52 protein-coding genes (2 of these 52 only partly in view) are annotated in these 57357 nt (G+C 53.7%); 34 read left to right on the top strand and 18 right to left on the bottom strand.

Annotated elements, in window-relative coordinates; translation table 11 throughout:
* Positions 1-538, bottom strand: partial view of a hypothetical protein gene (locus tag THINI_RS17300; RefSeq protein WP_002709838.1) — the 5' portion only. It extends 98 nt beyond the left edge of the window; only the first 538 of its 636 coding nucleotides appear in the window; its start codon is at positions 536-538; its stop codon lies beyond the left edge, outside the window.
* 232 nt (positions 539-770) lie between these two features.
* Between THINI_RS17300 and THINI_RS17305 the strand changes: the two genes are divergently transcribed.
* The 9 genes from THINI_RS17305 to THINI_RS17340 all read left to right on the top strand — a co-directional run bounded on the left by THINI_RS17305 (position 771) and on the right by THINI_RS17340 (position 9554).
* Positions 771-1205: a hypothetical protein gene (locus THINI_RS17305; protein WP_002709839.1), complete on the top strand. Its 435-nt coding sequence runs from the start codon at positions 771-773 to the stop codon at positions 1203-1205.
* 1 nt (position 1206) lies between these two features.
* Entirely contained in the window at positions 1207-2649 is a 1443-nt protein-coding gene (locus THINI_RS17310; RefSeq protein WP_040839538.1) for a toll/interleukin-1 receptor domain-containing protein, read from the top strand.
* 3 nt (positions 2650-2652) lie between these two features.
* On the top strand, positions 2653-3648 hold the full coding sequence (locus tag THINI_RS17315) for an AAA family ATPase (protein WP_002709841.1): 996 nt from the start codon (positions 2653-2655) through the stop codon (positions 3646-3648).
* A 905-nt stretch (positions 3649-4553) separates the two neighbouring features.
* The gene (locus tag THINI_RS26065; protein ID WP_211206989.1) at positions 4554-6485 is read left to right on the top strand and encodes a formylglycine-generating enzyme family protein; all 1932 of its coding nucleotides are present in this window, start codon (positions 4554-4556) and stop codon (positions 6483-6485) included.
* The gene (locus THINI_RS25355; protein WP_002709843.1) at positions 6482-6646 is read left to right on the top strand and encodes a hypothetical protein; all 165 of its coding nucleotides are present in this window, start codon (positions 6482-6484) and stop codon (positions 6644-6646) included. The genes THINI_RS26065 and THINI_RS25355 overlap by 4 nt, the downstream gene beginning before the upstream one ends.
* A gap of 79 nt (positions 6647-6725) precedes the next feature.
* Positions 6726-6980: a UPF0175 family protein gene (locus THINI_RS17325; protein ID WP_002709844.1), complete on the top strand. Its 255-nt coding sequence runs from the start codon at positions 6726-6728 to the stop codon at positions 6978-6980.
* Entirely contained in the window at positions 6980-7453 is a 474-nt protein-coding gene (locus THINI_RS17330) for a PIN domain-containing protein (RefSeq protein ID WP_002709845.1), read from the top strand. The genes THINI_RS17325 and THINI_RS17330 overlap by 1 nt, the downstream gene beginning before the upstream one ends.
* Before the next feature lie 264 nt (positions 7454-7717).
* Entirely contained in the window at positions 7718-8644 is a 927-nt protein-coding gene (locus tag THINI_RS17335) for a formylglycine-generating enzyme family protein (protein WP_002709846.1), read from the top strand.
* Between the two features lie 91 nt (positions 8645-8735).
* The gene (locus THINI_RS17340) at positions 8736-9554 is read left to right on the top strand and encodes a DUF3025 domain-containing protein (protein WP_002709847.1); all 819 of its coding nucleotides are present in this window, start codon (positions 8736-8738) and stop codon (positions 9552-9554) included.
* 4 nt (positions 9555-9558) lie between these two features.
* On the opposite strand, the gene THINI_RS17345 is transcribed toward THINI_RS17340, so the two are convergent.
* Positions 9559-11250, bottom strand: coding sequence for an SWIM zinc finger family protein (locus THINI_RS17345; protein ID WP_002709848.1), 1692 nt, complete (start codon positions 11248-11250; stop codon positions 9559-9561).
* Between the two features lie 75 nt (positions 11251-11325).
* The gene (locus tag THINI_RS23680; RefSeq protein ID WP_002709849.1) at positions 11326-12492 is read right to left on the bottom strand and encodes a VWA domain-containing protein; all 1167 of its coding nucleotides are present in this window, start codon (positions 12490-12492) and stop codon (positions 11326-11328) included.
* Between the two features lie 231 nt (positions 12493-12723).
* On the opposite strand from THINI_RS23680, the gene gspE reads away from it, so the two are divergent.
* Genes gspE through THINI_RS17385 form a run of 7 tightly spaced genes read left to right on the top strand, consistent with a single transcriptional unit; the run spans position 12724 to position 18531 of the window.
* Positions 12724-14448, top strand: a complete 1725-nt coding sequence (gene gspE, locus THINI_RS17355) for a type II secretion system ATPase GspE (RefSeq protein WP_002709850.1) — start codon at positions 12724-12726, stop codon at positions 14446-14448.
* Positions 14435-15667, top strand: a complete 1233-nt coding sequence (locus tag THINI_RS17360; RefSeq protein WP_002709851.1) for a type II secretion system F family protein — start codon at positions 14435-14437, stop codon at positions 15665-15667. Before gspE ends, THINI_RS17360 begins: the two co-directional genes overlap by 14 nt.
* 60 nt (positions 15668-15727) lie before the next feature.
* Positions 15728-16177, top strand: coding sequence for a type II secretion system major pseudopilin GspG (gene gspG, locus THINI_RS17365; RefSeq protein WP_002709852.1), 450 nt, complete (start codon positions 15728-15730; stop codon positions 16175-16177).
* Positions 16149-16655 (top strand): GspH/FimT family pseudopilin, encoded by a 507-nt coding sequence (locus THINI_RS17370; protein WP_154724445.1) that lies wholly within the window; start codon positions 16149-16151, stop codon positions 16653-16655. The genes gspG and THINI_RS17370 overlap by 29 nt, the downstream gene beginning before the upstream one ends.
* A complete protein-coding gene (gene gspI, locus THINI_RS17375) occupies positions 16639-17034 on the top strand; it encodes a type II secretion system minor pseudopilin GspI (protein ID WP_002709854.1) in 396 nt (131 codons plus the stop codon). Before THINI_RS17370 ends, gspI begins: the two co-directional genes overlap by 17 nt.
* A complete protein-coding gene (locus THINI_RS17380) occupies positions 17031-17648 on the top strand; it encodes a prepilin-type N-terminal cleavage/methylation domain-containing protein (RefSeq protein ID WP_002709855.1) in 618 nt (205 codons plus the stop codon). Before gspI ends, THINI_RS17380 begins: the two co-directional genes overlap by 4 nt.
* Positions 17638-18531: a type II secretion system minor pseudopilin gene (locus tag THINI_RS17385; RefSeq protein WP_002709856.1), complete on the top strand. Its 894-nt coding sequence runs from the start codon at positions 17638-17640 to the stop codon at positions 18529-18531. Before THINI_RS17380 ends, THINI_RS17385 begins: the two co-directional genes overlap by 11 nt.
* Here THINI_RS17385 and wecA read toward each other — a convergent pair.
* Entirely contained in the window at positions 18485-19594 is a 1110-nt protein-coding gene (gene wecA / locus THINI_RS17390; RefSeq protein WP_002709857.1) for a UDP-N-acetylglucosamine--undecaprenyl-phosphate N-acetylglucosaminephosphotransferase, read from the bottom strand. The genes THINI_RS17385 and wecA overlap by 47 nt on opposite strands.
* 154 nt (positions 19595-19748) lie before the next feature.
* On the bottom strand, positions 19749-20660 hold the full coding sequence (locus tag THINI_RS17395) for a hydrogen peroxide-inducible genes activator (protein WP_002709858.1): 912 nt from the start codon (positions 20658-20660) through the stop codon (positions 19749-19751).
* Between the two features lie 219 nt (positions 20661-20879).
* Here THINI_RS17395 and THINI_RS17400 point away from each other — a divergent pair, with 219 nt between their 5' ends.
* A complete protein-coding gene (locus THINI_RS17400; protein WP_040841037.1) occupies positions 20880-21692 on the top strand; it encodes a tyrosine-protein phosphatase in 813 nt (270 codons plus the stop codon).
* Positions 21693-21749: 57 nt separating this feature from the next.
* Here the strand turns inward: THINI_RS17400 and ettA are convergent, their stop codons facing one another.
* From ettA to THINI_RS23685, 3 genes are read right to left on the bottom strand one after another with little or no spacing between them, the layout of a single operon-like run.
* Positions 21750-23414, bottom strand: a complete 1665-nt coding sequence (ettA, locus tag THINI_RS17405; protein ID WP_002709860.1) for an energy-dependent translational throttle protein EttA — start codon at positions 23412-23414, stop codon at positions 21750-21752.
* Between the two features lie 32 nt (positions 23415-23446).
* Positions 23447-24811, bottom strand: coding sequence for a phosphomannomutase CpsG (gene cpsG, locus THINI_RS17410; protein WP_002709861.1), 1365 nt, complete (start codon positions 24809-24811; stop codon positions 23447-23449).
* A 27-nt stretch (positions 24812-24838) separates the two neighbouring features.
* Positions 24839-26197 carry an exopolysaccharide biosynthesis polyprenyl glycosylphosphotransferase gene (locus THINI_RS23685; protein WP_002709862.1) on the bottom strand — a complete coding sequence of 453 codons (1359 nt, stop codon included), beginning with the start codon at positions 26195-26197 and terminating at the stop codon, positions 24839-24841.
* Between THINI_RS23685 and THINI_RS17420 the strand changes: the two genes are divergently transcribed.
* Genes THINI_RS17420 through THINI_RS23690 form a run of 4 tightly spaced genes read left to right on the top strand, consistent with a single transcriptional unit; the run spans position 26129 to position 32737 of the window.
* Positions 26129-27169 carry a glycosyltransferase family 2 protein gene (locus tag THINI_RS17420; RefSeq protein WP_154724446.1) on the top strand — a complete coding sequence of 347 codons (1041 nt, stop codon included), beginning with the start codon at positions 26129-26131 and terminating at the stop codon, positions 27167-27169. The two genes, THINI_RS23685 and THINI_RS17420, sit on opposite strands and share 69 nt — an antisense overlap.
* 6 nt (positions 27170-27175) lie before the next feature.
* The gene (locus THINI_RS17425; RefSeq protein WP_002709864.1) at positions 27176-28006 is read left to right on the top strand and encodes an ABC transporter permease; all 831 of its coding nucleotides are present in this window, start codon (positions 27176-27178) and stop codon (positions 28004-28006) included.
* Complete coding sequence (locus THINI_RS17430; RefSeq protein ID WP_002709865.1) at positions 27996-29357, top strand: ABC transporter ATP-binding protein; 1362 nt, start codon at positions 27996-27998, stop codon at positions 29355-29357. Before THINI_RS17425 ends, THINI_RS17430 begins: the two co-directional genes overlap by 11 nt.
* Positions 29354-32737, top strand: coding sequence for an FkbM family methyltransferase (locus THINI_RS23690; protein WP_002709866.1), 3384 nt, complete (start codon positions 29354-29356; stop codon positions 32735-32737). The genes THINI_RS17430 and THINI_RS23690 overlap by 4 nt, the downstream gene beginning before the upstream one ends.
* 16 nt (positions 32738-32753) lie before the next feature.
* On the opposite strand, the gene THINI_RS17440 is transcribed toward THINI_RS23690, so the two are convergent.
* Both THINI_RS17440 and THINI_RS17445 read right to left on the bottom strand, forming a co-directional pair.
* The gene (locus tag THINI_RS17440) at positions 32754-33866 is read right to left on the bottom strand and encodes a glycosyltransferase (protein ID WP_002709867.1); all 1113 of its coding nucleotides are present in this window, start codon (positions 33864-33866) and stop codon (positions 32754-32756) included.
* A gap of 51 nt (positions 33867-33917) precedes the next feature.
* Positions 33918-35030 carry a glycosyltransferase family 4 protein gene (locus THINI_RS17445; RefSeq protein WP_002709868.1) on the bottom strand — a complete coding sequence of 371 codons (1113 nt, stop codon included), beginning with the start codon at positions 35028-35030 and terminating at the stop codon, positions 33918-33920.
* A 186-nt stretch (positions 35031-35216) separates the two neighbouring features.
* Between THINI_RS17445 and THINI_RS17450 the strand changes: the two genes are divergently transcribed.
* From THINI_RS17450 to THINI_RS17480, 7 genes are all read left to right on the top strand, one after another.
* Positions 35217-36461: an O-antigen ligase family protein gene (locus tag THINI_RS17450; RefSeq protein WP_002709869.1), complete on the top strand. Its 1245-nt coding sequence runs from the start codon at positions 35217-35219 to the stop codon at positions 36459-36461.
* Positions 36454-37557, top strand: coding sequence for a glycosyltransferase family 9 protein (locus THINI_RS17455; protein ID WP_002709870.1), 1104 nt, complete (start codon positions 36454-36456; stop codon positions 37555-37557). Before THINI_RS17450 ends, THINI_RS17455 begins: the two co-directional genes overlap by 8 nt.
* The gene (locus THINI_RS17460) at positions 37544-38308 is read left to right on the top strand and encodes a glycosyltransferase family 2 protein (protein ID WP_002709871.1); all 765 of its coding nucleotides are present in this window, start codon (positions 37544-37546) and stop codon (positions 38306-38308) included. The genes THINI_RS17455 and THINI_RS17460 overlap by 14 nt, the downstream gene beginning before the upstream one ends.
* The gene (locus THINI_RS17465) at positions 38305-39165 is read left to right on the top strand and encodes a glycosyltransferase family protein (protein ID WP_002709872.1); all 861 of its coding nucleotides are present in this window, start codon (positions 38305-38307) and stop codon (positions 39163-39165) included. Before THINI_RS17460 ends, THINI_RS17465 begins: the two co-directional genes overlap by 4 nt.
* A 2-nt stretch (positions 39166-39167) precedes the next feature.
* Entirely contained in the window at positions 39168-42299 is a 3132-nt protein-coding gene (gene recC, locus THINI_RS17470; protein ID WP_002709873.1) for an exodeoxyribonuclease V subunit gamma, read from the top strand.
* A gap of 228 nt (positions 42300-42527) precedes the next feature.
* Entirely contained in the window at positions 42528-43535 is a 1008-nt protein-coding gene (locus tag THINI_RS17475) for an SGNH/GDSL hydrolase family protein (protein WP_002709874.1), read from the top strand.
* A gap of 28 nt (positions 43536-43563) precedes the next feature.
* A complete protein-coding gene (locus tag THINI_RS17480; RefSeq protein ID WP_169314642.1) occupies positions 43564-44583 on the top strand; it encodes a class I SAM-dependent methyltransferase in 1020 nt (339 codons plus the stop codon).
* 77 nt (positions 44584-44660) lie between these two features.
* Here THINI_RS17480 and THINI_RS26720 read toward each other — a convergent pair whose 3' ends face one another.
* The 4 genes from THINI_RS26720 to THINI_RS17495 all read right to left on the bottom strand — a co-directional run bounded on the left by THINI_RS26720 (position 44661) and on the right by THINI_RS17495 (position 47846).
* Entirely contained in the window at positions 44661-44813 is a 153-nt protein-coding gene (locus THINI_RS26720; RefSeq protein ID WP_002709876.1) for a DUF5989 family protein, read from the bottom strand.
* Positions 44814-45227 (bottom strand): SxtJ family membrane protein, encoded by a 414-nt coding sequence (locus THINI_RS27380; protein WP_002709877.1) that lies wholly within the window; start codon positions 45225-45227, stop codon positions 44814-44816.
* Positions 45228-45245: 18 nt separating this feature from the next.
* Positions 45246-47048, bottom strand: coding sequence for a carbamoyltransferase family protein (locus tag THINI_RS17490; RefSeq protein ID WP_002709878.1), 1803 nt, complete (start codon positions 47046-47048; stop codon positions 45246-45248).
* A 132-nt stretch (positions 47049-47180) separates the two neighbouring features.
* On the bottom strand, positions 47181-47846 hold the full coding sequence (locus tag THINI_RS17495; protein WP_002709879.1) for a histidinol-phosphatase: 666 nt from the start codon (positions 47844-47846) through the stop codon (positions 47181-47183).
* 118 nt (positions 47847-47964) lie between these two features.
* On the opposite strand from THINI_RS17495, the gene THINI_RS17500 reads away from it, so the two are divergent.
* The gene (locus THINI_RS17500) at positions 47965-48435 is read left to right on the top strand and encodes an RNA pyrophosphohydrolase (RefSeq protein ID WP_002709880.1); all 471 of its coding nucleotides are present in this window, start codon (positions 47965-47967) and stop codon (positions 48433-48435) included.
* A gap of 58 nt (positions 48436-48493) precedes the next feature.
* Here the strand turns inward: THINI_RS17500 and THINI_RS17505 are convergent, their stop codons facing one another.
* Both THINI_RS17505 and THINI_RS17510 read right to left on the bottom strand, forming a co-directional pair.
* A complete protein-coding gene (locus THINI_RS17505) occupies positions 48494-48919 on the bottom strand; it encodes a CopD family protein (RefSeq protein ID WP_002709881.1) in 426 nt (141 codons plus the stop codon).
* A gap of 3 nt (positions 48920-48922) precedes the next feature.
* Positions 48923-49423, bottom strand: a complete 501-nt coding sequence (locus tag THINI_RS17510; RefSeq protein ID WP_002709882.1) for a TlpA family protein disulfide reductase — start codon at positions 49421-49423, stop codon at positions 48923-48925.
* Between the two features lie 74 nt (positions 49424-49497).
* Between THINI_RS17510 and argC the strand changes: the two genes are divergently transcribed.
* The 4 genes from argC (at position 49498) to erpA (ending at position 52295) form a co-directional block, all read left to right on the top strand.
* The gene (gene argC, locus THINI_RS17515) at positions 49498-50529 is read left to right on the top strand and encodes an N-acetyl-gamma-glutamyl-phosphate reductase (RefSeq protein ID WP_002709883.1); all 1032 of its coding nucleotides are present in this window, start codon (positions 49498-49500) and stop codon (positions 50527-50529) included.
* Between the two features lie 29 nt (positions 50530-50558).
* Positions 50559-51413, top strand: coding sequence for a DUF6776 family protein (locus THINI_RS17520; RefSeq protein ID WP_002709884.1), 855 nt, complete (start codon positions 50559-50561; stop codon positions 51411-51413).
* Positions 51414-51419: 6 nt separating this feature from the next.
* Positions 51420-51875, top strand: a complete 456-nt coding sequence (locus tag THINI_RS17525; RefSeq protein ID WP_002709885.1) for a bactofilin family protein — start codon at positions 51420-51422, stop codon at positions 51873-51875.
* A 69-nt stretch (positions 51876-51944) separates the two neighbouring features.
* Entirely contained in the window at positions 51945-52295 is a 351-nt protein-coding gene (gene erpA / locus THINI_RS17530; protein ID WP_002709886.1) for an iron-sulfur cluster insertion protein ErpA, read from the top strand.
* A 67-nt stretch (positions 52296-52362) separates the two neighbouring features.
* Here the strand turns inward: erpA and ppc are convergent, their stop codons facing one another.
* The gene (gene ppc, locus THINI_RS17535; protein ID WP_002709887.1) at positions 52363-55173 is read right to left on the bottom strand and encodes a phosphoenolpyruvate carboxylase; all 2811 of its coding nucleotides are present in this window, start codon (positions 55171-55173) and stop codon (positions 52363-52365) included.
* A 241-nt stretch (positions 55174-55414) separates the two neighbouring features.
* Here ppc and THINI_RS17540 point away from each other — a divergent pair, with 241 nt between their 5' ends.
* Positions 55415-55918, top strand: coding sequence for a phasin family protein (locus tag THINI_RS17540; protein WP_002709888.1), 504 nt, complete (start codon positions 55415-55417; stop codon positions 55916-55918).
* A gap of 200 nt (positions 55919-56118) precedes the next feature.
* Here THINI_RS17540 and nifN read toward each other — a convergent pair whose 3' ends face one another.
* Positions 56119-57357 carry the 3' portion of a nitrogenase iron-molybdenum cofactor biosynthesis protein NifN gene (nifN, locus tag THINI_RS17545; RefSeq protein ID WP_002709889.1) on the bottom strand. Its footprint extends 171 nt past the window's final position, so only the last 1239 of its 1410 coding nucleotides appear in the window; the start codon falls outside the window, past its right edge; its stop codon occupies positions 56119-56121.

Below are 57357 nucleotides of genomic sequence, written 5' to 3' on the forward strand. Positions count from 1 at the left end.
CGTGCACCATGCTGCCGCTCAGGTTGGATTGGGAGGGCAGGTTGTCAAACTTCAGCCAGACGCGGAAATGACCTGCACGGTGGGTGGCCTCCGCTGTTTTGATGACGGCAATCAGCGCCAGTTTGGCGAGGTCTTTGGTTTTTTGCCGCCCCTCCACCGTATTGCCATTGAGGGCGTTGAACGGCCCCATATCCATCGTGAAGGAATAGTCGTAGACGCCGCTGTTGGTGTAGCGGTCGAAATTGTAGGTGTGCGGGATGGTGGTGCTGCCATTCACCAGCAGGTTGATATTGATGTAGGGGCTGGTTCCGCCCAGGTTCTGTTGGAGGGTGCGGGTTTCCGAGAATACGCCTTCCAGCATACTGGCCAGCGGGATGCCGTATTCGGCCTGCATGATCTGCCGGTCAAGGCAGGTGGCTTCGTTCTGGAGGCGCTGGTAGGGGATGTAGAATTCGCCGTATTCGGATACGGTGGCGTGGGTGTTGAGGCTGGCGCTGGCGAGGAGGGCTGCCAGCAGGTATTTGGGGGTGCGGGTCATGGTGTGCCTCCTTATCCAAGGATTTTGCCCTTTTTTAAAGGGTAGCAGATTTTGTCTTTTTTCTTCCATGACTCAAGTCGTTGATCTGGCGGGCAGGCCAAATTTGCTGAAGGTTATGATTATAAGACGGCGCGGGAACTGCGGCGGGGTGCTGGTTGATTGTTGTATATTATCCAGCTTGTGCGGGAACAATTTCGTGTTTACAAGTTATCATGAAGCGGGAGTTCACAAGATGTTGCTGGAACATAATGACAGTGCGGTCATCAAGCACATGGAAATGTATCAGGGAATCATTACACGCATGGCTGGCAACAGCGCTGCCTGCAAGCAGTGGGGGCTGCCTCTGGTTACGGCGTTTTTGGCCTATGTGGTCAAGGAGCAGACTGCCCCGTTGGTCTGGTTGGCGGTATTTGCGGTTTTCATTTTTTATGCCCTGGATGCTTACTACCTGATGCTGGAAAACCGTTTCAGGGAGGCATTCAATGCGAGTGCGAAGAAGATTGCGGATGGCGAGTTTGCCCGTAGTGACCTGTTTGTTTTGAAACCACAAGGCTCAGTAGCAAGATTTTTATTGAAGGCGTTCACTTCACCTGCGACATGGCCGGTCTATATGGGGATGTTGTTGTTGCTGGTGGTGGCTTACAAATTGGCGGGTGGGGAAATTTGAGGTGTCTGCTGCGGTGTTCGGGGCGACGGCGTATATTTCCTACGCACGGGCAGATGAACGACGGGTGCAGGTTGTTAGCCAGCTACATCAGGCATTTGCTAATGAATGGGTTCATCTGAAGGTTGATGCAAACGAAGTGCAGCCGCGTGAGTCTTTTGAGGATTTCATCAATGAAATTGGCAAGGCTGACTGTGTTGTTGTCGTATTCAGCGAGAGCTACCTGCGCTCATTCTATTGCATGTTGGAATTGACCCGAATCCTGCGGCACGGCAACGCAGTCCAGCGGGTTTATCCGGTATTTGCAGAAGACGGTTTCCGCCTGGATGGAGTGCGTCAACACTGGAAAAACTACTGGCAGGACAAGTTTGATCATTGGCATAACCAGTCCAATGATGAGCCTGATGAAGTAGTTGATGCTTTCGGTTCTGTTGATGAGTGCAATGAAATTCTGGCTAACCTCGATAGTGTTTTTGAGCATTTTGCCAGATGTTTGGCAGGACAGGTTCCTGCGTGTAATGCCGAGGTTATTGGCTGGGTTAAGCAGATATATTTCAGGCGTATAGAAGAAAACCCGGTTTTCCAGAGAAGCATCCGGTTTTTACGGAGTTGTCACGATAAAGTCCGCATGACCCTGAACGTTGTGCTTGATGAGCATCTGGATGAAACACAGGGGCAGAGTGGCGAATTGTCCGGGAAACCTGAAAAAATTGTTCCGTTTTTGGTGCAACTGCCTATTCCTGAATTATTGAATATCTTCAACCAGGCACAGGAATTCATTGCAGGGCAGGATGCTGGTTCTTCAGCAAAGCGGTATCTTCAAGAACTCTCTCAGCTATTGCAATATCTGGTGCCACTGTTATTCCAGCCAGAAGCAGTGAAAAATCTGCAACACCGTCGTACAAAGGGTGGAAGTGGCATTGTTGTGATCCCTTGTGCCTCCGAGGTGTCGGCAGAGATTCTCATGGCTGGTGTTGACAGACGTGCGACAGACTTTGGTTGTAACCAGCTTGACTCAGGGCAGATGATGCTTTGTCCTGGGAAATATTGCCTGCCACTCCCGCCGGAGTCGGGTATCGCAGGCGTGTCGGAAACGCTGAAGGATGTCGATACGGATTTGGCTCAACGAATGGGGCTGGATGCCGTCGATGAAGATTTGTTTGAACGGTTCGTCAAACAGGATGGTGTGGAACCAAAGGAACGCTACTTGCTGGTTAAGGACGAGCTTGAGTTTCTACGAGATGATGGTCAACCCGGTTATTACTGGATACTGAATTCTGATGGCGGCGGCGGTTCTCAACGTTGGTCTGCATTAGCTGATGAACTCTCCAAACGTTACCCTGAAATATTGTTACTGAGTCTGGATAGCAAGCAATTACGGGAGGAAAGGAGATTTTTCCGTATGCTGCATAAAGTTGTTCCGCGCCACTTAAGCATTGAAGGCTAGGTTATGAGTAAACAAAGATTTATTTTACAGGACTGCTCGGCCATTGAAATCACCAATGATGTTGGTGATTGTTCGCAGCACTTATTGGGTGCGGAAGAGCGTGACGCCATCAATGCTGCGTTGGCAATCAATCGCCCATTACTGATTTGGGGGGAGCCAGGGATTGGGAAAAGTCAGTTAGCCAGAGCAGCGGCCAAAGAACTGAAGCGGGTGTTTATTCCATTTGTAGCCGATACCCATACTGAATCACGAGATTTGCTGTGGTCACTGGATGCAGTGGCGCGATTGGCTGAGGCGCAGATTCAAAATCCGCAAAATCCTGACAGGGATGCGGTAGCTCTGGAGAAGTTTATTGTTCCGGGCGTATTGTGGTGGGCACTGAACTGGAAAAGCGCGGAAGCATTCATTGCTCGGGAAAACGAAGGGGAATACCGGCATCAACCGCCAAGTTATAACGAAGGGCTTTGTAGCCCGGATAACGGTGTTGTTGTGCTCATTGACGAAATCGACAAGGCAGATAGCAGCGTGCCGAATGGTTTGCTCGAAGCATTGGGCGCAAACCGGTTTCATCCGCAAGGTCTGGATCAGCCAGTGGAAAGTGCCGGGGTGCGCCCTTTGGTAATCATTACGACAAATCGGGAACGTAGTCTGCCGGATGCTTTTGTCAGGCGCTGTCTTTCTTTGCATTTGGCCTTTCCTGAGGGAGAGTCAGCACAGTTTGATTTCCTGCTTGACCGGGCAAAACTTAACTTCCCTGATCTGGATATTGAAACCATTCTTGAGCCTGCCGCAGAAATGCTGGTGGATGATCGGGCTTATGCTGAGGCAAATAATTTGCGGCCTTTACCGGGTCAGGCAGAATATTTTGATTTGCTGCGGGGTGTGCGTGAGTTGAAGCAGCATAACCCTGATGTCGTTATTGCTGATTTGTTAGCAAAATTACAGCGATTCACTTATCAGAAGCACCCTAACTACCCGAGAGAGCCTTATAGCGAATGAGCAAGGGGCAGGCACATATCGGACAAGTAAGCCGCGCTGATCTCTTAAAAGCGCTGGCGACAGGCGAAGCAGGGTCAGTGCAGCGTATTGCCGACCAGCTTGGCCTGAATTATGTGCCGGAGGATGTTACTGCTAAAGATGTTGAAAATGCCGATCCTGCTCCATCGACGGATTCGCCTCAGGTTTTTGTTAGTTATGCGTCTGAGGGTATGCGGCCTACTGCCGGATTCTGGTTGCTGGAAAGCAGGGAGTCTCATGCTCCAGCTGAAGAAAACCCGACTCCGCAGCCAGTATCTGCCCCTATAGAGTGGGAGGGTCGGCCTACACAAGCCCCCCGTTATCATTTGTTGGTGGAGCCTCGCGCGTTTATTCCCCGCTTGCTGCCTTATCTGCAAAATCAGGTTACCGGGTTAAAACCGGATATTGCCAAACTGGTTGCTTGTGTAAGTCAGGCGAAAGCCCTGAATCATGTGCCTCGCTTACCGCTACGGACATTGAATACGGTAGTGCAGGTGATTGATGACCGGCATTCGCATTTGATCCCCTATTGGAAAGATCATTCGGTGCTCCGACGTTTGGTGGGGGCGCTACATAACGCTGAGATTCAACAAGCAGTGTTAATGGACGGGCAGTCTGAACCGCGCGTGTTGGGAAATAACGGCTGGCAGAAATGGCAGCCGCCAGAAAACGGTGGTGTTGTTATCATCTTCAGTGATTTGGGGGCGTTGTCTCAGAGTCCTGAATCCCAGGTGCCAATTTGGCTGACATTGGGGCAGAGACTAAATCGCTCAGGATGTAAAGCGGTTGTTTTCACGCCTTGTAACCCTGCATTGTGTGATGTTCGCCTTAAAACATTATTCTCGCTAGAAGCATTGACCGGTTCAGCTGTTAGCCCGGTTAGAACGGTGAATGCGGCATTACATTCGCAGGCTGGATTGTTGCTGGATGCATTATCCCCTGTTATTCGTCTCGAACCGGGATTGTTACGGCAAATGCGTTTGGCAATGGCGCAACATGGCAAACGTTGGCAGATAGGAGAGGACGTGGAGTCACTGGTTTGGCAACATGGGGATATTCAGGATGCCCATAGTGTTGCTGCAACCTGGAACCGCGATGCCCGCAAGCTACGTCTCCAACGGTTTATGCTACTTTCCCGGCAAGAACGCCTGACAGCATTGGATGTCATTCGGCAGTGGCGGCAACCTCTGCCCAAGCAAATCTGGTTTGAGGAAATTACCAGCCTCGACCTGGAATCACGCGATTTACTGGAAGCTGATGTGCAGGCAGCGGACGCCTATTTCCAGCAGTTGAGTGAGCAGGTGCAAAGCGAAGTGTTCCTGATGCAGGAGGCAGAAACACGGGACTGGCTGCAACGTGTGTCGTGGCGGATGCCGGAAACAGCCTTGGAGAATGCGACGGTAGGTAAGGCATTGCAACGCATCAAGTTCATGGTTGCGCCAGAAGCGTCAGGGATTGACCCACGCAATCTTTCAGCCAGTGATGCCCCTGAAAAAAGGGTGATGCTCTATCAGCAGGGTGAGAGCATCAGTCTGGACTGGCCAGTGCCCTCTTTCCAGAATGTGGCTGTTGGCAGCCCATTAGGAATGATACGGTTACGTCATGAACTGGTGCGGATTGAGGTTGATGGTAAAGCTGTAGGTGAGTTACCGCTTTGGTCAATGAGTTTGGGGTTGCCGGGAGATGCCAGCGGGTTCAAGGCAATCAGTGATCTGGAAACCCTGTATTTCAAACAGGCGCAAAAGCCCGGTTGGGCCGACAGCATAGGCCGTGATACTGAAGGCTTGTATATCGAGCACTCCTGCCTCGGAAAATCCTACCGCTCTTACTGGCAAAATCCTGAAGCAGATGGCGCGAGTGGCTACTGGCAAGGTGTCCCACCCGGCGACATCGGCATGGACGATTACGGCCTCTACGCTGACCTCCCCATCTCCAACATCCCCCAACGTTTCCGCTGGATCGAACCCGGCACGTTCCTGATGGGTTCCCCCGAATCTGAACCGGAACGCTGGGCTGAACGTGAAACTCAACATCAAGTGACCCTAACCCAAGGTTTCTGGCTGGCTGACACCACCGTTACCCAAGCCCAATGGCAAGCGGTGATGGGTAACAATCCCAGTAACTTTAAAGACGCCCCCAACAACCCGGTCGAGCAGATAAGCTGGAACGACGCCCAAGCCTTCATTAAAAAACTGAACCAGCAAACCCCCGGCCTACAGGCAAAACTCCCCACCGAAGCCGAATGGGAATACGCTTGCCGCGCCGGAACCATCACCCCGTTTTCCTTCGGCGACAATATCACCCCTGAACAGGTTAATTACGCAGGCAATTACCCCCACGCAGGCGGTAAAAAAGGTCTATATAGAAAGCAAACCGTCCTGGTCAAATCACTCCCATCCAACCCGTGGGGTCTATACGAAATGCACGGTAACGTGTGGGAATGGTGTCAGGATGTCTGGCAGGAAAAATTACCGGCGGAGCCGGTAACAGACCCGAAGGGTGTCGCCGGAGGCGACAAGGAGGCAGGCGTCGGGCGCGTGCTGCGCGGCGGCTCGTGGGACTCCGTAGGCTGGTACTGCCGATCTGCCTCCCGCAGCTGGTCCTCGCCCGGCTTCCGTCACAACGCCCTTGGCTGTCGGCTTGCCCTAGGTCATTCCGAGTTCAGGCCGGGCGGCGGAGCCGCAGGGAGCGGAGCGACCGTCAACAAGCAGGGAAGAGCGGACGGGGCAGGCACGGGCAGCCGCGTCGCGGAGCAGCGGCAGACCGTGACAGCACCGGGAGCGGGCAAATCAAGGAAGAAACCTAAAAAACGGAAATGAAGCACAAGTTTTTCAAAATCCCGGTAGTCAACCCGGAAAATGCCGAATCCGACCTCAACGCCTTCTGCAACCAGCACAGCGTTTCTAACCTAGACAAACATTTCGTCACCGAAGGCGCGAACAGTTTTTGGGCGGTGTGCGTCACATGGTTTGATTTGTAGGTTGGTAGGAAAACTTGCGTCACCATCCACCCTTGTCGCTATAATCAATCCGATGGCTTTAACAACAGGAGTCCCGCTCATGCAAATCACGCTGGATGTACCCGAACAATTCTGCATGGATGTTTCCCCCGAAGAGCTGGGGCGTCAAATCAAGCTTTACGCAGCCCTGACCATGTACCAGTCCGGTAGCTTGTCAGCGGGAGCCGCTTGTGAATTTGCGGGAGTTGACCGCTTTACGTTCATTGCCGAGTGCAGAAAGCACAACATACCCATGATCAATTACGAGCCGGGGGAACTGGCGGCTGAGGTCGCGGCTTTCAGAAAGGCGTCCTGATGCTGGTTATCGCGGACTCTTCGGCGTTGGTTGCACTGGCCGTGTGTGATGGTCTGCATTGGCTGGATGCTCGTTTTGACGAAATCCGGGTTCCGGTGGCAGTTTTCACCGAATGTACAGTTGTCGGGAAACCAAAGGCTGAAGTGTTACGCCGCTACTTGCAGGATAAAATAGTGCCTGTCGACTTTTGTGAAACCCTCATCACACCTTCCGGGCTGGGTGATGGCGAGCTGGAAGCGATGTCGCTTTACCAACATTTACACGCTGACTACCTGTTGATTGACGACCGCCGCGCCCGTAAGGTTGCCATTTTCAACAAACTCAACACCATTGATAGTATCGGCATGTTGATCTGGGCAAAAGATGAGGGGCATATCCCTGCAATCCACCCCGGTCTCGAAGCCATCCGGCAAGCCGGAATTTTCCTCTCGGATGCGGTATGGCAGGAAGCCTTGTTGCTGGTTGGAGAGTAGTCCGACAGCAATTCCCGGTCAAGAATCATATAATCCATTGATTTTAAAAGAAGATTGCATTCATTTTGCACAATTGCAAACAACTGAATTTCTTTGAAAATCATGATATTAAGCCATGACCGGTAATTGCTGGTAGTCCGAAATGGTCTATTCCTTGAAGGAGTGTACATGATCCAATGGTGGGAAGAGGGCGTATGCAATACGCCTCTACGGAGATTGTCCCTTGTAGGGGCGTATTGCATACGCCCTCTCTACGTGTAATCCATGTTCATGACCTACCGTAACTACCTCTCCCCACCTGTTTTCCCCTACCCTTGGGCGTCCGACTGGGGCGAAGACCGTCACGGCCTGTGGCAAGCCTTCACCTACCGGGACGTGCGCCACGCCTTCCGCTGGATACCACCCGGCGAATTTGACATGGGTTCCCCCGAAATCGAAGAAGGCCGCTATGACTATGAAGATTTGCACCATGTCACTATCCCCAACGGCTTCTGGCTTGCCGAAACCACTGTAACCCAAGCCCTGTGGCAAACCGTCATGGATGACAATCCCAGCAATTTCAAAGATAAAAACCGCCCGGTTGAACGGGTAAGCTGGGATGACGCCCAAACATTCATCGCCAAACTCAACCAGATTCACCCCGACCTCACGGTACGCCTGCCGTGGGAAGCCGAATGGGAATACGCCTGCCGTGCCGGAACCAAAACCCCATTTAACTTCGGTGGCAAGGATGATTTGAATCTGGAAAAAGTGAATTATTCGGGAGTTTTTGACGAACCTGGCTGGGCTGAAACTGCTAAAAAAGAAACCACCGATGTAAAAACTTACCCCTGTAATGGATGGGGTCTGTACGAAATGCACGGCAACGTCTGGGAATGGTGCGAAGACGAATGGAGAAGTCATCTCGGAACGGAAGACATGCTCTTTAGCCCCTCTCCCTCAGGGAGAGGGGTTGGGGTGAGGGAAACCGCCGCAGGCGGTCAAGAGCAAGGGGCGGGCGTCCTGCGTGTCGTGCGCGGTGGCTCGTGGAACTACTACGGCAGGAGCGTCCGTTCTGCCATCCGCAACGGGAACGTGCCTGACTTCCGCAACCTCAACATTGGCTTCCGTCTTGCCCTAGGTCATCCCGAGCTACCAGCAGGCCAGCCGGGCGGCGGAGCCGCAGGGCGCGGAGCGCCCATCAGGAAGTAGCGGACGGCGAGGACACGGGCAGCCGCGTCGCGGAGCAGCGGCAGACCGTGGCAGCGCCGGGAGCAGCCCCAACCAACGGATACCTATCACCATGACCGACACCTGGAACCCAAACTTCGACCACCTGCACCCCTGCTTCCAGCAACTGCGCAACATCCGCTGCTGGTCGGGGCAGGGCGATTGGCCTCCCTGCGAAACCCTGGCCAGCGTGTTGCCACCAGATTTGCGCGCCCAATCCGGCCATCCCATCCGTTTCCTGCCGCAAGACCACACCCTGCCGTTCGCGGAACTCTACTACGAAGAGCGGATTTTCCAGTACGGTATTGTTTCCACCCGCCCCAACTGGCATGACTTTTTCAACGCGCTGATGTGGGCGCTGTACCCGCAAACCAAGGCGATGATTAACGCGCTGCACACTGCCGACATCCAGCGTCACGGCCAGCCACGCACCCCGCAGCGTGATGCACTGACGGTGCTGGATGAAAGTGGCGTCATCATCGCCGCTAGCCGCCGTAACCTGTTGCAGCAGGTGCTGGACTTTGTCTGGCCAGATCTGTTCTGGCAGGAACGCAGCGCTTGGGGGCAGGAAATCGGCTGTTTCATGATCGGCCATGCCACGCTGGAAAAAATGCTGACGCCCTATGTCGGCATGACCGCCCATGCCCTGCTGGTGGAGGTGGATGCAGCGTTTTTCAGCCTGCCATTGGCGCAGCAACAGGTACATCTGGACGGGCTGCTGGCCACCAGCCTGCGGCAGGATGGATTGCCGTCGCCCGCATCCCTGAACCCGTTCCCGCTGTTGGGCGTACCCGGCTGGTGGGATAATGGTTCGGCGGCGTTTTACCAGGACACCGGCTATTTCCGCCCGAAAAACCGCGAACGCGCCGTGCGGATTATTACCCAGGTTTGATTTTCTAGCCGTTGCCAAACGCCTTGGCAAACATCTCCAGCATGGCCTTGCGAGTCTTGTAGCGGTGACGGAAATCCGCGACCAGGTTGGCTGTCATGTTCTTGCCATTGGGTATGGCGGCAAGGGTTTTCAGCTCACGGATGACCTGCTCGTAGGCATGTCGCCCGGTGTTGCCCTCCAGGTAGTCGCAAATCTGGCTGGCATAGGCAACCGTAATTTCCTGTGGAAAAGCGGTCGACAGCAAGGGGGCGTATTTCTTGAACAGGGCATGGCTTTGCACAGGTATATCGGGGGTTTTGGTGATCAGTTCATACAAGGCTGGCAGGTCATTGTCTTCCTCCAGCAGGCAAGCGCGGGTGGAATCGTACCCGCGTGGTTCGGGGATCATGGCGTAGAGGCGTTGCCGGATATCCAGCCATTCGTCTGCGGGGTAAGTTGCTTTGAGTTGACGGTAGTGCTCAAGCTGGAAATGCTTGTTCTGGAATAGCCACTCCAGTTCGTGACGGATGGCGGGTTTGTCATCAAGCTGATAGGCCATTTCCAGTAAACGGGCGTGCCAGCGCTGGACAATCCCGGGCTGCTTTTGCTGCTCGGCCAGACGGATGCCTTCCTGCACCAATTGTCTGGCCTTGGCGAAATCTTTGGCGTCAATGGCTCGCTGGACAAAGGTTTCCCGGAAATCGGGAATGTCCATATGGGCGGCGGCGATTGTTTCCAGCTCAGCCTCCTTGCCCCAGGTTTTGAGCAATGCCAGTTTCTGGCGTAACAGGCCATCCCGCCGCCAGTCAGCGCTTGTCCGGATGCGTTGGTCAAGGGCTTGCAGGTAGGTTTCCTGGTAGCCGCTGTTGTCTGTGGCCCAGGTTTCCAGCAAATCAGCAAAGACATCTTCCAGGCCGTAGTCGGCATAGCGTTCATCAAAGTGGGCTGCCAGCACTTGCAGGAATAGCCGGGATTGCCCCGTTGACGGGAGTTGTGGGTATGCTTTGGCGAGAACATCCTTGACGCCATACATCAGGTCACCGAGTTCGCCATTGGAATCATCAATGTTATTGGCGATGCCTGCGATGCCGTCGGCGATGGCAAAGCAAGCGTCTGCGGTATCGGCAGGCGACGATGCCGAGACTGACAGGGTGTCCAGCAATTCCTGCACTTCGTCAGCAAAGCCGCTGGCGTCATCGTAGTCAATGAAGCCGTGCCGCGAATACTGGCGGGCAAGGTTATTGAACTGTTGCTGGTATTGTTTGGCAAGGTTTTCCCCATTGGGGACAGTTCGCTGGAAGCGCAGCAGGAATTTGTCCAGCAAGTTGCGGTTGTCGTGCAATAACTGGCGGATATAGTCTTCCAGCTCTTCGCGTTTGAGGGTTGTCAGTAACTGTTCCAGTTGTTCCCGTTTGCCAGGGGTTTTGGCTACGGGTGCAGGGCTGACTGCGTGCTGTTGCTGTTGGTTACGGATGTTGAGCAGGACGGCAACGACATGTTTGCAGACCGGCCCATGGTCATAAGGGCAGGTGCATGACCAGTCGGTTACCTTGTCACCATCCAGTTGGACTTCCACATCGTAAGTGTCGGAACCTTCCACATAGGCTTGCCAGAATTCGGGTTCAGTTTCTTCAAGGCTGTCGACAAATTGGGTGTAGTTTTGGCCACGTTGCAGGATGGTGCGGTCAATGGAAGTTTCCAGTTTGCTCAGGTTCATGGGTGTATTGGGGGCTGATTTGCGTCTGGGTAAGTGTAGCGGATTATCGGGTCAGGCGTATTCCAAAGGGTGAAATTATTGCGTGATGCCGAACTGGAAAACATGCGTGGTTTCCGCATCAGCCGTGACATCCAGCCGCGCTTCCTGTGATTCATCACCAATGCTGGCCTTGATGCGGTAAGTGCCGCTGGGCAGGATGTCACTGGTGCGGGATTTGAACAGGTGTTCGGTCAGGTATTCACCCGCTGGGGAATACAGGGTGAAATTGGCGTCCACCGCCTGCTGGCGTGCGTTTTGTGCTTCCAGTCGCAGTTTGCCCAAGAAGCCGAGGTTGAAGCGCTGATCCAGGGTTAAGCCCGGTTTTACTTGTATGTTTTGCACTTGCTTGTCGGCTTGCCACAGCATGTTGACCTGATAATCGCCGGGGGGAAGGGGCTGGCTGACTTCGGTGCGGGCGGTAAAACTGGCGACATGATCGCCATCGGCGGTGTAGATCAGGAAACTGGCAGGCAGGCTTTCCGTGCTGCCAGCCGCGCCAGCGCTCAGCCGTAAATTGCCGGGTGTGCTGTCGACAGGTGCGTCGGCTTTCCCTGATTTAGGTGCTTCTCCATTGGCGGTGGCGGATGCCTGCATGAGTAGTTGCCCGGCAAGCTGTCCTGCATCCTGCATCAGGGCGAACTGCCCGCCGCTGTTTTCCGCCAGGCAATGCAGGCTGTTGTTGCTACTGTCCCGAAACGACAGCACATGGATGCGCAAGCCGGGATTGTCAGCCTTCAGGTGTTTGGCGGTGGCGCAAGGGTCACCGTCGCAGCTTTCCGGGCCATCGCTGACCAACAGGATATTGCCTGTGCCCGCCAACAGCCCTGCGGCCTGTTCCAGCGCTGCGCTGATGGGTGAACGCCCGTAAGGCGCGATGCCGTTGATGGCTTGCAACAGGCTGGGCATGTCGCGTTCGCCAGGGCGGGCGATGACGTTGATGTCGGCGCAGTCGGATTTGCGGCGGTTGCCGTAAGCCAGCAGGCCGATGGGGGCTTGTGCAGGTTGTTGTGCGAGCAGGGTTTCCAGCCCGTTGCGTGCCAGCGTGACCTTGGGCGTGGAATGTATCTGCCCCCACATGCTGTTGGAGGCATCCAGTACGATCACCAGTTTTTCGGCGGCGGTGGCAGGCGTCAAGGGCATCAGCGCCAGTATGACGACTGTGTAGCGGGCTATTGCCAGCATTTGGGTAAATAGGGGCTTCATGCCTTAACAGGTTAGTACGTATCCGTGCCGATGGGGCATTAAAAAGTTGGATCGGCTGTTTTGCACGACCAATGGCGGTGGGAACGACCGTTCAGACGGAAACTGCTTGCGTGTTTCCCCTTCATCCAACAAACTTGTTGCCGATAAAGGGTCTTGTAGGCTAACAAACACCAAGGCTAACCCAAGCGCCATAGAGCGTGTAACCTATCCAATAATAAAAGAAAATAAGTTATGCAGGTTGCGACATCCGATGCTCCAGCCGCAATGTTTGGCGAACGGCTGGTCAAACTAGGCAAACTGAAACCCGCTGATCTTGAGCGCGCCTTGCGTGCGCAAACCGAGATCCGCCAGCCACTGGGCAGCGTGCTGGTGCGCCTGGGTATGCTCACTGAACAGGAAGTGGCTTTCGTGTTATCACGCCACCTGAATGTACGGCTGGCCGTCACCAAGGATTACCCCTCCATTCCGGTCGAAAACCCCGGCATTGCCATCAATTACATGCGCACTGCCGAAATTGTCCCGGTACAGGCAGAGGACGAGCGTCTGGTGGTGGCCATGTCGAACCCGCAAGATGAATTCGCCCGTCAGGCCATTCACATGGCCAGCGGCAAGCTGGTTGAACCGGTGCTGGGTTTGCCCAGTGAAATCCGTGCCAATATCGAACGCCTGTACGGTAACGAAGCGGGCAAAAAGGATATGGGCGACGACGAATTCGAGATCACCAGCCATGACGACCACGCCGATGATATCGAGCACCTGAAGGATATGGCCAGCGAAGCACCGGTCATCCGTTTGGTCAACCAGATCATGACCAACGCCATGAGCCAGCGGGCGTCCGACATCCACATCGAGCCATTCGAGAGCCATTTGAAGGTGCGTTACCGCATCGACGGCGTGATCCATGAGGTGGATTCCCCGCCTCCGCAACTGACTGCCGCGATCATTTCCCGCCTCAAGCTGATGGCGCGCCTGAACATTGCCGAACGCCGCCTGCCGCAGGATGGCCGTATCCAGTTGCGTGCGCAGGGCAAGGAAATCGACATGCGTGTGTCCACTGTGCCCACCATGCACGGTGAGAGCGTGGTCATGCGTCTGCTCGACAAGCACAGCGTGAAACTTGACCTGAACACGTTGGGTTTTTCCGATGACAACTTGCGCAAGATTCAGGAGCAACTGGATGCGCCGCACGGCGTTATCCTGGTCACGGGGCCAACCGGTTCCGGTAAAACCACGACGTTGTATTCCGCGCTGACCCAGCTGAACACGCCAGAAAACAAGGTTCTCACCGTCGAAGACCCAGTGGAATACGAGCTGGAAGGTATCAACCAGATTCAGGCCAACCCGAAAATTGGCCTGACTTTCGCTGATGCGCTGCGTTCCATTGTGCGGCAAGACCCTGACGTGATCATGATCGGTGAGATGCGCGACGTAGAAACCGCCCGCATTGCCATCCAGTCCGCCCTGACCGGTCACTTGGTGCTATCGACCTTGCATACCAACGATGCCGCCAGCGGTATTACCCGTTTGCTGGATATGGGGATCGAAGATTACCTGCTGACCTCCACCGTCAACGGCATCCTCGCCCAACGTCTGGTACGCCGCTTGTGTCCGCAATGCCGTGAACCGCACCCGGTGCTGCCGGAAATCGAGGAAGAACTCGGTTTGCGCCGCTACCAGCCAGAAGGCGACATGCGCCTGTGGCACGCCAAAGGTTGCAATGCCTGTGGCAATAGCGGCTATAAAGGGCGTAGCGCCATCCACGAAATTCTGGTGATGGATGACCCCATCCGCCGCCTGATCCTCAAGCATGAGGATGCAGGTGTGTTGCAGGAGCAAGCCCGCAAGGGCGGGATGCGCACCATGTACGAAGACGGCCTGCTCAAGGCGCTGAAAGGCGTGACCACGCTGGAAGAAGTGCTGCGCGTGGCGGAGGAAACCCCGAATGCCAGCGTATAGCTACAAGGCTGTCACCCCCCAGGGCGTTACCAAGGAAGGCATCCTCGAAGCGCCCAGCGAAACGCTGGCGGCAGAAAGCCTGCACGCCCAGGGGCTGATCCCCGTCAAAATCCAGGCAGGAAAGGCTACAGCTGGTGGCGGAAAAGCCAACGCCAGCAAAAAATCTGCCGGGCTGTTTGGTGGCAAGAAAGTGGGGCAGGAAGACATCATGGCGCTGACCCAGCAAATGTCTTCCATGCTCAAGGCCGGGTTGCCGCTCGACCGCGCCCTCGGCATCCTGCTGGAAATCAGCGACAAACCGGCGGTGCAGGAGCTGGTTCAAGGTATCCAGAACCAGATCCGTAGCGGTAAGCGTTTCGCCGATGCGTTGGATGAAAGCGGCAAGTTTTCGCGTTTCTACATCAACATGGTGCGCGCGGGCGAAGCGGGTGGCTCCATCGACGATGCGTTAGGGCGGCTGGTTGACTACATGGCGCGGGCGAAGGAACTGCGCGGCACAGTCATTTCCGCCCTCATTTACCCCGCCATCCTCGCCTTTGTGGCGGTGGTGTCGATTATTGCGCTGCTCACCTTCGTGGTGCCGCAGTTTGCGCAGATGTTCCAGGACATGGGGGGTGAATTGCCCACCATCACCAAGGTGGTCATGACGGCGGCAGATACGCTGCAACATTACTGGTGGGCAGTGCTGGGCGGCTTCCTGCTGGCGTTGATGTTGCTGCAATACGTATTGACCAACGAAAAGGCACGCACTGGCCTCGACCGCAGCATGTTGCGCTGGCCAGTGGTCGGCGGGCTGGTTGGCAAGATTGAAACCGCGCGCTTTTCCCGTAGCCTTGGCACCTTGCTGCACAACGGTGTGCCGCTGCTGGGCGCGTTGAAGATTGCTAAAAATACGGTCAGTAACCGGGTAATGGCGGCAGCGGTGGAGGAATCCGCCGACAGCCTTAAGCAAGGCGAAAGCCTGACCCGTACATTATTGGGCAAAGGCGTATTTCCCCCCTACGCCTTGCACATGCTGCGCGTCGGTGAAGAAACCGGGCGCATGGAAGAATTGCTGCGGGAAGTGGCTGACATTTACGACGATGAAGTCAAAACGGCTGTGAAACAGATGCTGGCACTACTGGAACCGGTGCTGATTCTGGTCATGGCACTCGCCATTTTGGTGATTATTGGTTCGGTGCTGTTGCCGATGATCAATATGGCCGATCTGGTGAAATAAGAATCCCCATACATAACAATAACAAGAAACTGAAAATAGCTAATAACAAGGAGTTATCCAATGCAACGCAAACCCCAAAATACAGTAGTGTCACACACACAACGTGGCTTCAGCCTGATCGAACTGATGATCGTGCTGGTGATCCTCGGCCTGATTGCCGGGATTGTCGGCCCGCAAGCCATGAAATACCTCGGCAAGGGCAAAACCCAATCCGCCAAGGTGCAGATTGAAAATATCAGCGCAGCGCTGGACATGTACCGCCTGGAAGTCGGCAGTTACCCGACCTCGGCGGATGGCCTCAAGGCGCTGGTTTCCCAGCCATCCAGCGCGCGTGGCTGGAATGGCCCTTATCTGAAAAAAGGCGAAGTGCCCAAAGACCCGTGGAACAACGACTACCAGTACAAGCGTCCTGGTGGCAATGGTCAGCCGTATGACCTGAGTTCCTTCGGTGCTGATGGTGCTGCCGGTGGCGAAGGTGAAGATGCAGATATTACTTTGTGGAAACAGTGAGTTACAGAACCCCTCACCCCACCCCCTCTCCTTCAAGGGGAGAGGGGGTAAAAACACAGGCTTTACCCTGCTTGAAGTCCTGATCGTGCTGGTCATCGGTGGCTTGCTGATGGGCGTGGTCGCCACATCCCTTTCCGAAGGGCCGGTATTGCGCAAGAGCAGCCGTGAGGTTGCCGCCAGTCTGCGCCATGCCCGCGCCATGGCTGTCATGCGTCAGCAGCCAGCCCTGTGGAAAATGAATATCAAGGACAAGCACTTCTGGATTGAGGGTGGGGAACCCAATTCCGAGCGTACTTTCAGTGCCGGTATCACGGCCAAAATCAACACAACTTCTTCAGAAGTGAATTCCGCCGACCAGGGCGGCATCCGCTTCTTTCCTGATGGCAGTTCTACTGGCGGTTCGGTGGAGCTGACCTACAACCAGCAGACCTACAAGGTCAATGTCGAATGGGTGACGGGGCGTGTCAGTGTCCAGTAAAGGTTTTTCTCTCCTGGAGGTGCTGGTTGCGTTTGTGGTCATGGGGCTGGTCGTGGGCGTTATCCTGCAACTGTTTGGCTCTTCCATGCGTGGCGTGGCGCTGTCGGATGAATACAGTTTTGCCGTGCAGGTGGCCGAATCGCGGTTGGCGGCTGTTGGTAATGAAGTGCCGGTGGAAGAGGGCAGCGTCAGCGGTGAGGAACAAGGTTCCGGCTACCGCTGGGAAGTCACCATGCAGCCGGTCGAACTGCTGGAGAAGCAGGAAGAGATCCCCATTCCCTCGCAGCTTTACCGCGTGGAGGTGGTGGTGAGCTGGAAAACGGGCGAAAAGCCGCGTGAATTCCACTTGTCTTCGCTGCGTTTTGGGGAAAAAAAATGAACCAGCGCGGTTTTACCCTGCTTGAAATGCTGATTTCGTTCACGCTGGTTTCGCTGCTGTTCCTGGCGCTGTTTGCGGCCTTCAGTACCATTGGGCGTGGCTGGGATGCTGCCGATACCCGCATCAACAAGACCGAAGACATGCGCCTGATTACCGATTTCCTGCGCCGCCAGTTGAGTCAGGCGATGGTGGTAAAAATCACCGGGGAGGATGGTGCTAAGGTGTATGCGTTTGAGGGTACGGATACTTCGCTGCGTTATGCAGCCCCGTTGCAACCCTTGCAGCATCAGGGTGGCGTCTTCCTGATTGAGCTGGATATTGTCAGTGGCAAACATGGCAAGGCGCTGGAAATGCTGTATGCGCCCTACCGCCCCGAGTTGAGTTGGGATGAGGCTTTCGAGGATGCTGAGCCAGTGCTGGTGTTCGATGGCCTGAAAGATGCCTCCTTTGAATATTTTGGGGCGGAAGAAGCAGGCAAAGACCCGGAGTGGGAATCCGCCTGGGAAGAGATGCCGCTTTACCCACAAATGTTGAAACTGTCGCTGGCAGATACAGGGCGGGTTTGGCCGGAAATGCTGATTGATTTGCCGCAGGTGAGTGATTATGGAAGGTAAAAAACAGCAAGGCGTAGCCATGATCGTGGTGCTGTGGATGATCATGGTGATGATGACCCTGGCCGCCAGCCTGGTTTACGCCACCCGCACAGAAACCAGTATGGTGGACTATGCCCGCCGTACCGCGATCGCCCGCGCCATTGCCGATGCCGCCGCCCATTACGCGGTGATGCAACTTTTCATCCCCAACCCCAAGGATCGTGACCTCCAGCTTGGGGGCGCGCCGCTAATGTGGAATTACGAGGGGGCAAGGGTAGAAATCCGCGTGGTGGGTGAAAATGGCCTGATCGACATCAATTACGCCAGCCGCCCCTTGTTGCAGGAAATTCTCAAGCAGGCTGGTTTGAGTGATGAAGACAACGAGCAGATGCTGGACAGGCTGGAAGATTTCCGTGATGTGGATGACCTGAGCCGCCTGCATGGGGCGGAGGACAAGGATTATGAAAGTGAAGGCTTGCCTTTCGGTGCCAAGGATGCCCCGTTTGAACGCATTGAAGAGTTACAGCAGGTGATGGGCATGGCGCCGCAGCTTTACCAGTCGTTGACCCGTCTCTTGACGGTCAACTCCGGCGCTGCCGGTATCAACCCGATGTTGGCGCCACGCCAAACCCTGTTACTACTGGCGGAGGGGGATGCGGCTAAGGTTGACGCCTATATCCAGAAGCGGGAAGAGTCGGAAGGGGCGTATGTGCAACCGGATTTCGGCGGTGCTTTTCTGGATGCCAGCCAGCAGCCTTTGTACCGGATGCAGCTCAGGGTTTACACGGACGAAACCGCCCCCCCGTATTTTGAGGAGCGGTCAATGCGTTTGCGGCCTGGGCAAACGCCGCCATTTGTTAATTACTTCCGTATCTTGCAAGAATCTTCCGCGCAGTTTGGGTGAATGATTTTTCTTCCAGCCAACGGATAAGGCAGTCTTTTTCAGCTTTGGCGAGGGGAGCCAACACTAACAGGTAGGCCAGGAACGTGAGCAGGAAGCCGTAGAACATCTCGCTTTCACTGATTTGCATCCGTTCGCTTATAACCCCAACCGCTGCCAGCGCAAAAGCCAGGAGGCTCATGGCGATGAGGGTTGCCCCTTTGCCCAAGCCACTGTTGAGCAGCAGATGGTGCAAATGGTCGCGGCCAGCGGCAAAGGGAGATTTACCTTCACGCAAGCGTTGCAGGATGACGCGCACCATGTCCATGATCGGCAGGGCGATCAGCCACAAGGCTGTGACAGGGCGGAACGCTGGCGTGCTCGGGTCTTGTGTGCCTTCGATCAGTAACCAGCTGATGCTCAGGCCAATCAGCATGGAGCCTGCATCACCCATGAAGATTTTCTGCTTGAATGGCGGAAGCACCAGATTGTTGAGTAGGTAAGGGATTAGGGCGGCAATAAAGACTGAGCAAATGGTCAACTCGGCAGCATGGGCAGGAAGGTTGAAGAGCATGACCAGGCTAAGCAATGTGCCCATGGTGACTGAGCCGAGCAGGCCATCAATGCCGTCAATCATGTTGAAGGCATTGATGATGCCCAGCACGATGATGATGGTGAACGGGTAGCTCGCTATTCCCAGGTCAATGTTACCCGGCCCCAGCAGGTTGCCGAGATGATCCAGCGACAAGCCAGTGCCGATGCAAAGCGCCAGGGTCAGGAGGATTTGCATGGCAATGCGCAATTTGACGGAAAGGTCTTCCGCGTCATCCCCTACACCCAGCAGGACAATACCCAATGCGCAGAGCAACCAGGTCGTGACGGATGTATCCGTCGGGTAATTGACCATGATTGCACTGGCAATACCCAGGAAGATGGATATGCCGCCGATTAAAGGGACAGCTCCAGTATGCTGTTTCCTGCCAGATGGCAAGTCCAGCAGACAGGCGCGGGCAGCGACAGGCTTGAGTACACGGAGCGCAATCCAGGTTACGAACAGGCTCGTCATCAAGGATAGTGTAAGCATCATATTGTTCTCGGGGTTTGGTGGTTGTACCGTATTATTGAGAACAATGTAGTAAAAAATGGCGGGGTTGGCTCGGAATCTCAGCTCGGTAGAAGCATAAACCCGATTAGTGGAGATTGCTTATCAGGAAAGGCCGACAAGCGGAATGCTGTGTTGTTTAGACGGTAGCGAGCAAGGTTTGCCAGGTCGTTCTGATAAATTCCCCCAATTGCGTGAACTCCGTTTCACGGGCGCTGCCACGCCGCCAAGCGAGGCCGATTTCGCGGTAGCTTTCTTCCGGTAGGGGCCAAATCTTGACTTTAGTGCCTGCTAACAAGGTTGAACCCTTCACCATTTCCGGCAGATAGGTGATGCCCAAATCCGAATCCACCATTTGCACCAGGGTCAGCAGGCTGCTGGCGGTAAAACGGCTGATTTTGTCCATATCCTGTAAATGGCAGGCCGACAAGGTGTGGTCGCGCAGGCAGTGGCCATCCTCCAGCAGCAGGATGCTTTCCGGTGCCAGGCTGTCAAACATGTAGCGGCGTGGGCGGGTGTGTTGGGTGTCTTCCCGGCAAGCCAGCAAAAACTTGTCAGGGAATAGCGGCATGACTTCGACGCTGCGCAGGGCGTAAGGCAAGGCAAGAATGATCAGATCCAGTTCGCCATCCATGAGTTTTTCATAGATGCGTTGGGTGATGTCTTCATTCAGATACAGGCGCAACTGCGGAAATTGTATCCGCAAGGGTGGAAGTATGTTAGGCAATAGGAAAGGGGCAATGGTTGGGATGACCCCGATGCGCAACTCGCCCGTTAGTGGGGCGTGGTTGCTGCGCGCCAGTTCCACCAGGTTTTCGATGTCGCGCAAACAGCGCCTGGCTTCCGCCGCGATCTGGCGGCCAATGTGGGTGACGGTGACGTTTTTGTTGGTGCGGTCGACCAGTTGTACTTCCAGGGTGGCTTCAAGTTCCCGGATGGCCGTACTGAAGGCAGACTGTGAGACAAAACAGGCTTCAGCTGCCTTGCCAAAATGTTCATGGCTTTCCAGTGCGACGAAATAGCGGAGTTGTTTTACAGTGGGCAGGTTCATTGCAACCTCTGACCAAATCGTTTTTCAAGCTTACTGTTAAGATAATATTCTATTTTCTGTATTATAGTGAGAAATATTTTTGTTTCTGTGGTTTTTGGCCAGCCTCGGCAGGAAGTGATTTTCAGCATGGTAGCCATTGATCCGAAATTTGCGCTGCGCCCTTATGCCTCTGAATATAATGGCTCAGTGTCAGGCGCAGGAAATTTCGGGTGGATGCTCATGATAGATTTACACAGCCATATATTGCCCCAGCTTTGCGATGGTTCCCAGGATTTAGAGACTTCCCTGGCAATGGCGCGGATAGCCGTTGCGGATGGTGTTACCCATTTGGCATGTACGCCGCACATCTACCCGGGGGTATACCCCAATTCCTCTTCTACTATTTTTCCGGCCATGCAGGCGCTACAGGCGGAGCTGGACGCGCGAAAAATACCCTTACAGCTGGTTGCGGGAGCGGATGTGCACATGGTGCACGATGTGGTGGAGGGTTTGCAGTCTGGCAGGATTCCAACCTTGAACGGTTCACGTTATTTTTTGCTGGAACCCGCCCACCGGATTCCTGTGCCACGCTTTCTGGAGCAGATTGAAGCTATTCTGGAGGCGAGTTACGTGCCTGTGATTACCCACCCCGAGCGGTTGCTGTGGCTGGAAGACAACTACCGTGACTTTATCGAGGCAGTCCGCATGGGTGCATGGTTGCAGGTAACGGCGGGGGCTGTAGCTGGCATGTTTGGCCGCATCGCCTGCCGTTGTGCGCAGCGCTTGCTGGAGGATGGGGTCGTGCATATCCTGGCTTCCGATGCGCACGGTGTGGAGTGTCGCCCCCCTGTCTTGTCGGAAGGGGTTGAAGCTGCTATCCGCATCCTCGGTGATGAGAATGAAGTCATGCGCATGGTGCTGGAGCGTCCCAGGGTGATCCTTGACAATGCCGGCCCCAAACGGGTGCCATTACCGATTGAAGCGTCGGGGCAAATGCCCGCTTACATGGGCTACCAGTTGAAAAAGGGCTGGTTCGGCCACGTAGTGCATTGATTTCCTGATTATCATAACTGCGGCTGACAGGGTTAATAGCCATGCCAGCCGCAGTGTTCACGCTTTCAAACGTTTGTATTTGATCCGTTGCGGATGTAACTCATTGCCGTGGCGACGTTTGTAATCCTCCTCGTAATCACTGTAGTTACCCTCAAACCACGTCACCTGTGAATCCCCCTCGAATGCAAGGATGTGGGTGGCGATACGGTCGAGGAACCAGCGGTCATGTGAGATCACCACCGCGCAGCCGGGGAAGTTGAGCAGCGCTTCCTCCAACGCCCGCAGGGTTTCCACATCGAGGTCGTTGGTGGGTTCGTCCAGCAGCAGCAGGTTGCCACCGGACTTGAGCAGCTTGGCCAGATGCACCCGGTTGCGTTCCCCCCCGGATAAATCCCCGATGCGTTTCTGCTGGGAATCACCCTTGAAGTTGAAACGCCCGCAATAGGCGCGTGACTGGATGGTGTAACCGTTCACGTTCATCAGGTCGTGGCCGTCGGCGATTTCCTGGAATACGGTCTTGTTCGGGTCAAGGGCATCACGTGATTGGTCGACGTAGGCAATGTTGACGGTATCACCGACGCGGAATTCACCTGTATCCGGCTGTTCCTGCCCGGTAATCATGCGGAACAGGGTGGTTTTGCCCGCGCCATTGGGGCCGATAATGCCGACGATGCCGCCCTTCGGTAGGTTGAAACTGACATTTTCGTACAGCAGGCGGTCGCCAAAGGATTTGCTGATGCCATTGGCTTCGATCACCAGATCGCCGAGGCGCGGGCCGGGGGCGATGTAGATTTCGTTGGTTTCAGCGCGCTTTTGGTAGTCGCTGGATGAGAGTTCCTCAAAGCGCTGCATACGCGCCTTGCTCTTGGCCTGGCGGCCTTTGGGGTTGGAACGTACCCATTCCAGCTCTTCCTTCATCGCTTTCAGGCGGCCTTGCTCGGATTTCTTTTCCTGCTCCAGACGGCGTTCTTTCTGATCCAGCCAGGAGGAGTAGTTGCCTTCCCACGGGATACCTTGCCCTCGGTCGAGTTCCAGAATCCAGCCCGCTACATTGTCGAGAAAGTAGCGGTCATGGGTAACAGCAACGACAGTACCGGGGAAATTTTGCAGGAAACGTTCCAGCCAGGCGACCGATTCTGCATCCAGATGGTTGGTCGGTTCGTCGAGGATCAGCATGTCGGGGGAAGACAGCAGCAGACGGCACAGGGCGACGCGGCGGCGCTCACCACCGGACAGCGTGCTGACATCGGCATCCCAAGGTGGTAGGCGCAGGGCGTCGGCGGCGACTTCGAGCGTGTGTTCGAGGTTGTGGGCATCAGCGACTTGCAGGATGTTTTCCAGCTTGGCCTGTTCGGCGGCCAGCGCATCGAAATCGGCGTCGGGGTCGGCGTAGGCGGCGTAGACTTCATCCAGCCGGGCTTGCGCATCTTTGATCACGCTTAAGCCTTCTTCCACATTGCCGCGCACGTCCTTGTCGGGGTTGAGTTGCGGTTCCTGCGGCAGGTAGCCGATGTTGATGCCGGGTTGCGGGCGGGCTTCGCCGACGATGTCGGTGTCGATCCCCGCCATGATGCGCAGCAGGGTGGATTTGCCCGCGCCGTTATAGCCGAGCACCCCGATTTTTGCGCCGGGGAAAAAGTTGAGGTAAATGTCCTTGAGGATGAAGCGGTTCGGCGGTACGACCTTGCCGACACCGTTCATGGTGTAAATGTATTGTGCCATCCAATGCTCCGGGAAAGGGTAAACGTCCTAATTTAAAAGAATCGGCTGATGTTGGCGACCTGTTCCTGTACCAGCGCCATGTTCTGGCGGGATTCGACGTTCAGGCGCAGCACCGGCTCGGTGTTGGAGCCGCGCAGGTTGAAGCGCCAATCGGTGAATTCCATGCTCAGGCCGTCGGTGGTGTCGATCACCAACGGTTGTTGTGCCGCGAAATGTTCGCGCACGGCGGCAATACAGCCTTTTACGTCGGCTACGTGGAAGTTGATTTCGCCGCTGCACGGGAACAGGGCAATACGCTCATCCACCAGTGAGGACAGCGTTTGCCCTTTCACGCTCATCAGTTGCGCTACCAGCAGCCACGGGATCATGCCACTGTCGCAGTAGGCGAAGTCGCGGAAGTAATGGTGGGCGCTCATTTCACCGCCATAAATGGCGTCTTCCAGACGCATCCGTTCCTTGATGAATGCGTGGCCAGTCTTGGACTGGATCGGTTCGCCGCCCGCTGCTATCACCACGTCGACGGTATTCCAGGTCAGGCGCGGGTCGTGGATGATTTTCGCGCCTTGGTGCTGTTGCAGGAACGCTTCCGCCAGCAAGCCGACGATGTAATAGCCTTCGATGAATTCGCCTTTTTCGTCAAACAGGAAACAGCGGTCGAAGTCGCCATCCCAGGCGATGCCCATATCGGCCTGGTGTGCCAGCACGGCGTCGCGGGTGTCGGCGCGGTTTTCCGGCAGCAGCGGGTTGGGGATGCCGTGCGGGAAGCTTCCATCTGGTTCGTTATGTACCTTGATGAAGGTGATCGGAACCTGCAAGCGCTGGAATTCGGCTTCGATAGCGTCGACGACGTGGCCTGCCGCGCCATTACCGGCATTTACCACCAGTTTTAACGGTTTAATGGCTTGCAGGTCGATGTAACCAAGCAGGTGTTGCACGTAAGCGTCCAGGGTGGATTGCTGGGTGAGGGTTCCGCGAGCAGTGACAGGCGGGAAGTTGTTTTCCTCCGCCATACGCTGGATGTCTTTCAAGCCAGTGTCACCGCTGATCGGTTTGGAGCCTTCACGCACCAGCTTCATGCCGTTGTAATCCATTGGGTTGTGGCTGGCGGTAACTTCGATGCCGCCGTCCACGCCCAGATGGAAGGTGGCGAAATAGATTTCCTCGGTGCCGGTCATGCCAATGTCAATGACGTTGACGCCAGCATCCTGGAGGCCATTGGCCAGTGCCAATTTCAGGGTTTCAGAAGTCAGGCGCACGTCGCCACCGACTACGACCTGCTTGCCGCCACCGACAAACGCGCCATAGGCGCGCCCGATACGGTAGGCAACGTCTTCATTCAGTTCTTCACCCAGTTTTCCCCGGATGTCATAAGCCTTGAAACAGGTTAGTGTTTGCATAGTGTGTGTCTCTTGATGGTTTGCCCGTTAATAACTGCCTTTTCTGAGCAACACGGCTACGATGGTTTTGGTCAGGATGATCAAGTCCACTTCCACCGACCAGTTGCGTACATACCAGACATCCAGTTGTACGCGCTCGGCATAGCTCAGCTCATTGCGCCCGCTGACTTGCCATAAGCCGGTGATGCCCGGCCTGACCTGGGTATAATAGTCAATGTATTCGCCATAGTCGGCAATTTCCTGTTTGATAATGGGGCGGGGGCCAACCAGCGACATTTGCCCGCGCAGCACGTTGACCAACTGCGGCAATTCATCCAGCGAGGTGCGGCGCAGGAAGCTGCCTATGTGGGTGATACGCGGGTCGTTCCTGAGTTTGCGGTCGCGTTCCCATTCTTCACGTGCGTCGGGGTCGGAGGCGAGGATTTTTTCCAGCTCCTCGTCAGCGTCAACCCGCATGGTGCGGAATTTGTAAATTTTGAAAATACTCCCATCCTGACCGATGCGTTCCTGTTTGAAGATGGGTTTGCCATCCGTTGCCCACCACACCCAGACATACAGGCCGAACAGGAAGGGCGCGAGGGTAATGGTCAGCACCAGCGCGAGGACAAAATCGGAAATGTGCTTGAAGGCGCGGTCACTATCGCTCAGCAAATTGTTGCGGACAAAGAAAATCAAGCCTTTCTGGTTAATGGAGTTGAACACTTCGGCATTGAACATGGGTAATGAGGTCATCCTGGGAACCAGCAGTATCCGTTTCACCCTGTGCTGGATTTGATCCATCAGGTGGAACATGTGTTCCATGCCGGTGTTTTCCAGCATGATGATAGTGGCGAAGAAATGCTCCTTTTCCAGCGCACTGGCCACTGCCGCCAGCAAGCCTTCCGGTGAATGGTGGTGGATGTTGATGGTCTGCCCAACATCAAAACCGAACGGGTTGTCGGCGGATAACCAGTTGCCGGAATCGGCGCAGGCTTCCTCGTCACAAATCAGCAGTACCCGCTCGCGCAGTCGGTGATATTGCAGGAAACGCCGTTTCAGGTAGTAAACCCACACCGGCAGTAGCAGGTTCAGGGCAAAAAAGGTCAGGATAATCAGGCGTGAATACTGGTCTGCCTGTTTGAGCATCGACAGCAGGGCAAAGCTGATCACCACGGCGATAAGGCTGCCCTTGATGATCAGCCAGGTTTCCGAGGTGGTCACCATGCGCCGTGTGAACAGGCGCAGATAGAAAAAGATCAGCAAGTACACCATGATTTGCCACAGGTATTTGCTGGTGGGGTGGGCATAAACATCAGGCAGCAGGATTTCCGCCACGCCATGTGCCAGCAGCAGGTTCAGCAACAACAACAATGTGTACAGGGTCAGCTTGAACAGGGTATATTTCATGGGTTTAGTTATAGAAAAGTTATTACCTTGAACCGAAGCGCCAGTCCAGAGGTGGCTATTCTGCTTTGTACCTACAATGGTCAGCAATACCTGAACACTCAGATGGATTCCATTGCGGCCCAGAAGTTTCCCCATTGGCGCGTCTGGGCGTCAGATGATGGCTCGCAAGATGATACCCTCACAATTCTGGCTGAGTATAGGGCAAAATGGCCTGAGAAGCGCCTATCTATTGTCCATGGGCCACAGAAAGGCTTTGTGGCGAATTTTCTGTCCCTTGCTTGCAATGTGAATATTCAGGCCAGCTACTATGCTTTTTGTGACCAAGACGATATATGGGATGCGGACAAGCTTGCTAGGGCGCTGGCTTGGTTACAAACCGTGCCTGATAACACCCCAGCCTTGTATTGCGCCCGCACCCGGCTGGTGGATGCGCAAAACCGGGAAACCGGCCTGTCGCCGCTGAATACCCGCCAACCCTGTTTTGCCAACGCCCTGACGCAAAACCCAGCCAGTGGCAACACGATGGTGTTCAACCACGCCGCTTGCGCCTTGTTGCGGGACGCTGGTCAGGGCGTTGCGGTGGTGGCGCATGACTGGTGGTTGTATTTGCTGGTAGCAGGTGCGGGTGGCAAGGTGTTTTATGACCCGATGCCATGCCTGCGTTACCGGCAGCATGGCGGCAATCTGGTGGGGATGAAAGCCTATTGGCTGGCGCGCCTGTTGCGTTCGCGTACTGTGAGGGAAGTGTGGCGGGGTGATTTCCGGCGTGGTAATGATGGCCATGTGCGGGCTTTGCAACAAAGGCGTGCTACACTTACGCCGCAAAACAGGTTGATTCTGGACAGGTTCGTGCACGCGAGGAACCGCTGGCTGCTGCCCCGGCTGTGGGGTTTGTGGCGGGCGGGCATTTACCGCGAACCGTTATGGAGCCACTTGGGACTCGTGGCTGCCGCCATTTTCAAAAAGATTTGATATTACATGAAATTATACCAATCATTGCCAACCAGCCCCATGGCTATCCTGCAATCCTTGTGGCGGCATCGCCAGCTTGTCTGGCAGATGAGCAAGCGCGAAGTGGTGGGCCGTTATCGTGGCTCGATGGCAGGGCTGGCATGGTCGTTTTTCAACCCGATTTTTATGTTGCTGGTTTATACATTCGTGTTCAGCGTAGTGTTTGAAAGCCGTTGGGAAGAAGGTATTGAGGGTGGGCGCGGCAATTTTGCGGTCATCCTGTTTGCAGGTTTATTAGTGCATGGTTTGTTTGCGGAGTGTGTCAACCGCGCTCCCTCGCTGGTGTTGAACAATGCCAATTACGTCAAGAAGGTTGTCTTCCCCCTCGAAATCCTACCTTGGGCGACCTTGGTGTCTGCCTTGTTTCATACCGCTATCAGCATTCTGGTACTGTTGGTTGCGGAATGGGTAATCGTGGGGGGCATTCCGTGGACAGTGGTGTTACTGCCATTGGTATTGCTCCCTTTTGTTGTCGGCATTATGGGGGTTAGCTGGATGCTGGCTTCGCTGGGCGTATACCTGCGTGATGTGGCGCAGATTACCGGTATGCTGACTAGCGTGTTGTTGTTCATGAGTCCGGTATTTTATCCCTTGTCCAAACTGCCGCAGCAATTCCAGCCATGGTTGTTGTTGAATCCCCTAGCTTTCATTATTGAACAGACCCGGCAGGTGCTGGTGTTTGGCAAATTGCCGGATTGGGGTGGTTTGCTGGTTTATAGCCTGATTGCCTGCCTGATTGCCTGGCTGGGGTTTGCTTGGTTCCAGAAAACCAGGGGAGGGTTTGCCGATGTCCTCTGAGTTCGCCATTAAAGTGGAAGGTGTCGGCAAAAATTACCAGATTTACGACAAGCCGCATCACCGTTTGTGGCAGATGTTGCGTGGGGTCAGAAAAACCTATTATCGTGATTTTTGGGCAGTCAAAAATGTATCTTTCAGCGTCAGGAGGGGCGATACGGTTGGGATTATCGGGCGTAATGGGGCTGGGAAGTCGACATTGCTCCAGATGATTTGTGGCACACTGACGCCTACGACGGGCAGTATCGAAGTCAATGGCCGGGTGGCAGCCTTGCTGGAGTTGGGGGCAGGTTTTAACCCCGAATTTACCGGGCGGGAAAATGTTTATATGAACTCCGCTGTGTTGGGATTAAGCCGGGAAGAAACCGATGCCCGTTTTGCTGACATCATCGCTTTTGCCGATATTGGTGACTTTATCGGGCAGCCTGTCAAAACTTACTCTAGTGGTATGATGGTGCGTTTGGCGTTTGCGGTTATTGCGCATGTCGATGCTGATATTCTGGTGGTGGATGAAGCTTTGGCAGTGGGTGATGCGTTCTTTACCCAGAAATGCATGCGCTTTATCCAGCAGTTCCAAAAGAACGGTGGCACGTTATTATTTGTCAGCCATGACATGGGGACGGTAATGAATATTTGCCAGTCTGCCATCATGCTGTTTGCCGGGGGGCAGCGTAATGCAATCATGGGGGCTGCTGAAGCTTTGTGTAAGGAATACCTCAACCAGATTTATGATGACCCGGAGCGGCATCAACAAGTCGAGCAGCAGCGCTCATTACATGAGCCATGGGTGCAGAGGGATAGTACCAAAGTGCAAACAGTGTTGACGGGAATTGCACCAGAGAAAAACGTATATGCCATATCCCCGTTCCGTGCAGATGGTGAAAGTTTTGGTGCTGGTGGGGCAACAATTACGGATGCCGGTTTCTTTGCCGAAGATGGCGAACGGTTCACGATGCTGGAAGGCGGGCAAACTGTCCGTTTCAGGGTATGCATGCGTGCAAATCAGGCTCTTACTTATCCCGCGCTGGGTATTATGCTAAAAGATCGTTTGGGGCAATACCTGTATACGGCTGGGACAGATGAAAGCTTTCGTCATCATCGCTTGGTTTTTCAAGCGGGTGAGAACATTTGCGCCACGTTTCAGTTTGACATGCCAATTTTGTCGCGTGGTGTCTATACCATCAATGTTGCGGTAGCTGAGGGGACGGGTGATGCACACATCCAACATCACTGGATACATGACGCTATCAAGCTGGAGGTTGTATCCGGCCCTGTTGTACATGGCTTGGGTAGTCCGTTGAATATGGAAATCACGATGGAGTTTTTGCAGCCGGTATCTGAGGTGACAGCATGAGTATCATCCAAACGCGCTACGGTGAATTCAATATTATTGACACGGATAGTGTTATTTCGGCCTCACTCCGGCTGTATGGGGAATGGGCGCAAAACGAGATTGATTTATTGGCGCATTTCATTCAGCCGGGTGCAGTGGTTGTGGATGTCGGGGCATTCATTGGTACTCATGCACGGGCTTTTTCTGTGCTGGTCGGACCATCTGGAAAAGTCTTGAGCTTTGAGCCACGCCATGCGACTTATGCGGTATTGGCTGAAAATGCCCGATTGGCATCTGCCCAAAATATCCAAGCCATTAATCTGGCTTTGGGTGCAACTGAAATCCGTGTGACGGTTCCCCCTTTGCATTTTGCCGATCATTCTAATTTTGGCGCTGCCCAACTGGATACATTAGGTCAGCAGTCTGATACGGGTGAAACCATTCAAATCACAGCGCTTGATGCGTTTCAGTTAGACCAACTGGATTTTATCAAGATTGATGTTGAGGGGATGGAAATTGCCGTCCTCAATGGTGCTAAAGAAACGGTTGAACGATGCAGACCGATCATATTCGCAGAATGCAATTCGCTCGAAGCCAGTCTGCCAATCATTCAGTGGTGTCAGGAAAAACAATACCTGCTTTATGGTGTAATCAGCCCTGCGTACAACCCGCATAACTTTGCCACCGATGCCGAGAATATGTTTAGTGTGGCTCAAGAGACAGGGATGCTGCTTGTTCCTGCGGAGCGTGACGTACAATATGCTGACATTTTGCTCCAGCAACAACTTCCCCCATTGAAAACTGCCGATGATCTGGTGCTGTTGCTGCTGCATAAGCCTCAATATCCGCATGAGGTGTTGGCTCAGGGGGCAGCAGCACAGCAACTTTCGTTGTTATATCCTTCTGTGCAAGCAGATATGCATCATCAGGTTATCGTTGAGCGTGATGCTCAAATTGGCAATTTCTCGCGGATGATGGCTGAGCGCGATTCACAAATCCTCACGCTAAATACTCAACTTGATAGTTTGTTGTCATCCAAATCATGGCGTATGACCAAGCCAATACGTTTGGCTGGGCAGGTGTATCGGGAAGTGTTTCCGCGTGTGCTGGCGTTTGTCAGGCAAACTGTAGATTCAGGGCAGCCTGCCGGTGAAGGCAACCCTGTTCATCATCCTGTTACCCGTACACATCCTGTAGCAGTTGTGCTGCCTGTTTACCGGGACACAGCATTGACGCAATCCTGTATTGAGAGTGCGATGCCAGGCATTCAGGAACTTGCAGACGCTATCTTGGTTATTGTGAATGATGCCAGCCCGGAACCTGAGATGGCTGTCATGCTTGCAAAGCTGGCACTCCGCTGGCCAGAAAAGGTCGAGGTGTTGACAAATGGGCGCAATCTTGGTTTTGTGGCAACCGTCAACAGGGGAATGCGGGCACATGAACACCACGATGTTGTGTTGTTAAACAGTGATGTGATTCTGCCGCAGGGTTGGCTTGAGCGCTTGGCGGTAGAAGCGTACTCCCGGCCTAAAGTGGGGACAGTGACACCGCTGTCGAACAATACCACGATTTGCACCTTTCCTGAGTTCCTGCAAGAAAACCCGCTGCCATTCGGGCTAAGTATTGATGAGGTGGATGCTGCTTTCAGGGTGGGGAGATTGCCTAATATCGAAGCGCCAACCGGTATTGGTTTTTGCATGTATATCCGCCGCCATTGTCTGGTCGAAGTGGGTTATTTCAATGAGGAGCGTTTTGGGCGCGGTTATGGTGAAGAAAATGATTTTTGCCAGCGCGCGCTAAGGCAAGGCTGGGTCAACCTGATCACGCCAAATCTGTATGCTTTCCATAAAGGTGGGGTAAGTTTTGGTGCAGAGAAAGCTTTACTGGTCGAAAATGCCATGGCCGTGATTGACGGATTGCATCCTAATTACCACCGTGATATTCAGGGCTTTATCCGTCGTGATCCTCTCAAGGAAGCACGCCTGTTACGCTTGATGCAGCTTTTGTCTACAGTTTCTATTCCCAAGGTGTTGCATGTATCCCATGGTTTGGGCGGTGGGGTAGAACAGCATATTATGGAGTTGGCAGATTACCATTACAGCAAAAACCTGGCATTCCCGTTGATTTTAACGCCACTGGGAACGGGGGAACACTGTACCTTGCGTTTTGGTTACAAACTGACTGCTGATGATCTGCTCATCCGTTTGCCGGAGGATGCTGAATTACTGGTGGAAGTGTTGCGATCTGTCGGAGTTTCCTTGCTTCACTTTCATCATGTATTGCATGTGCCATCATTTTTGCGCCAACTGCCTCAGCAATTACAGTTGCCTTATTACCTGACCATCCATGATTTTTATCTGTTGAATGGTAACCCTACCCTGACAGACGAGCGCGGCATTTTTGTTGAATGTGATGTGGATGCGTTATTGAATCCACTCTATCCCCTCCCTGAAGGGGTTACACCTGAAATGTGGCGTGATAAGCATCGTGGTTTTGTTGAAGGGGCGGAAAGGGTTATTTTTCCGAGTGCTGATACGCGGCGCTTGTTTGGCTCATCTTTCATAATCAGGCATCCGGTCGTTGTCCATCATCTCGAAGCAGTACGTGATATTGCCCGCCGACCCGAACCATTTACGCCTAAACAAGCTTATGTTGTTGGTGTTCTTGGGGCGTTAGGAAAGGAGAAGGGGGCTGATTACCTGGAAGAAATTGCCCGCTGTGCCAGCGATGCTGGAATGCCCTTGGCTTTTGTGCTTATTGGTTATGCTTACCGTTCACTGGATAAAGTCAAGACAACAGGGCTTTATAAAACGGATGAAACTTTGGGGCTTATCCATAAGCAGGAATGTGACCTCCTGTTGTTTCCAGCCCGTTGGCCTGAAACGTATAGTTATACCTTGAGCCATGCGCTTGAATCCGGGCTGCCTATTGTGGCGCCGATGTTGGGTGCTTTCCCGGAACGCTTGGTGGGGCGTGATCAGGTTATGTTGTTTGAACATTGGACGCCACCCTCAGTACTATTGGAGCAATTGCTGGCTTTTATCACAGCACTTGAAACAGATCCGGTTTGTTCAGGTTTCTCTCCTGCTGCAAACCAGTTCCCCCCTCGTTTTTATGCTATGGATTATGTGGAAAATATGGTGGGGTCTTCCTCTCCAGGCGGCGTTATTGTGTTGGACGCTATTCCGCAGGTTAACCTCAAAACCCGGGATTCTTTCCATTCAACGGGAGGGCGCAGTCTCCGTGAATCCGTCCTTTACGGCATATGGCGTTTATACTATTCGCCGGGAATGGCCAAGGTTACTGCCGTTATTCCCTATGGGCTGCGTCAGCGTTTGCGCCATTGGGTGAAACAGGCTTTATCGAAACGCCCCATGAGTGAAATATTGGGCAAAGGGTAGCGTGTTGTTACGACTTTCAAGATAAGTCAGCTTCTGGTATTTGTTTAATGTGGTGTTTTCCTAGTTGCAAGTAAAGCCGCCGATACCCATCCGCCATCTGCTGCACATTGAACCCACGTTCCAGCAGTTCCCGGCTGGCTTGCCCCAGTTGTGCGCGTATATCGGGGTTATCCACCAGCACCTGGAGGAGCATCACAGCTTCGTCGGTATGTTGGAACAGAAAGCCGTTCCGCCCTGGTTCCACAATATCCGAATGCCCGGTGCAGCGGCTCAGTACCAGCGGCAGGCGGTGGCACATGGCTTGTAATGCGGATAGCGGCAAACCTTCCCAGGCCGAAGTCGACAGGTAAATATCACTCGCTTGCAAGTGGGTCGTCACCTGTTCGGGGCTGACCCAGCCGCTGCATGTAATATTCGGCGCTGTCAGTTGGTTGCGCAGCTCACCATCGCCTACCCACAGGAACCGGATATGCGGCTGATCCACAAACGCTGATGCAATGGCGTTATACCAGAGTGGATTTTTCTGGCTAGAAATTCGCCCGACCAAAGTGATTGTGGTTAATTTGTTGTCATTTTTTGGTGTTGTAATATCAGCTTCAGGCTGGCAACTAATGCCATTATTTATATAGCCAGCATTGATGCCGTGTGAGCGTAAGCAGGACGCTTCGGACGCCGAGCAGGCAATGACCCGCCCACCACACTTGTTGGCCAGTTGTTCTAGCCACACAAATAACGTCTGCTTGCGGCTGGCGACATCCTGCCGCAGGAAAGAGACGCCGTGAGGCGTGTAAATGACGCGGGCGGATTGCCCCAGCAACATAGCCCCCAAGCGCCCCAGAAATCCGGCTTTGGATGAATGCAGGTGAATGATGTCGCCATCTTGCTGCTGCAACAAACGTATCAGGCGGAACAGAGCCATGGCGTCACGCCACGGGCTGATGTCGCGGCCAAGCTCTTGCCACGGCAACAGCATGACACCGGGCGGAAACAGGCTGGCGTAGTTTACGGGCGTGTCCGGGCGTTGGCCGTGAATGACGACATGTTGGTGTTCCGGCATGACGCGGGTCATCTGGGCGACAAAATGCAGTACGCCTGCGGCGAATGATTCGGCTACATGGATAACCTTCATAAGGGCATTGATCTTCTTTTTCAGGGCTGTTAATACAAGATTAGCCAATTCTTAACGATTTTGTTCCAACAATTTATTTATGTGATTATCAATGTCATAACGAAAACGTATCACCGAGAACTGCTGGGCAAACTGGCTGATGGCTTCCGGGTCAAACTGTCCCTGTTGTGTTTCAAATGCGTCGACTGCCTGGCGGATGGCTGCTGCTGTCTGTTCCGCAAAATGAATGCCGGTCTTTCCATGTACGACGGTTTCAGCAGTTCCCCCTTGGTTGAGACAGATGACTGGCGTGCCGCAGGCTTGCGCTTCCACCGGGATGATGCCGAAATCTTCCAGCGCGGCAAACACCAGTGCCTTGGCGTTTTGCATCAGGTGGGCGACATTCGCATCATCCTGAAACCCCAGGAACTCGATATTGGCGGTTGCCAGGGCGCGCAGTTTTTCCATCTCCGGCCCGTTGCCTACGACCACCAGTTTGCGTGTTGTGTTGGCAAATGCCTGTACAATCAAATCCATACGTTTATAGGGAACCAGACGCGAGAAGGCTAAATAATAGTCGTCCTTGTCTGTCGACAGGCTGAACCGGTCAGTGTCCACGGGGGGGTAGATGACGTGGGCGTCACGCCGGTAAATTTTCTGGATGCGTTTGCGGATGTAGTGGGAATTGGCGATGAAATGGTCTACGCGGTTGCTGCTGACCACATCCCAAATGCGCAGCCGGTGCAGGGTGTGGCGGCTGAGCCAGGAACGGACACTGCCGTTTTGCAGGTTTCCGCCGCGCAGGTAGTCGTGGTACATATCCCAGGCGTAGCGCACGGGCGTGTGGCAGTAACAAACATGCAATTGCCCGTGGTGGGTCAGCACGCCCTTGGCAACGAGGTGGGAAGACGACAGCACCAGATCGTACTTGTCCATATTGAACTGTTCGATGGCCAGTGGGAACAACGGCAGGTATTGGCGGAAATGCTTGCGGGCAAACGGCAGGTTCTGGACGAATGATGTCCGGGTTTGCTTGCCCCCCAGCAGGTTGGAGCGGTTGGCTTCGTCCAGCCAGTCAACCAGGGCGAAGATGTCGGCATCCGGGTAAAGGTGGTTGAATTCCCCAACGCACTTTTCCGAACCGGCCACTTCGTTGAACCATTCATGCACCAGCGCAACTTGCATCTAAAAACCTTGGCAGCAATGAAAGCTGTCTGTAACAATAGGCGGGTGCAAAGTACAAGCAGGATGCAAGTGGGTTTCCTCGATTGTCAGCCAGTTGGATGGTTGCAGAAAAGCGCGGATTCTAGCATATATTCGACAAATACATCTGCTGTACCGCCAGTTGGAAGAGGGACGGAAAAATTTTTCATGAAACATGTGACCCTTATGAGTGTTGAGGGTAAGCTACCGGATATTGGCGTCATTAATTCCTGGCTGCTGATCCTGCTCGCGTTTACCTTCATGGGTAGCATTGCCATCGGTAACAGCCTGCTGTTCCTGATTTTGCTCTTGTGGTTGTTTGAGGGTAAATTTGACGAAAAATTCCAGAGGGTCAAACATAACCCATTCGCGTGGGCGGCGGTGGTGTTTGTATTGCTGCATTTCGTCGGGCTGTTATGGACCAGTGATTGGGAATTTGCCGGTTTTGTCCTGAAAAAGGAATTCAAGTATTTGATGGTGCCGGTGCTGATCACGGTGCTGCGCAAGGAGCACATCACCTATTACCTGCTGGCTTTCCTGTTGTCGATGGTGGTGATCGTCGGCCTGTCGTATGGCGTGTATCTAGAGTGGATTCCACCTTATGAGATTTTCGGCCTGGAAAAGGTGGAAGACCCGACACCATTCGTTGGCCACATTGTCTATAACCCGGTGCTGGCATTCACGCTGTACCTGCTGCTGTACGCGGTGTTTCTGCGCGATGATTTGCCCTGGAAACTCAAGGCAGTGGGGCTGGTGTTGTTCGTCATCATGAGCATCAACATGTTCCTGACGGAAGGGCGCATGGGGCAGGCGGTGTTTCTGGTGTTGCTGACGCTGTTTGTGTTCCAGTTTTATCACGGGCGGGTATTAAAGCCTGCGCTGTTATCGTTGCTGCTGATCAGTATCCTCGCACCTACGGCCTACCTGCTCAGCCCGGTGGTGCAGAAACGGGTGGATGTCGCCATTCACGAAGTGGAAAATTACGAGCAGGAACCCAATTCCAGTGTCGGCCTGCGGGTGATCATGCTGCTGAATTCGCTGGAAATCATCCGTGAAAACCCGTTGCTGGGGGTGGGTACGGGCGATTACCGGCAGGAATACATCAAGGTGAACCGGCAGAACTTCCCGGAAGCCACCCGTGGGGAGATCCTCAACCATCCACATAATGTGTACGTGCAGGAAATGGTGCAGTTCGGGTTGTTGGGGCTGGCGGTGTTGTTCTACATGTTTTACGTGATGGTGCGGATGTACAAGCAATCGTCTGGCCCGTTCAAGCCGGTGATGCTGGCGTTCCCGGTGTTTTATGCGGTGATCTTTTTCTCCGACGGCTACATCATGGATCACTACCTGACTTTCCTGTTCCTGTTGTTGGGTTCCATCTTGTACGCTGGTAACAGCCTTGGCCGTGATTAAACACATCCTGGTCATTATTCGCCGCTCCAACGGCGATGTGCTGCTGGCTTCCCCGCTGATCCAGCGCTTGCATGAGCATTATGCAGGGGCGGAAATCGACCTGCTGGTCAATGACGATACCTTAGGGATTGCCAAGGCGTTGCCGCATGTACGCCAGATTCATGCCTATTTCTATGGCTGGAAAAAACTGCCGTTGTGGCAGCGGCTGCGCACTGAAGCAGGTTTTATCCGCAAGCTGTTTCGGCAATACGATCTGGCCATTTCCCTCACCACTACCGACAGTAGCGTGCTGTATGCTTTGCTGTTTGGCCGCAAATCCATCAGCGCCATTGACGCCGAAGGGCGCAAAAGCTGGTGGAAGCAGCGCCTGCTGGATGGCGCGTACCAACTGGATGAAGGTAAGCCGGTCATCCTCAATAACCTGCAAGCGCTGGCATTGCTGGGAATTCCTCAAGGAAAAGTGCAGCTTGCCCTGCAATACACACCGCAAGCACTGGCCAATGCACAGACAAAATTACAGTCTCTTGGCGTTGAACGCTTCCTGATTTTTCACCCCTCGGCGCAATACGACTACAAGGTTTACCCTGAACACCTTCGGTATGGCTTGTTGGAGAAACTGGCTGGTTTGGGTGTTTCGGTGGTGGTAACGGGCGCAAAAACGCCGCTGGATTTGCAGATCAAAGCGTCGTTGCCTGTTTTGCCCAATGTGCATGACCTGATCGGTGGAACCAGTCTGGATGAATACATCGCCCTCAGCAGTCTGGCGCTCGCGTATGTCGGTGGCGATACCCTCAACATGCACATTGCCGCCGCGCAGGGCAAACGGGTGTTTGTCATTTTCGGCCCGACCCTGTTGAAACTGTGGTCGCCATGGAGTAACTCCCTGCAACGTGCAGCCAGCATCAGCCAGCCTGTGCAGACCTATGGCGACATTACCCTGTTCCAGGCGGACATGCCTTGCGTTCCATGTGGGCAAGCCGGGTGCGACAACCGTCACGGCAAAAGCGAGTGTCTTTACCGGATTGATCCGGCTATCATCAGTGCCGAAGTCAAACACTGGCTGGAACAACAAGGATTGATGGATGGCGAACATTAGCGGGTTGGTGATTACCTACAACGAAGCAACCCATATCCGCGCCTGTCTGGAATCACTGCTTAAAGTCTGTGATGACGTGGTGGTGGTGGATTCACTCAGCACCGACGGCACGGCAGAAATAGCGCAAGAGATGGGTGCAACCGTGCGCGCGCGGCCCTTCCTCGGCTACGGCCCGCAGAAAAACTTCGGCCTGCCTTTTTGCCGCCATGTCTGGGTGCTAAGCCTCGATGCGGACGAGCGGCTGGATGCTGACGCCATTGCCGACATCCGTAGCCTCGACCTGGACAATAGTGCGCATGACGCCTACGAGTTCCGCCGCAAAAACCTGTTCCATGGCAAGTGGATCAAATGTACTTCCTGGTATCCCGACCATGTACGGCGCTTGTTTAACCGCGACAAGGCGCGTTTTTCCGATTTGCAATGCCACGAAAAAGTGGAAACCGGCAACAGCAAACAGTTGGCTTCCCACATCATTCACTACTCCTACCGCGACTATCAGCACATGCTGCACAAGCTGAACCAGTATTCCAGTCAATATGTCGAGGATAATGTGGGCAGGAAAAAACCGATCAGCGCATGGTCGCCCCCCCTGCACGGCCTATTTGCCTTTCTCAAGAATTACTTCCTCAAACGTGGTTTCCTGTGCGGGTTTGATGGTTTTACCATTTCGCTGCTGAATGCGTTGGGTTCCTATATGAAATATGCCAAGTTGCTGGAAAAACAGCGCTATGGTAGCAAGGGGGAGCAGTGAAAGTCAGTGCCTGTACTTTCATCCGCAATGGCCAGTTGTTGGGTTACCCGTTTGTGGAATCCATCCGTTCCATTCTGCCGATCGTGGATGAGTTTGTGATCGCCGTGGGGCAGGGGGATGATGATACCCTGGCTATCCTGCAAGCCATGAACGAACCCAAGCTGCACCTGATCAAAACCGTCTGGAACGACAATATGCGGGTCAAGGGTTATGTTTACGGCCAGCAGAAAATGCTTGCCCAGTTTGCCTGTAGCGGCGAGTGGATTTTCTATCTGGAAGGCGATGAAGTCGTGCATGAAAGCGACCTGTCAGTTATCCAGGCCAGTATGCAGAAGCATCTGGATGACCCGGAGGTTGAGGCGCTGATCTTCGATTACCTGCATTTTTACGGTAACGCCAATACCTACCTGTGGTCGCCCGGCTGGTATCGGCGCGCGCCGCGCATCATCAAGGCGTCGGTGCGCAGCTATGCCCCTGACGGCCTGTTCTGGCTGGTGCTGGATTCCAACAAGCATGGGCGTTACCCCAAAGCGGCGCACGCGGGAGCCAGCATGTACCACTACGGTTGGGTCAGAAGTGAGGCGCAGATGAATCTGAAAGCCAGCCGGGTGGAAAAATACTGGAACAAGCAGAATGCTGCGATTGACTACCGCGACATGGACGCCCGCATCCTGCGCGAATTTACCGGCACGCACCCACAAATCGTACAGGGCTGGTTGCCCAAGGAACCCGGCCTGTTCCAGGTCAACCCCGATTATCGCCCCACCCGCAAGCAGCAAAAACACTGGTGGATGCTGCAACTGGAAAACCGCTTTGGGCTGGAACTCAGCAAAAAGCATTACAAACGGGTGAGATAGCCATGCTTTACCTGTACCATTCCAACCAGTTGGAACAACTTGCCGAAGCGTTTGCCGGGTTGCAGGCGGAACAGCCCTTGCCGCCGCTGGTGACGGAATGGGTGGTGGTGCAGAACATCGGCATGGGGCGCTGGCTTTCCCTGCAAACCGCGCAACACAATGGTATTGCTGCCAACATCCGCTACCTGTTCCCGGCTGAGTTGACCTGGGAATTATTACGCAAGGTGCTGCAAGATGTTCCTGAGCAAGACCCTTGCGCACCGCATATCATGCGCTGGCGGCTGTTCGATATTTTCTTGAATGAGCCGGAGCAGTGGCCGGAACTGGCGCATTATCTCGGCACGGGCGAGCCTGCCGCCTGGCAACTGGCCGGGCAGATCGCCAAGGTATTCGACCAGTACCTGTTTTTCCGCCCTGACTGGATTCGGGAATGGGAGCGGGGCAAAGGTGCCGGTGATGACTGGCAGGTGCGTCTGTGGTGGCGGGTGGCGGGTGAGCAGAAGCTTCCGCATTGGGTGCGCTTACAGGAACGTTTTGCCCATGCCTTACGGTTTCATACGCCCTCCGTTGCCAACCTGCCCAGCCGCATCAGCTTCTTCTCCGTGCCAGTACTGTCGCCCGGCTACGTGCAATTGCTGGGTGAGGTGGCCAAATACACCGACATCCACATCTACCTGATGAACCCTTGCGAGGAATACTGGGGCGACATCGAATCCGAAAAACGCAAGCACAAGCAGCAGGCCGATGTGCAGGACTATTTCAGCGTCGGCAACCCGCTACTGGCGTCATGGGGGCGGCAGGGGCGCGATTTCATCGACCTGTTGATCGACGCCGAAGCCGATGTGGATGACCTGCCGTTGTTCATCGAACCCGATGGCGACACCCTGCTGAACCGCATCCAGTCCGACATCCTGCACCTGCAAATGCCCACCTCACTTTCTTCCCCCCTAAAATCTTCCATTTCCTTCCACGCCTGCCACTCCCCCATGCGTGAAGCCGAAGTCCTCTACGACCAATTGCTCGCCCTGTTCGAGGCCAACCCCGACCTGACCCCGGCGGATGTGGTGGTAATGACGCCCGATATCGACACTTACGCCCCCTACCTGGACGCAGTATTTTCCAGCGCTGCCCACCCGCTACCGTTCAGCATCGCTGACCGCAGCCCCGGCTATGCGCAAAGCATCATCAACCTGTGCGAACACTTGCTGGAACTGCCGCAAGGCCGCTGCGATGCCGAAAGCGTGTTGACCCTGCTGGAGTTTGAGGAAGTCCGCACCCGTATCGGTTTGGATGAAGCACAGGTCATCCAGTGCCGCCACTGGATCCGCGCCGTCAATATCCGCTGGGGAACGGATGCGCAGGCACGCCCGGAACTGGGTGGTGCGGATACGGCGGAGCACACCTGGCGCTACGGCCTTGACCGCCTGCTACTGGGTTACGCCATGCCTGGCGAAGACCTGTTCAGCGGCATCCTGCCCTGGAATGACATCGAAGGCAGTCAGGCTGAAATGCTGGGCCGCCTGCAACAAATGCTGGAAGCCGTGTTTGATCTGGCCAACTGGGGGCGGCAGCAACAGACTGTGCCGGAATGGAATCGCCGCTTCCGCCAGTTGCTGGAAACTGTGGTGGGCGAAGACGCCCCGCTGCAAACGGTCTGGCAGGGGCTGGATACGCTGGAGCGGACGTTGGCGCAAGCCGGTTTCGACCAGCCCGTAGTCTGGCCGGTGTTCCAGAACGCCCTGCTGGAGCAGCTCGACAAACGCAGCGAATCGGAAGGCTTCCTCGGGCGTGGTATCACCTGCTGTGCACTGATGCCGATGCGCACCGTGCCGTTCCGCTTCGTCGCTTTGGTTGGCATGAATGACGGGGTCTTCCCGCGCCGGGATGCCCGTGCCAGTTTCGACCGTATGGGGCAACAAATCCAGCGTGGTGACCGCCTCAAGCGCGATGAAGACCGTTACCTGTTCCTCGAAAGCTTGCTGTCGGCGCGTGACTGGCTGTATATCAGCTACATCGGCCAAAGTCCGCGCGATAATAGCGAACTGCCACCCTCCGTACTGGTCAGCGAGTTGCTGGATTACGTGGAACGCTGCGTACCGGGTGGCCTCGAAAGCCTACTGACCAAGCACCCGTTGCAGGCGTTCAGCCAGAAATACCTGCGCGGCGATAACGGCCTGTTTACCTACAGCAGGTTTGGGCAGGGGAGTGTGGATAAGACCAAAACGGTGTTCCCGCCGTTCTGGCAGGGCGAAGCATTGCCAGAGCCTGACCCTGCTTACCGGCAAGTCGGTCTGGCCGAGTTGACCCGCTTTTACCAGAATCCGGCGCGGACGTTTCTGCGCGAACGTTTCGGGCTACGCTTAGGGGAGGCGGATGAGGAATTGCCGGTGCGCGAACCCTTCACCCTTGAAACCTACAGTGACCGCGAGGTACGTGCCTGCATTTTCCAGCAACTGGAGCGGGGTTTGCCTGCCAGCACTGCCTTACCGTTGCTGCGGGCGCAGGGCATGTTGCCGCACGGCAAGCCGGGTGAACTGGTGTTCCAGCGGGAGGCGGCTGTGACCGAGGCGTTTTTCCAGGAAGTACAGCCGATACCACCATTATACCGTGAATATTTCAGCCTGACACTGGGGGAATTCCACCTCAGTGGAACCGTGACCCATCTGGATCGGGGTGCGGGGCGCAAGGTTTATGAACTGGGCAAGCTCAGTTACTGGAGCTGGCTGGATATCTGGTTGCAGCATCTGGCGCTCAATACGCTGGATGAAAAGGTTTGCCCGCATTCCACCTTTATGTATTCAGCCGATAAGCATTATGAGCTGCAACCGGTGGCGGATGCGGCGGAACAGCTGCAACAATTGTTGGCGTGGTATTGGCAGGGTTTGCAGGAGCCACTGCCGTTTTTCCCCAAATCCGGTTTCAATCTGATGGAGCAGAGTGAGCCGGATGTGGGCAAGGTGCTCAGCACCTGGGAAGGCAGTGGTAATTTCGCCGGGGAAAGCGAGAAGCCCGAATACCGGCTGCTGTACCGGGGTGTCAACCCGCTGGAAGGGCAGGCTGACGCCTTTCTGGAAATCTCCAGTGTCGTCTTCGGCCGCTTGTTGATGGCGAAAACTGTTTTAGAGCCTTCTTGACCGTATTATTGTTTTCCGATAGCAGAATTTGTTGGAATTAACCACAGGTTGGTCGTATTATGATGGCAAAATGATCGTTTGGAAAATATGTCTTTCTGGGCGACAGAATATTTAATAGCATGGGTTGTGGCATGAAATGTTTTTAAGTGCTGTTGCTCATGCTGCGCCTTGTTGATAAATAATGATGAAATTTCTGGAAGCGATCCAATAAAAGGCTGTTGTGTTTTTATGAAAAAGGTTCTTGCCATTAATGTATTGGTATTCGTTGGAATTATTGTTTTGTTGGAGGGGTCTGCACGGTTGGCTGTCTCCCAAAATGAAGTTAACCCGGTGTTCGATGACCAAAGTTTGAGGGTGCGGGACAGGCCGTTTGTTGAAACGGATGAGGTTCGGGGGTTTGCTTTGAAGAGTGGTTTCAAATCCGACCTCTATTCCATTAACGCTAATGGGTTTAGGGGCGGGGAGCTTCCTCCTGATCTGGGTGAAAAATATGTGATCCTTGCCCTGGGCGAATCAACAACATTTGGGTGGGGAGTGGATGATCAGCATACATATCCGTATTTGCTTAATACGCACTTCCAACATGATGATGTTTATATCGTTAATGCAGGGATTCCATCCTATACGTCTGCCCAAACACTTTTGTATTTAAAAGAAATTTTGAATAAAAAAGAAATAGATCCCAGGTTTGCCCTGATCAATATTTTATGGAATGATGTTTGGTATTCAACCGTCAAGAATTGGGATCCAGAAATACTGGTTCATCAACGCCCTCCTGTCTGGTTTGGTCTTATGAGCAAGTACTCAAGGCTTTTTAACGTAATTTTCATGGGGCTAAGGAGCCGGGAACTGGTTAATGTGGTAAATGAAAAGGCTGTGCAGGAGTATGGGCATAACCTGGAAAAGATGATCCTTCTTTGCAGGGATAATAATATCAAGGTTGCTTTTGTAGAGCCTCCCTTTGATGCTGATCATGTCTCTGAAGATGGCCTAAATGAATTCCATACCCAGTATACCAAGAGTTTCCTGATTGATACGGCTAAACATTATGCTGAAAAGATGCATGAAGTTGCGGCGAAATACGGGGTTGCAGTGATAAAGCATCAGTTTGATTTGTTTGGAAATTTAAACCATTACGATTTATTTCTGGATGGTATGCACCCAAATCCGGCAGGAAACAACCTAATGGCAAAAGATGTGTATGATAAGCTTTCACCTGTTATTGGGTATAACTGATTTCTTTGTGTAGTATGTGATGATGGAAATGAATATTAGTGAAGTTGACTTTATCGGGCAGAATCTTGCAATGTTTTGTTGCCCGAGGTGTAATGGTGATCTTGTTGTTAACCAGCAAAACATTCTTTGTTTGGGATGTGGCCATGAATATGTCAATATTGAAAAAATTCCATCTCTGTTTGCGCCTAATGAGTGGGGCGGGGAAACAGATGATGTGACAGAAGAAATTAAGTCATTTTATGAAAAAACCCCTTTTCCTGATTATGATGACTTTGATCATGTTGGTTCTTTAATAAGTAAAGCCAAAGAAGGTCTTTTTGCCCGATTGTTGGATGAGCAAATTCCATTTGGATATAAGATACTGGAGTGCGGCTGCGGTACCGGGCAGTTAACAAATTTTTTATCAATTGCAAGCAGGACTGTAATTGGTACTGATATTTGCATAAACTCCTTGAAAATGGCTAATGATTTTAAACAAGCCAATAATTTAAGGCGTGCACATTTTTATCAGATGAACCTGTTCCGTCCGGCGTTTAGGGCTGGAAGTTTCGATTTGGTTATTTCAAATGGGGTTTTGCATCATACCAGCAACCCATTGTTGGCATTCAAATCCATCGCGTCGTTAGTAAAGCCGGGTGGTTATATATTGGTAGGGCTTTATCACCGGTATGGCCGTTTGGCAACGGATTTACGTCGCTTTGTTTTTGGCCTGACAGGGGATCGGATGAGGTTTCTGGATCAGCGGTTACTGAATTCAAAAATTGGCAAGACCAAGAAAAACTCATGGTTTATGGATCAATATAAAAACCCCCATGAGTCCAAGCATACAGTGGGTGAGGTTTTAAACTGGTTGCAGGAAGTCAACTTCAAGTTTATTCATGCTATCCCAAAGACAATTCCGTTTGAGCCATTTGACGGGGAGGAAGAATTATTCAAGCAGGACAGGCTAGGTAATCTCTTTGAAAGGTTTGTTGTGAATATGGGAATGATTGTCACCGGGCATAAGGAAGGTGGTTTTTTTACCATAATCGCACAGCGTACACCATAGTGTTGATGTACTCATGCAATAACCACAAACCGGAACCTGATGCTCCGGTTTAGGTTGTGTGGCCCTAAGCAGCTACGCTAAAACAAGGTATAAATGAATGGTGCAACTGCTGAGCCTTGCGCAAAGACCAACAAAAGGCCAAACAGTAGCAATACTAATATGATGGGGGCCAGCCAGAATTTCTTGCGTTCGAGCATGAATTTTGTTAATTCTTTCAATAAATCAATCATCTAGAATAATCTCTCAAAATGGTTGCGGGGGCGTGCATGGCTAGGCTGCCGTAATGACCCTGTTTTGTTGGTGGCTAACTGGCGGATGTGCCCTTGCTTGAATAGGCCCATCAAGGCTCCTGTTGGTGCGATGATTAGGTAGTAAGATACTCCAAGTAAAACCCTAGTATTGACCCACCCTAGTGTGAGACCGATTTTCATCCACACCTTATAAACTAGCTGTAAGCTTTCTGGATATATGATTGCAGGTATCCAGAATATAAGCATGGTAACCCAAGGCCAAACAGGAATGGGGTACTTGCCTAGCCAAGGGAATAGGAGACCAAATAGCACGGCAAAAATACCACCGGTCAATAATCCGAAGTTTCTTAACGCTGTTTTCCCCAGCGTTTTCCTGTTTGGCAGTTGGCTCAAGGTATTTTCCCCTTTTTGTCAGTTGGTCAGCTGTGATTTATCCAGCAGGAAATTTTCCAGCACCAAGTAGTCCATCCCGGTGCGCATGAAACAGCGATAGGCGTCTTCTGGTGTGCATACGATAGGCTCCCCCCGTACATTGAAAGAAGTGTTAACCAGGATTGGGCAACCTGTCCTGTTTTCAAAGGCGTCCAGTAACTGGTAAAAGCGGGGATTGGTTGCAGGGTGGACGGTTTGTAAGCGCGCCGAGTAGTCTACGTGGGTGACTGCCGGAATTTGTGAGCGTGGAATATTCAATTTGTCGATGCCAAACAAGGCTTGTTCCTCCGTGGTCATGGGCAAGCGTTTATCCGCTTGCACTTCCGCCACAATCAGCATGTAAGGGCTGTTGCGGTCATGGCCGAACCATTCGCTTACCTTGTCATGCTTGATGGCCGGGGCAAATGGGCGGAAAGATTCACGGTACTTGATCCGCAGGTTCATGGTGGACTGCATTTTGGGGTTGCGTGCATCACCAATAATGGACCGGCTCCCTAGCGCCCGTGGCCCAAACTCCATCCGGCCCTGAAACCATCCTACCACGTTGCCGTCTTCCAGGATGGCGGCCAGGCGTTCCATGAGTTGTGGGTCATCCAGTTCGGTGTAAGGCAGTTTCTGTTTGTCCAGCCATTGGCGAACGGTTTCCCTGCTGAAGCTGGGCCCAAGGTAGGCCCCTTGCATGGAGTCATGTGGGTCAGGTATCCGGGTATTTTCCTGGTATTCGTGCCATGTGGATAGTGCCGCCCCGAGTGCGCCGCCAGCGTCACCGGCAGCGGGTTGTACCCATATATCCTTGAACAGGCCTTCCCGTAGCAGGCGTCCATTCGCCACGCAATTCAACGCTACCCCCCCTGCCAGGCAAACATGGTCGTTCCCCGTTTCCTGCTGAACGGTACGCGCTAGCCGCAGCACCACTTCTTCCGTAACAACCTGGATGGAGCGGGCTATATCCATTTCTTTTTGGGTAAGCTTGCTTTCTGGTTGGCGGGGGGGGGATGCGAACAATTCAGCAAAACGGCGGTTGGTCATGGTTAGGCCGGTAGCGAAGTCAAAGTACCGCATGTTGAGGTGGAATGTCCCGTCTTCGCGCAAGTCCAGTAATTGGTCGAGAATCAGGTCAACGTATTTGGGTTCCCCATAGGGGGCCAGCCCCATCAGTTTGTATTCCCCTGAATTGACTTTGAAGCCTGTGTAGTAAGTAAACGCGGAATACAGCAGACCCAGTGAGTGTGGAAAGTCGATTTGCCACAAGGGGGTCAATTGGTTTCCCTCACCTTGCCAAACCGATGTCGTTGCCCATTCACCTACGCCATCTAGGCAAATGACAGCCGCCTTTTCAAATGGGCTGGGATAAAATGCTGAAGCCGCATGAGCCTGGTGGTGTTCTGTGAACAGTAGGGGAGGGAGTTCCTTTTCTTTCAAACCTGATAAGGTGGAGAGTTCTGTTTGCAGCGTTTTTTTCAGGAACAGTTTTTCTTTTAGCCAGACAGGCATGGCTGTTACGAAAGAGCGAAACCCCCGTGGCGCATAATGCAGGTACGTTTCCAGCAACCTTTCGAACTTCAGCAGCGGTTTGTCGTAAAAAACGACATGGCCAATATGCGGTAAGCGAATGCCTGCTTCCTCAAGGCAATAGTTGATGGCGTGGGTTGGAAACGCGGGGTCATGTTTTTTGCGTGTGAAACGCTCTTCCTGGGCTGCCGCAACAATTTTGCCATCTCGCAACAAGGCTGCGGCACTGTCATGATAGTAAGCAGAAAGCCCAAGGATATAAGAACTCATCAATCGGTTAACCTGGTTAAAACTCTAAAAAGACATGGATATGGCAAGGCAAATCTAAAGCAGTGAAGGCAAAACGCAAGGGAAATCCCGCCAACCTGTTGGTTTTGGTGGACAGGTATGGGTGTGGTTAGTTTACAGCCCTGCTTCACGCAAGGATATGATCATCCATTCCCTATGGGTTGCTATTTTATGTAAAGTGTCATCCGGGTCTACGACCACCGGATTGTCCACCAGTTCCAGCAAAGGCAGGTCGTTGTGTGAATCACTGTAGAAGTAACTGCCTGCCAGCGTTTCCGCGCGGTCTTCCAGCCACTGTTGCAGGCGCGTGACCTTGCCCCCCTGGAAACAGGGTACACCTTCGATTTCCCGGGTATAGCGCCCATCCACGATTTTCGGTTCTGTCGCCAGCAGGTTGGGGATGCCGAAAGCCTCCGCAATGGGCCGGGTGATGAAACTGTTGGTGGCGGTGATGATGACCAGCGTATGATCTTGATGACGGTGGTTTTCCACCAGTTGCAGGGCAGCATCCGACATCAGCGGACGGATAGCGGTTGCCATGAATTCCCGGTGTAGTTCCGCCAGCTCCTCCATGCTGCGCTCACTCAGGGGTTTGAAGGAAAACGCTGAAAATTCGTGGATGTCCAGCACGCCCCGTTTATATTGTTCGTAAAATTGCTGGTTGGCGGTTTCGTAGTGGTCGCGTTCCACCAGCCCTTTACTGACCAGAAACTGCCCCCATTCGTAGTCGCTGTCGCCACTGAGTAACGTGTTGTCCAGATCAAAAAGCGCCAATGTCATGTTTTGCAGGCTCCTGCCGGGAAAAACTGCTGATTGTACCCGCTTTCTGTCCTCGTGAAATTGCCGAATCGTGACAGTTGTGGAAAAATCAGGGTAAGTTAAGCTTTGGAGATGAATCGTGATTGATGAGGAAGGGTTCAGGGCCAATGTTGGCATCATCCTCTGCAATTGCGACGGTAAAGTGTTTTGGGGGAAACGGCTTGGGCAGGATTCTTGGCAGTTTCCACAGGGAGGCATAGATAAAGGAGAATCACCGACCGAAGCCATGTTCCGTGAACTCTATGAGGAAGTGGGGTTGCGCAAGGAGCAGGTCGAAATTGTCGGGCAAACCCGTGGATGGTTGCGTTACCGCATACCCCATTACATGATCCGCCGTCGTGCGAGGCCGTTGTGCATCGGGCAGAAGCAGCGCTGGTTTTTACTACGCCTGTTATGCACTGACCATGATGTCAATTTGCAGGCGACCGGGAAACCGGAATTTGACCACTGGGAATGGGTGGACTATTGGAAACCTGCCCGTCAGGTGGTGTTTTTCAAGCGCCGGGTCTATCACCGTGCGCTGAATGAGTTGGCGCCGTTGCTGGAGTAGGAGAAACCCCTCACCCTAACCCCTCTCCCTCAACGGGCGGGGGCCAGGAAGGGGAGTTTCAAAACGGTTTCACCACCGCCAATATCACCACCACAATCAAGAGCAGGCTAGGCGCTTCGTTGAACATGCGATACCACTTGTGGCTGCGGGTATTCGCTTCATTTCTGAACGTAATCATCAGACGGTAGCAAGCGTAATGGTATGCAAACAAGCCAACAACCAGTAGCAGCTTGGCGTGGAACCAGTGGGTTGTTACCAGTAAATACTGCCAGTTCAGCGCCAGCATGGTGAAGCCGAAGATGGCTGTAATGGTCGCGCCGATCGTCATTATGATGTAGAGCCGACGTTCCATCACCTTGAACAGTTCAAAACTGCCCTTGTTTTCCGGCATGGCGTGGTAAACGTATAGCCGCGGCAAGTAAAATAAGCCCGCAAACCAAGTCACCATGAAAATGACATGGATGGCTTTGATCCAGAGATACATGCTTTATCCTTTCATCAGTTCGTTGACTTTCTGCTCCAGTTCGGTAGCGTCCCACTCACCCATTTTCTGAACGGCGATTTTTCCATCAGCACCGACCAGGAATGAGGTCGGCGTTACCCGCACGTCAAACTGCTTGGCCAATTCACCGCTTTGATCGTGTGCTACCGTGTAGGTCATGCCTTTCTGGACGCGCATCGCCTTTATGGCGGGTGGTTCATCATACGACATGGCAACGGCAATGATGCGGAAGCCGCTGCCTTGCATTTTGTTTTCCAGCGCTTCCAGCACCGGAATTTCACCGACGCAGCCGGGGCAGGTGGTTGACCAGAAAGTCAGTAGATAGGGTTTGCCCTTCAGGCTGTCCAGACTCAATGTGGTGCCGTCGATGGTTTGCACAGTTGCGGCAGGCACCGTTTTGACGCCGCCAGCGGGAGCCAGCAGGAAAAAGGCGGCAATGCCCGCAATGAAGGCCAGTATGGCGATTCCTTTGATATCCAGTTTCATAGTGTAGAGGTTGTTAATCGTTAAGGAAGGCGTATTATACAGGGATTTCTCAGGCTGACAGAAATAGAGGTAGCGTGAAAAGGAAGATTGGTATCGTTGGCGCGACCGGTTATACCGGCGTTGAGTTGTTGCGTTTGCTCTCCAGCCACCCTGATGTTGAGATTAGCTACGTGACATCCCGCGAACATGCTGGCAGCCGGGTGGATGCGATGTTCCCCAACCTGCGAGGTTATGTGGATCTGGAGTTTTCTGCCCCAGCCAACGATGCCCTAAGCGAATGTGCCCTGGTGTTTTTCGCTACCCCCAACGGTATCGCGATGAAAAGCGCCCAGGTGCTGCTGGATGCAGGCACAAAGGTCATCGACCTGGCTGCCGATTTCCGCATTAAGGATATTGCCGTTTGGGAAAAATGGTACGGGATGCGGCACGCCAGCCCCCGTTTGGTGGAAGAGGCTGTATACGGTCTGCCGGAACTGAACCGGGCGCAAATCCGTGCAGCTCGCCTGGTTGCCAACCCTGGCTGTTACCCAACCGCCGTTACTCTGGGTTTGCTGCCCTTGGTGGAAAAGGGGCTAATTGATCTGGACAATGTCATTGCGGACACAAAATCCGGCGTCAGTGGGGCAGGGCGCAAGGCCGAAGTGCATACGCTGTTGGCGGAGGCGGGTGATAATTTCAAGGCTTACGCAGTTGCAGGGCATCGCCACCAGCCGGAAATTGCCCAAACGCTATCAAATATTGCCCATCAATCGGTAAATCCTGTTTTTGTTCCCCACTTATTGCCTATGATTCGGGGGATTCACGCGACACTGTACGCCAAACTAAGTGCAGAAGCGGATTTACAACCGCTTTACCAACAGCGTTATGCAAACGAACCGTTTGTGGATGTGTTGCCAGCTGGCTCCCATCCTGAAACCCGCTCTGTGCGTGGCGCGAACTTCTGCCGGATAGCTTTGCACCGCCCCGGCAATGGCGATCAGGTTGTCGTGCTTTCTGTGATTGATAATCTGGTTAAGGGCGCGGCAGGTCAGGCAGTACAAAATATGAACCTGATGTTGGGTTTGGCGGAAAACACAGCTCTGAGGCAGCCTGGTCTGTTACCCTGACCAATTGAGGGAATGGAATATAATCTGGCATGAGTCTCGAATATAAATTTGAAAACCGGGGAACGGTTCAGGTTCGCCCGACCGGCAGTGATAAGCGTAGCCCCTGTTGGTATATGTTGATAGGAACGGGCTTGTTGATGCTAGCCATGCTGGGCTGGTTGTTTTTCAGCGGCTATCTGACGCCAGTTAACTCATCTGGCGGCATTCAGGCTTTGACCTTGCGCGGCAAAATGAATGAACAGGAAAGGTTGATAGAGAAGCAGGCGTCCAACATTCACGGGCTGGAAGAGCAATTGGCTTCAGCCAAACGGGATCAGGAAGTGCAGCTTGCCGCCAATGAAGAGTTGCGTAAAAAGTTTTCTGCCGCTGAAACGGATCTTTCTGCCCAGCGCGATAAACTGGCTCTGTATGAGGGAATCCTGTCACCGGAGGGGCTGGAGCAGGGGCTACACATCCAGCATTTCAGCATCAAGGAACGCTTGGTTGATAAAGATGGCAACAAGGTCAATGGTGACCACCTGTATCAATATCATCTGGTGCTGGCCAATATCCGTAGTGGGGATGCTGCGGTAAAAGGCAGCTTTAGCATTGCCATTACTGGCCAGCAGGATGGCAAGGACGTGACGGTCACCCAGAAGGATGTTGCACCCAAGGATGAAAAAGCCCTGACGACTTTTGACGTCAAGCATTACCAGGGCTTGGAAGGCAAGTTATTGTTGCCAAAAAATTTTGAACCGGAATCAGTTAAAGTCAAGATCAGCCCAGCGGAAGGTGATACCCCCGAGCGGCTGGCCAAAAGTTATGACTGGGCTTCATTTAGCAAGGCTGGTTCCGTCACTAAGGCATCTGAAGTAACGGTATCCACCACCACAACAAAGGAGTAAGCAAGCATGTTCGGTAAAAACGCTAAGAGTACCGGTGGCGGCGGTAGCCCCACCAATACGGGCAACAATGATCAGAAAATCCGTAGCGCACGGGTTGATACCCTGATCGGCAAAGGTACCACCATTGACGGCGACCTGCGTTTTTCCGGTGGTTTGCATGTGGAAGGCGTCATCAAGGGCAATCTGGCCGCTGACGGTGACGATGCGACCTTGATTTTGAGCGAACACGGCCATATCCAAGGTGAAGTACGTGTGCCCAGCATGGTGCTGAACGGCATGATTGATGGCGATGTTTTCGCCGGTGGTAAGGTCGAGCTGTTTGAAAAAGCGCGCATTTGCGGTGATGTTTATTACAACCTGCTGGAAATGGCGGTGGGCGCGGAAGTCAACGGCAAGCTGGTGCGGCAGAAGCCTGAGTCCGGCAGTTTTGCAACCTCACCGACTTCTTCCGCCAGCGAATAGGGGATTTTGGCTCTGCTGCCTTGGTAGTGGTAACGTAATCTAATGATTTTAGTTCAGGAGACAGACAAAATGACGGTTGAAACAGCAATTCCTGCCGCGCTGATTTTTACGGACGCAGCGGCGACCAAGGTTAAGGGGTTGATTGAGGATGAAGGCAACCCGGATCTGAAGTTACGGGTGTTTGTGCAAGGTGGCGGTTGTTCCGGCTTCCAGTATGGTTTCACATTCGATGAGAACATGAACGACGATGATACTGCGGTAGAAAACGGTGGTGTGACGCTGCTCATCGACCCGATGAGCTTCCAGTACATGGTTGGTGCTGAAATCGACTATACCGAAGGTCTGGAAGGTGCGCAGTTTGTGATCCGTAACCCGAATGCGACCACGACTTGCGGCTGTGGCTCTTCTTTCAGCCCGTAAATGCAAGCACACGTGCAAGCATGAAAAAGGCCGCGTTTGTGGCCTTTTTCATTTCTGCCAAGACAACTCAACCCGTATTGCGCATCCCCGCCGCAATCGCGTTGATGGTACGCAACAGCACTGGCAGCCACGATGAATTGGTATCGCCAGTTTCCTCGGCAAAGCGGCGGTGACGGCGAATCAGGGTAATCTGGATGTGGTTGAGTGGATCCAGATACGGGTCGCGCCGTTGCAGCGAGTATTGCAGGAACGGCGCATCATCCATCAGGTGTTCCTGCTTGGCTGCCTTGAGTACTTCGCTGGCCGTCAGCTCGTATTCATTGCGGATGTCGGCGAAAATTTTCTGCGCGCTTTCCTGGTCTTTGGCCAATTCGGCGTATTCCAGCGCGGTATCCATTTCTGCCTTATACAGGGCCATCTGCACGTTGCTGAGCAGGGAACGGAAGGCAGGCCATTCATCGTGCATACGTTCCAGCAGTTTGTCATTGCCGGGGGTGGCTTCCCGGAATTTCGATAGTGCCGTGCCGATGCCATACCAGGCGGGCAGGGTGTGACGGGATTGCGCCCAGCCGAATACCCACGGAATGGCGCGGATGGAACTCTTGTCGCGCACGGTTTTCTTGCGGTGCGACGGGCGCGAGCCGATGTTCAGCAGGGCGATTTCCTGCACCGGGGTGGCTTCGTAGAAGTAATCCATCAAACCCGGCGTCCAGTCGGTAAGCTGGCGGTAGCTCTGTTCGCCCATCGTGGCGATGTCGTTCATGGCACTGAGGAATTCATCCGGGTAGGGGCCGCGTTTCTTCAACAGGCCAAGACTGGCCTTGAGCAGGCCGGTGGTGCCAACGCCCAGTTCATAGACAGCGGTTTCCACGTTACTGTATTTGGCCGCCAGTACTTCGCCCTGTTCGGTGAATTTGATCTGGCCTTGTACTGTATCAGGTGGTTGCGCGATGATCGCTTCATGGGTGGGGCCGCCGCCTCGCCCGACCGTACCGCCGCGCCCGTGGAACAGGCGGCATTTGACGCGGTATTGGTCGGTCAGGGCAATGACTTCCTTCTGTGCGTTGTACAGGTTCCAGTTAGAGGCGAGGATGCCGCCATCCTTGCACGAGTCGGAGTAGCCCAGCATGACTTCCTGCATGTTACCGGAAGCGGCCAGCAGCTCGCGGTAGGTAGCATTTTCCATCAGGCTGGTGAGTACGCTGGTGATGTGCCTGAGGTCTTCGATGGTTTCAAACAACGGGGAAACCAGGATGTTGCAGAACAGCTTGCGTTCGGCGTCGTAGCCAATCAGTCCGGCCATGCGCGCCAGCAGCATCACTTCCATCACATGGCTGGCGCTGTGGGTCATGGAGATGACGTAAGCGCCGAAAATGCCCGAGCCGGCTTCGCTGCGCATTTCCACCATGCTGTCGAAGACTTCCAGCGTTTCGGCGGTACGCTCGCTGAGTTTGGGGCGGTGTGGCAGCGGCAGGCGAGGGCGTTGGATGAGTTCGGCCAGCATCTCCATGCGCTCTGCCTCCGGCAGTTGCAGGTAGTTGCTGCACAGGCCGGAGAGTTGCAGGACTTCTGCCACCGTTTCGCTGTGGATGGTGGATTCCTGGCGGATGTCGAGCTTGTAAAGACCGAAGCCGCAGGTTTCTGCCAGCCGGATCAGGTCTTTCAGTTCACGCCCGGCAATCACGTGGTCATTATGGCTGCGCAAGGAATCGCGGATCAGGTACAACTCGTGGATGAAATCCGCCACGTCGGTGTAAGCGGCCCTGGATGGGCGGAAATATTCGCCGCTCAGGCGTGCATTCACCACATCCAGCGTTGCCTGCAACTTGTGGTGCATGATGCTGAGCAGGCGGCGGTAAGGTTCTTCCTGGAAGTTGGTTTTGGTGTAATGGAATGCCACTTCGCCCAGCCCCAGCCGTTGGTCTTCATTACGCAGGTAAGCGCTGAATTCCTCGGTCGGGGTAATGAACTGGGTGGAATGTGACAAAATGGTGCGCAGTGCATTGACGCGCTCGATGTATTCCTCCAGCGCCAATTGCATCTGCATCCGGATGGCTTTGCGGGTCAGGGCAGGGGTAACGAACGGGTTGCCGTCACGGTCACCGCCGATCCAGGAACCAAAACGCAGGAAACTGGGCACAGTGACCGCACCCCAGCCATAGGCAATGCGCGTGGCGCGTTCAAAGTAGCGGTAAACCGTGGGGATGGCTTCAAACAGCGATTCGCGGAAATAGTATAAGCCATAGCGGATTTCATCTTCCACTGTCGGCTTGCGGTTGCGCACTTCATCGGTGCGCCACATCAGCTGGATTTGCGCTTTCAGGTGGCGCAGCAGGGATTCGCGTTCGCTCGGATCCTGATCCAGCGTCAGTTGGTCGATGACCAGGAAGATGCGGCGCTGGATTTCCATCATGGTGCGTCGGCGCGCTTCGGTTGGGTGCGCGGTAAACACCGGTGTGTAACGCATCTGGTCAAGCAGGGCTTGCAGCTCCTCCGCTTTCATGCCGTCGTTGGCCATGTCCAGAATGGTGCGGCGGACGGAACCCTGCCACAACTGGCTATCACTCTGCTGGATTTTGCGGCGGCGTTCACGGTGCTGGAAATCTTCCTCGACGATATTGTTGAGGATGTAGAACGTATTGAAAGCACGGATGACCTGTTCCAGCATGTCAACATCCAGGCTGTCGATGAAGCCCATCAACTCGTTGCGGGCGGCGGGGTCATTGCTCTTGCGCAGGCGAATATAGCCACGGCGCAGTTTTTCCACGGTCTCGTAAACGGCTTCGCCTTCCTGCTCGCGGATGATTTCCCCCAGCAGTTCCCCGAACTGGCGGATGCTTTCCTGAAGCTTGGCAACATCGAATGGTTTGTTGGTCATGGCGCTCTACTTTCTGTGATAGGGGGGTGGGTCAATGCATGGTACATGCAAGGACGAAGCAAATATTATGCCTTAACCGTCCTGATGCAGAAAGCGACATGACTGGATGATGAGCTTTATCTTTTTTGTGCACCGCAACAAAAAACTTGTTGACAGTCTTTGTGGAAAACGATATTGTGCATTGCATCAAATGCTGCAAAGCAACATTGACTGAAAACTGCTAAACACTAGGAGATTGACCATGCAAAACGAAATGATGAACATTATTAAGCAATTCAGTGACAGCGCTCTGGCTTCTGCCAAGAAAATCGGCGACCTGAACCTGAAAACATTTGAAACCCTGGCTGGCAAGCAAGCAGAACTGGTTAAGTCCTGCGTTGAAATGGGCACCAAGAATGCCGAAGCTGCCACCAAAGTAAAAGACCTGAGCGAACTGACTGCCCTGCAACAGGAAGTGACCCGCGCTTGTGGCGAAAAATGGGTTGCCAACATGCGTGAGGCCACTGAAATGCTGACTTCTGTGCGCGACGAACTGACCGCGATCATGGAAGAAGCTGCCAAGTACACGCAGGAAAACGCTGAGCAAGCAGTCGAAGCTGGCAAGAAAGCAGCTACTGAAGCTGTCGAAAAAACCACTGAAGCAGTAGAAAAAGCCACTGCTGAAGTGGTTGAAATGACCAAAGAAGCGGCTGACAAGACTGTTGAAGCGACCAAGAAAGCCGCTGCCAAAGCCAAAGTTGCTTAATACTGATTGATACCGATTTTAGTTGGCAGTGGGCCGGGGTGTAACTCCTCCTCTCCTCTCTCTAGCTACCCGGCTCACTTATCCTCCCTTGCCCGCCCCTCCTGGCGGGCAATTTTTTGTGCGCGTTTTACCTCTCTCCTGCCAGCTTTTCAGGTCGCTGACCCATTCCCCAACGGGATTTTCTTTTGTTGAATGGTGTTTCAGTGCTGCGTCACGGATAAACTTTTACCGAAATGGGTAATTTCATCATCCCGCTTTTGCGCGTAAATCGAGTGGTACGGGTGAATCTCGCCTTTTTCCAGCGACAATAAAATATTCGCCAGATCAAACAGCGTCTGGCGCGTACCGGCATAACCGATCCACTGCCGCTGATAGCCTCCGACCAAGTCGTATTGCGGGAACCCGGCGCGCAGCAGGGGAATGCCCAAACGCAGCGCGGTTTCCTGCCCGTGCGAGTTGCAGATCAGCACTTCGGCCTCATTCGCTTCGGCGGCTTTTTCCAGATCTTCCAGGTCGCCGATGTGGACGTGTTCAGTCACGATCTTTTTGATGGCAGGTGCATTGGCAGGGGCAACTGCCGCAACGGTATACGCACCATTTTCCGCCAATAAATGCGAAAAGCCGTTCAGCAAATCCGGGTCAGCAGCGATGGCGAAACGCGACAGGCCGAGCATGAAGTGTGTATCCAGCATTGCATCCTGCAATTGCGCACGTTGGCGTTGCAGCTTCTGCGGCACCGGTTCCCCGGAAAGTTGGTGCAGGGTATCGATGAAGACGTCGTTGGCTTCCAACCCCATCAGGTGATCGAAACGGTAGTCCGGCACGCCAGTGCGTTCCTTCAGTAAATCCGCCGCCGCATTCAACGACGCACCGATCACCAAAGTGGCTTTTGAATCACCCAGGGTGGCCATTTCCGATACCAGCGTGCCGCCAATAGTCAGCGGGCTGAAATCGGCATCAGTCACATGGCCGTCCAACGAGTCGGACAGGTCGGGCATGATCAGTGGGCGGAAGCCGCACAGTTCGATGATGTCCTTGAGTGCCTCCAGATCACCGGGGGTTAGTGAAGAATTAACCAGTACGTTCAACTGGCGAGGGCGCTTGCCGGGTTTGGTGCCTGCGGTTTCTGCGTCCGGCACCAGCACATTGATCACGCCTTCCACCGCCTTGGCGAAGCCGGTTTCCAGACAGCCGCTGAAATCGGGGGTGGAGAGCGGCACTACCGGAATGTGGTTGTATTCGGGGTATTTCTTGCGGAATTCGCCGACTGCCATGGTTACGTCACTGCCCTGGGTTTCGGCCAGACCGGTGGTGGGTACGCCGACCAGTGACGGGCTGTTTTTGCTGCAAATGGCTTTCAAGCCTTCGACCACGTTTTCGTCAGAACCCATTACGGCGGCTATCTGATCCATCGCAGTGGTTTGTAGCGGAATCGGTTC

Source organism: Thiothrix nivea DSM 5205 (genome assembly GCF_000260135.1).
Lineage (GTDB): Bacteria > Pseudomonadota > Gammaproteobacteria > Thiotrichales > Thiotrichaceae > Thiothrix > Thiothrix nivea.

What these genes read in the sequence shown, in the direction of transcription:
- THINI_RS17305 (WP_002709839.1), top strand. Translation starts at nt 771, where the DNA reads ATGTTGCTGGAACATAATGACAGTGCGGTCATCAAGCACATGGAAATG.
- THINI_RS17315 (WP_002709841.1), top strand. Translation starts at nt 2,653, where the DNA reads ATGAGTAAACAAAGATTTATTTTACAGGACTGCTCGGCCATTGAAATC.
- THINI_RS25355 (WP_002709843.1), top strand. Translation starts at nt 6,482, where the DNA reads ATGAAGCACAAGTTTTTCAAAATCCCGGTAGTCAACCCGGAAAATGCC.
- THINI_RS17325 (WP_002709844.1), top strand. Translation starts at nt 6,726, where the DNA reads ATGCAAATCACGCTGGATGTACCCGAACAATTCTGCATGGATGTTTCC.
- THINI_RS17330 (WP_002709845.1), top strand. Translation starts at nt 6,980, where the DNA reads ATGCTGGTTATCGCGGACTCTTCGGCGTTGGTTGCACTGGCCGTGTGT.
- THINI_RS17335 (WP_002709846.1), top strand. Translation starts at nt 7,718, where the DNA reads ATGTTCATGACCTACCGTAACTACCTCTCCCCACCTGTTTTCCCCTAC.
- THINI_RS17340 (WP_002709847.1), top strand. Translation starts at nt 8,736, where the DNA reads ATGACCGACACCTGGAACCCAAACTTCGACCACCTGCACCCCTGCTTC.
- THINI_RS17345 (WP_002709848.1), bottom strand. Translation starts at nt 11,250, where the DNA reads ATGAACCTGAGCAAACTGGAAACTTCCATTGACCGCACCATCCTGCAA.
- THINI_RS23680 (WP_002709849.1), bottom strand. Translation starts at nt 12,492, where the DNA reads ATGAAGCCCCTATTTACCCAAATGCTGGCAATAGCCCGCTACACAGTC.
- gspE (WP_002709850.1), top strand. Translation starts at nt 12,724, where the DNA reads ATGCAGGTTGCGACATCCGATGCTCCAGCCGCAATGTTTGGCGAACGG.
- THINI_RS17360 (WP_002709851.1), top strand. Translation starts at nt 14,435, where the DNA reads ATGCCAGCGTATAGCTACAAGGCTGTCACCCCCCAGGGCGTTACCAAG.
- gspG (WP_002709852.1), top strand. Translation starts at nt 15,728, where the DNA reads ATGCAACGCAAACCCCAAAATACAGTAGTGTCACACACACAACGTGGC.
- THINI_RS17370 (WP_154724445.1), top strand. Translation starts at nt 16,149, where the DNA reads ATGCAGATATTACTTTGTGGAAACAGTGAGTTACAGAACCCCTCACCC.
- THINI_RS17380 (WP_002709855.1), top strand. Translation starts at nt 17,031, where the DNA reads ATGAACCAGCGCGGTTTTACCCTGCTTGAAATGCTGATTTCGTTCACG.
- THINI_RS17385 (WP_002709856.1), top strand. Translation starts at nt 17,638, where the DNA reads ATGGAAGGTAAAAAACAGCAAGGCGTAGCCATGATCGTGGTGCTGTGG.
- wecA (WP_002709857.1), bottom strand. Translation starts at nt 19,594, where the DNA reads ATGATGCTTACACTATCCTTGATGACGAGCCTGTTCGTAACCTGGATT.
- THINI_RS17395 (WP_002709858.1), bottom strand. Translation starts at nt 20,660, where the DNA reads ATGAACCTGCCCACTGTAAAACAACTCCGCTATTTCGTCGCACTGGAA.
- THINI_RS17400 (WP_040841037.1), top strand. Translation starts at nt 20,880, where the DNA reads ATGATAGATTTACACAGCCATATATTGCCCCAGCTTTGCGATGGTTCC.
- ettA (WP_002709860.1), bottom strand. Translation starts at nt 23,414, where the DNA reads ATGGCACAATACATTTACACCATGAACGGTGTCGGCAAGGTCGTACCG.
- cpsG (WP_002709861.1), bottom strand. Translation starts at nt 24,811, where the DNA reads ATGCAAACACTAACCTGTTTCAAGGCTTATGACATCCGGGGAAAACTG.
- THINI_RS17420 (WP_154724446.1), top strand. Translation starts at nt 26,129, where the DNA reads ATGTGCCAGCAGCAGGTTCAGCAACAACAACAATGTGTACAGGGTCAG.
- THINI_RS23685 (WP_002709862.1), bottom strand. Translation starts at nt 26,197, where the DNA reads ATGAAATATACCCTGTTCAAGCTGACCCTGTACACATTGTTGTTGTTG.
- THINI_RS17425 (WP_002709864.1), top strand. Translation starts at nt 27,176, where the DNA reads ATGAAATTATACCAATCATTGCCAACCAGCCCCATGGCTATCCTGCAA.
- THINI_RS17430 (WP_002709865.1), top strand. Translation starts at nt 27,996, where the DNA reads ATGTCCTCTGAGTTCGCCATTAAAGTGGAAGGTGTCGGCAAAAATTAC.
- THINI_RS23690 (WP_002709866.1), top strand. Translation starts at nt 29,354, where the DNA reads ATGAGTATCATCCAAACGCGCTACGGTGAATTCAATATTATTGACACG.
- THINI_RS17440 (WP_002709867.1), bottom strand. Translation starts at nt 33,866, where the DNA reads ATGAAGGTTATCCATGTAGCCGAATCATTCGCCGCAGGCGTACTGCAT.
- THINI_RS17445 (WP_002709868.1), bottom strand. Translation starts at nt 35,030, where the DNA reads ATGCAAGTTGCGCTGGTGCATGAATGGTTCAACGAAGTGGCCGGTTCG.
- THINI_RS17450 (WP_002709869.1), top strand. Translation starts at nt 35,217, where the DNA reads ATGAAACATGTGACCCTTATGAGTGTTGAGGGTAAGCTACCGGATATT.
- THINI_RS17460 (WP_002709871.1), top strand. Translation starts at nt 37,544, where the DNA reads ATGGCGAACATTAGCGGGTTGGTGATTACCTACAACGAAGCAACCCAT.
- recC (WP_002709873.1), top strand. Translation starts at nt 39,168, where the DNA reads ATGCTTTACCTGTACCATTCCAACCAGTTGGAACAACTTGCCGAAGCG.
- THINI_RS17475 (WP_002709874.1), top strand. Translation starts at nt 42,528, where the DNA reads ATGAAAAAGGTTCTTGCCATTAATGTATTGGTATTCGTTGGAATTATT.
- THINI_RS17480 (WP_169314642.1), top strand. Translation starts at nt 43,564, where the DNA reads ATGAATATTAGTGAAGTTGACTTTATCGGGCAGAATCTTGCAATGTTT.
- THINI_RS26720 (WP_002709876.1), bottom strand. Translation starts at nt 44,813, where the DNA reads ATGATTGATTTATTGAAAGAATTAACAAAATTCATGCTCGAACGCAAG.
- THINI_RS17490 (WP_002709878.1), bottom strand. Translation starts at nt 47,048, where the DNA reads ATGAGTTCTTATATCCTTGGGCTTTCTGCTTACTATCATGACAGTGCC.
- THINI_RS17495 (WP_002709879.1), bottom strand. Translation starts at nt 47,846, where the DNA reads ATGACATTGGCGCTTTTTGATCTGGACAACACGTTACTCAGTGGCGAC.
- THINI_RS17505 (WP_002709881.1), bottom strand. Translation starts at nt 48,919, where the DNA reads ATGTATCTCTGGATCAAAGCCATCCATGTCATTTTCATGGTGACTTGG.
- THINI_RS17510 (WP_002709882.1), bottom strand. Translation starts at nt 49,423, where the DNA reads ATGAAACTGGATATCAAAGGAATCGCCATACTGGCCTTCATTGCGGGC.
- THINI_RS17520 (WP_002709884.1), top strand. Translation starts at nt 50,559, where the DNA reads ATGAGTCTCGAATATAAATTTGAAAACCGGGGAACGGTTCAGGTTCGC.
- THINI_RS17525 (WP_002709885.1), top strand. Translation starts at nt 51,420, where the DNA reads ATGTTCGGTAAAAACGCTAAGAGTACCGGTGGCGGCGGTAGCCCCACC.
- erpA (WP_002709886.1), top strand. Translation starts at nt 51,945, where the DNA reads ATGACGGTTGAAACAGCAATTCCTGCCGCGCTGATTTTTACGGACGCA.
- ppc (WP_002709887.1), bottom strand. Translation starts at nt 55,173, where the DNA reads ATGACCAACAAACCATTCGATGTTGCCAAGCTTCAGGAAAGCATCCGC.
- THINI_RS17540 (WP_002709888.1), top strand. Translation starts at nt 55,415, where the DNA reads ATGCAAAACGAAATGATGAACATTATTAAGCAATTCAGTGACAGCGCT.